The sequence below is a fragment of the Streptomyces sp. SID12501 genome, assembly GCF_010550245.1.
GTDB lineage: Bacteria > Actinomycetota > Actinomycetes > Streptomycetales > Streptomycetaceae > Streptomyces.
Window position 1 is genome coordinate 56,881 of sequence record NZ_JAAGLU010000023.1, and the last position, 57,671, is coordinate 114,551.

The window sequence follows — 57,671 nt, forward strand, 5'->3', positions numbered from 1 at the left end:
GTACGGTCGGTGACGTTCAGCACGTGGGTGGTGAGCCGGCCCTCCGCCGCGGCCGCGAGCCGGGCCGTCTCGGCCAGCCCGCTCTCACTGAGGTCGACGGCGGCTACGCGCGCACCGCGGGCCATGAGCCCGAGCACCACTTCCCGCCCGATCCCATTGCCGCCACCGGTGACGACGAAAACCTTCTCCGCGAGCTGCATGTCGATCCGCCTTCACTTTCGGTCATGGACGTGGGTCGGTCCCGGTCTCGGTCTCGGATGTGGGTCGGTCTCCCAGCGCGCCCTCCAGCGCCCGTGCCTGCCGACGCCAGAACTCCCGCGAGACCTCGGCTTTGGCGAACGCCGTGTCGAAGCCGTGGAAAGCGCCGGGGACGATGTGGAGGTCGCACGGGACGTCGCTGTCGCTCAGCCGGCGCGCGTATTCGACATCCTCGTCGTGGAAGAGATCGAGGGTGCCGACACCGATCCAGGCCGGAGGAAGACCGGTGAGGTCCTCGCGGCGGGCTGCGGCGGCGTACGGGGAGACGTCCGGGCCCGCGACGGCGTCGCCGAGGTAGGACGACCAGCCGTACCGGTTGCTCTTGGGCGTCCAGAGCCGCACGTCGAGATTGTCCAGGTCGGTTCTCGTCGTCGTACGGTCGTCCAGCATGGGGTAGAGGAGCAGTTGGAACACCGGGCGGATCTCGGCCCGGTCATGGGCGAGCAGCGCGAGGGCCGCGGCGATTCCGCCGCCCGCGCTGGCACCGCCGATCGCGATGCGGTCGACGTCGATGCGCAGGTCACCTGCACGCTCGACCAGGCCACGCAGCGCGGCGTAGGCGTCCTCGACCGCGGCGGGCGCGGGATGGTCAGGACCCAGTCGATAGCGAACCGCGGCGACGGTGATGCCGAGCTCGCGGGCGAAGGCGATGTTCGTACTGTCGTCCTGCTCGGGCGCTCCGAAGATCAGCCCGCCTCCGTGTACCCAGAGCAGCGCCGGAGCCGCCGCCTTCAAGCCGGTCGGCTGGAAGACGCGAAGCGAGACGGGCGGTGCGTCCTTCGGCCCGGGCACGGTCACCTCCTGAACCGTGACGTCCGTCCCCGGATCGGCCGAGCGCATCCTCACGCTCCGCAGGATGCGCGACGACAGACGCCCGTAGGACACGTTGGGGATGAAGCGACCTCGTGCGAGATCGGGGTGGAAGGCACTCATCGGGTCCTCGTGCTTTCCCCTCGGCGAGAGTGGCCGAGGGTGATTCGCGGATGTACGGGATCGGCCGGCCCCCCCCGGCAGGCGGTCGGCGTGGAGATGGGGAGGCTTCGAAGCCGGTGCGAGGGCGGAGGCGGCTATAAGGCCGGTGCGACGGCGCCGATGGGAAGGCCGGCGCGCAACTGCGTGAGGCTCTCGCGGATCAGATCGGGCAGCGAGACGTCATCGTCACCCGTTGCCCACATCTCGACGGACGTCCGCAGCGCGGCGGATGCCACCGCTGCCATCAGGCGTGGAGCCATGTCGTGTTCGGCGTCGGTGCCGGTGCGCTCGGCGACGAGCTCCGTGAGCTGCTGGTGGACGTGCTCGAACGTGACGAGGTGCTGAGCGCGCATCGCCGGGTCGTCCTCGACCGCGCGCATCAGTACCACGATGTCGTCGCGTCGACCGATGAACGCCGTGACGAAGGACGGGAGCGCCTGCGCCAGGGAATCCCACAGAGGCTCTCCCACAGGCCGGGCCCGCAGCGCGTCTGTGACGGAAGCGGCACGTGACACCAGTCCGTCGAGGATCGCCTCTTCACGGCCGGCGAAGTAGTTGCGGAACGTCCGCGGCGAGACATCCGCCGCCTCGGCGATCGCCTCCGGAGTCGCCGCTTCCAGACCTCGCTCGATCATCAAGGACCACGCCGCATGGCTCAGGGCCGCGCGCGTCGCCAGCTTCTTGCGTTCCCGCAGGCCCATCTCGAGCGTCATGCCGGCAACCATCCAAGATTTTTGCCTTTTTGGCAAGGTTTCTTTTTTGGCAAGATTTCACGGCGGGCCGTCCTGCGATGCCTGGAAGTAAAGTGTACGGTTTAAAATAATCAAGCGAGCGGTTTAATTGATCTCCGGCCCGCATGCGCCCGAGCACACCGATCAGGAGCACAGCATGGAGTCCCCCACCCCCGAGGCGAGCGGGCGCGAGCCGGTTTCGCCCGAGGCGGCGAAGAAGATGAAGATCGCCAAGTACGTCTTCGTCTTCCTCATCCCCTTCCTCATGGTCACGATGATGTACGCGACCTACATGGGCACGATGCACTCGCCGCAGACCCGCGACATGCCGGTCGCCGTCGTCGGTTCCGGGGCCGTGGCCGAGTCCGTCGTCGACGAGCTGGACTCCACCCAGGACGGCGCCCTCGACGCCCGGCTGGTCGCCGACCGGGCGAAGGCGGTCGGGCTGCTCAAGGACCGTGACGTCGCCGGCGTACTGGAGCTGCCCGCGGCCGGTACCGCCGGGGCGACCGTCTACACCGCCCAGGGGGCCGGCTCCGCGCAGGCGGGAGCGGTGAAGCAGTTCCTCGCCCCGGTGGCGGCGGCCCACGGCTGGACGACCGAGGTCGAGGACGTCGCGCCACTGCCCTCCGGCGACAGCGCGGGTATCGCCGTACTGCTCGCCGCGATCGGCATGATGCTCATCGGATACGTCCCGCTGAGCGCGATGGCGGGCGCGCTGCCGCATCTGCTCTCGCTGCGCAGGTTCGTACCGTTGCTGGCTGGCTGGGCGGTGGCGAGCAGTACGCTGATCTGGCTGATCCTGGGGCCGATCGTGGGCGCCGTCGACGGCCACTACCTGGAGTTCGTCGGGATCGGCGTGCTCGCGACAGGCGCCGTGGCGCTCGGGCAGCTGCTGCTCGTGAAGCTCATGGGCGGGCTGGCGGTACTGCCCGGCATGCTGCTGTGGGTCGTCTTCGGGGTGCCCTCGTCCAACCTCGCCTCGTCGATCCACACGATGCCCGGTTTCTTCGGCTTCCTGCACGGTGTGCTGCCACTGCCGGCCGCAGGTGAGGCACTGCGCTCGGTCCTCTACTTCGACGGCCGCGGCGCCGGCACCCACCTGCTGACACTCGCCCTCTGGATCGTCGCCGCCCTCGCGCTCGCCCTCCTGGTGGAGCGACGCAAGGGGCTCGCCATCCCCAGCGCCCCCTCGGCCGACGACCCCGACATCCCCCTGCCCGCGCTGGCAGGTGGCCCCCCGCGCTCCAAGCGCTTCCGGTACGCGGCCGTCGCCGCCTTCCCGATGACCATCCTGACCGTCGTCATCGGCCTGATGGGCGCCTCCCTGCACCAGCCGGAGATCCGTGAGATGCCCGTCGTGGTCGTCGGTGCCTCGCAGGAACAGGCCACGCAGGCGGCCGACGGCCTCAAGGAAGGCTTGGGCGACCTGCTCGCGCTGACGACCAGCACCTCCCTCGACAAGGCCACCGAGCAGATCCGCGAGCGCGAGACCGTCGGCGTGTACGTCCTGCCCGCCACCAAGGGCGGCACCGCGACGCTGTACACGTCCTCGGCCGCGGGTGCCAGCCAGCACTCCGCGCTGCAGACGATCTTCCAGCAGCTCGCGGCGAGTCAGAAGACCCCGCTGGAGCTGACCGACATCCAGCCGCTGAGTACCTCCGACTCCAACGGCAGCAACAGCATGTACGCGGCCATGTCCTGGATCATGGCCGGCTTCCTGATCATGGCGGTGATGCGCGGCGGCCTGCCGGAGATCAGGCGGCTGCGACAGCTCCTGCCGATGCTGGGCGGCTGGGCCGTCGGCATGTCCCTGTGGCTGTGGTTCCTGTTCGACGTGCTGATCGGCGCGATCAACGGCCACGCCTGGGAGATGATCGGCTTCGGCGCGCTGACGATCTTCAGCATCTCGATGTTCACCGGAATCTTCACCCGCACGCTGGGCATCGCCGGCGTCATCCCCGTACTGGTGATCGCCCTGATGGCCGGAGTCCCCGCTTCCGGCGGAGGCATCTCGCTCTACATGGTCCCCGACATCTTCCGCGACCTCAACGACATCCTGCCCCTGCCCGCCGCGGTCGACATCGTCCGCGCCACCCTCTACTTCGACGGCACCGGCATCGCCGGACACCTGGGGACCATCGTCGGCTGGGGCGCCGTATGCCTGCTGGCCAACGTCGGCATCGACGCATGGCTCGCCCGCCGCGACCGCGAGCACGGCACGGACGGAACCGACGACGGCCCCGGCACTCCCACGGACGGCCAGGAATCCGGGCGGCCCGCCCCCGACCGGCTCGACCACACCGGCGTCGCCTGAAACCGGCGTAACACCGAGTCCTCGCGCTTCGGGCAGCGGGCGGACCGGGCGCCGACGTTCCTGAGCGGGGTCCCCGTCCGGCCGGACGGGGACCCCGCTCAGGAACGTCGGCGCCCGGGTGAAGTTGCGGATCTGCCCGTCGGCCGTGTGGACGACGACCGCCGCGAACGACTGCGTCATGGCGCCCGTCAGGTTTCCCGGCGGCGGAACCGCCATGGAGGCGGCACTGGTGGCGGCGAGGACCAGGGCGGGCTGCTGTTTGCGCCACACCAGCCGGATGATCGTGCGGTCGCTGCTCCTACGTCCGTCACGGCGCGGGGAGAGCCCCCCCCGCCGGTCTCGGGGAGGACGACCGGTTGGTCTACGGCCTGGTTCCGGTCGCTGCGGCCGGACCGTGTGGTGCCGTGCGTCGTACGGCGGCCCGGCCGCCGTACAGGGGGAGGATCTCGGCGCTGATGTCACCGGCCGCCCGGGTCAGTCGGTTGCGGCTGCCGAGGGGTGGGCGGCCTGCCGTACGTGCTGGGCGATCCGGGTGTAGACCTCCCGGGCCTTCGCGGCATCCTTCATGTCGTAGGCGTGATCGGCCTCGGGTACGTCGTAGTGCTCCACCAGGGCCCCTGCCTTGCCGAGCCGCTCGGCGTAGCGTGCTCCTTCCGCCCGGAGGATGTCGTGCTCCGCTGTGATGACGTAGGCCGGGGCGATGCCCGTGAGGTCGGCGGTGTCCGACGGATGGGCGGGCGAGATCAAGGGGTCGGTGCGTCTGTGCGGGTCCGGGACGAAGGCGCTGTTGAACATGTCTCCCATCCACGGACGCAGCATCGGCTTGGCGATGACGGAACTCTTGTCCCTGATGTCGGTCGCGAGGTCGAGGGGAGCATAGTGAAGGACCTGGAGGGCGATCTCCGGTCCGCCCTTCTCGAGGGCCTGACGTGCCACCGCCGCGGCCAGTCCGCCCCCGGCGCTCTGGCCGCCCACGGTGAGCCGGCTGCCGTCCCAGCCGTGTTCGGAGCCGTGCTCGGCGACCCACCGGACGACGTCGAACGCCTGGTGCGAAGAGGAGGGGAAGCGGTACTGCGGGGCGACGACGTAGTCCACGTTGATCACGGCCACCCCCGCTTCGGCGGCGAGGAACCGGCACAGCGAGTCGTCGATATCCGTCATCGGCATGACGTAGCCGCCGGCGTGGAAGTTGACGTGGACCGGGACAGGGGTGCCCGCAACGGTGTCGGGCAGGTACACCACGGCCTTGGCCGGGGCGATCGAGGTCGGGATCGTCAACTCGCGCGTGGTGCGCGGGAACTCCGGGAAACGGTGGAGCAGTGAGGCCTCACCGCCTCGCGTGTTGGCCAGTCGGACTGCCGTGACGCCGAAGAGTTGCATCGCCCTGGCGGCCGGGGAGGCCACCGAGGGTCGGGCCAGGATGGACATTTGAGCTCCCGTTCAGTCGGTTGCGGGTGGGGACGCGAGGTGCGGCGTGGTGTGAGGTGAGGTGCGTGGTGCGGCGGTGTTCTCCGCGGTACGGCACGGCATGTGTCCGCGACCCGGCGGCCCGGGATGTGCGCCGTACCCCGTCCCCACGGATTCGGCACGGTGGGTCTCCTCCGCTCGCGGCTGTCCGTACGGTCTCTCAGCCGAGGCGTCCGGTGCGGACGGCGGCGACGACTCCGCCGTCGACGAGGAGGTCGGTTCCGGAGATGAAGCCGGCGGCGGGGCCGAGGAGGAAGGCGGTGGCCGCGGCGATGTCGGCGGGCGTGCCGACCCGCTTGGCGTTGGAGGCGTCGATCATGGCGTTCATGACGGCGGCGTGCTGTCCGTTCAGCTCGGCCTGGCCCATGGGGGTGGCGATGACGCCGGGGCTGATCGCGTTGATCCTGGCGCCCCGCTCTCCCCAGCTGTTGCTGGCGGCCTGGATGCGCAGCAGGTTGGCCTGCTTGGCGTATCCGTAGGCGTGGGAGGAGTTGGCGAACCTGGTGGGGTCGAGGATCGGCAGGGACAGCAGTTCGTCGGACGGGGTGGTGGCCAGGAGCAGGGCGTCCTCGGCGGCGATGGCCGGGTGGTGGTAGGCGGCCATGCTCGCGATGACCACCCCGGCTCCGCCGGGAGCGACGACCTTGCCGAACTCGTCGAGCACCAGGGCGACACCGAGCAGGTCGACCGCGAGGACGGCGGGCACGGGGGCCTGTACGGGGGACAGTCCGGCCGTGTGCACCACGGAGCGGACCTCCCCGATTGCGGCGGCCTGCGCGGCGAGTGCGGCCACCGACTCGGCCGAGGACACGTCGACCACGGCGGACGTCACCTCGTAGCCCTCGTCGCGCAGGCTCTTGGCCACCGCGTCCAGGGTCTCCTGGTTGAAGTCCGCGAGGACCAGGTGGGTGCCGGAGCCGATGTGACGGGCGATGGCCTGGCCCATTCCGCCCACGCCGATGACGACTGCGATGTTCTGCGGCATGGTCATTTCCCTTGTCCCGGAACGTGCGAGGGGGCGCGCTCCGTGTGCGAGCAACGAGTAAACCCGATGATTTAAATCAATGGGATGATTTACTCTACCGAGGGGCAGATACCTGAGCAAGCGGAGGTGGCTGAGCGTGTGGGGAAGTCGCAACGACGGTTTCCAGTGGCGTACAGCGCCGTCCAGCAGGGACGGGGCCGACGACGGGGTCTCACGACCGAGGCACTCCCTCGCTCGCGCGGAGGCGCGGGCGGCCCTCGCTCCACCCGTGCGTAGGCTTTCCTCGTTCGACCTCGCCACTTCGGCCGAGGACCTGCGGCGGATCGCGGGACCGGCCGCCGCAGGGCTGCGCGACGTCCCGATGTGGTGGTGATCATGGCAGGCAGGGCGAGACAGGACGAGCGGTCCGTCGCGACGCAGCAGTCCCTTCTGATCGCGGCGGAGCGGCTGTTCGCCGAACGCGGGGTGCACGCGGTCGCCAACCGGCAGATCAGCGAGGCCGCCGGGCAGGGCAACAACGCCGCGGTCAGCTACCACTTCGGCACCAAGACCGATGTGGTCCGGGCGATCGTCCGCAAACACACCGAGCACATGGAGCGGCTTCGCGAGGGCATGATGGCCGACCTCGACGAGTCCGCCGGCCTGCGGGACTGGGTGGGCTGCATGGTCCGCCCGGTCACCGACCACCTGGAGGCCCTGGGCAGCCCCACCTGGTACGCCCGCTTCACCGCCCAGGTCATGGCCGACCCGGCCCTTCACGCGATCATGATCGAGGAGTCCCTCGCCGTCTCCCCGTCGGTGAGACGGCTGCTGGAGGGGTTGAACCAGTGCACGCCCGGCCTGCCCGTCGGAGTGCACTTCGAACGCGCCGTCATGGCACGCCACCTGATCGTGCAGATGTGCGTGGAGCGGGAACGCGCTCTCGCCGACCACTCCCGCACCTACCGGCCCACCTGGCACGACACGGCCACCGGACTGATCGACGCGATCGTCGGGCTGTGGCAAGCACCCTTCACCCACGGCGCGTGACGCTCGGCAGACCATCCGCAGCGCGGCCGGTCGAGTACCGGCACGGCGGGTGCGCGGGAGTGGGCAGGGCGACGTCGGCAGTCTGTGTGCGGTGGCGCACCCGGTGTTCAGGGGGCGGCGCGCGTACCGGCCGGGCCGGGCTCGGCAGGCCGATGGACACCGCGTTTATCGTCTGTTGACAGACCGCACCGATGGTTCGGGTAGATTCCCGCGGCGTGCTGCGTATTCGAGTCCTTGGTTCGCTGGGCGCCGACGTCGGGGGGAAGCCGGCCGAACTGGGCCCTCCGCGGCAGCGAGCCGTCCTGGCGCTGTTGACAGCGGCCCGCGGCAGCGTCGTGCCGGTCGACCGAATGACGGACGGGCTGTGGCGTGGGGTACCGCCGGCGAAGGCCACGGTGTCCCTGCACACCTATGTCTCGAACCTGCGCCGGTCGCTCGAACCGGGGCGGCCTCCGCGCACCCCGGCGACCGTCCTGGTCACCGCTCCTCCCGGCTACGCCCTGCGGCTGCCCGAGAACGCGGTGGACGCCTGGCGTTTCGAGTCCTGGGTGAGCCGGGCCCGGCGGGCGTCGGCCGAGGAGGCCCGTGCGCTGCTCGCCGACGCGCTCGGATGGTGGCAGGGGCCGGCCTTCGCGGAACACGCGGACGAGGCGTGGGCGGCGTCGGAGGTGGCCCGGCTGACCGAGCTGCGTGCCGAGGCCCGTGAACTCGCCATAGCGTCCGATCTTCGCACCGGACACGTGGCCGAGGCGGCGCCGGCGGCCGAAGCCCTCGTAAGGGAAAGCCCGTTGCGGGAGGAGGGATGGCGTCTGCTCGCCCTCGCCCACTGGGCCTGTGGCCGGCAGGCCGACGCCCTCTCCTCGCTGCGCCGTGCCGCGGGGGTCCTGCGCGACGAACTCGGCTGCGATCCCGGCCCCGCACTGGCGGAGCTGGAGCGCGCCGTGCTCGCCCGGCGACTCGACGTGCTGCGCGTGTCCGTACCGGAGCCGAGGCCCGTCGTCGTCGAACCGCCGCGGGGCGGGCGGCGCGACCTGTTCGTCGGCAGGAGCGGTGAACTGCGCGCCGTGGACACCGCCGCGCGGGCCGCCCGGCACGGGGGCGGCGTGGTGCTGGTCACCGGCGAGGCCGGTGCCGGAAAGTCCGCGCTCCTCGACCGGCTCGGCGGCCGTCTGCGGTCCGACCGCTGGAACGTGGTGATCGGGCGCTGCCCGGAGTACGAGGGTGCGCCGCCCGCCTGGGCATGGGTGGAGGCGCTCGGCGCGCTCGCCCGGGACGTGGCTCCCGCACGGACCGAGGAGCTGGCGGTGCTGCTGCGCGAGCCGGAGAACACGGCCGCCACGACCCGAGACGAGGCGACCGCGGGACGCTTTCGGATGCATCGCGCGTTCGAGGCGTGGCTGCGGGCCGCGGCCACCGAGTCGCCGCTCGCCGTCGTCCTGGAGGATCTGCACCGCGCCGACAGCGAGACGCTCGCCCTGCTCGAGTCGGCGGCCTCGATCAGCGGCGTACCCCTGCTCATCGTCGCCAGCTACCGCCCCGCCGAGGTGGGGGAGAACCTGGTGAAGACCCTCGCCAACCTCGCCCCCGGCGCCCCGCACCGGATCGCGCTCCGTGGCCTGTCGCCGCGTGACGTCGCCACCGTGGTCGACGCCGTCTGCGGTGAACCCGTGGACGTGGCGATGGTGACGGCACTCGCCGAACGTACCGGCGGCAATCCGTTCTACGTACTGGAGAGCGCACGTCTGCTGGCCAGCGAGGGCGCGCTGGTCGCGATCTCCGAAGTCCCGCAGGGCGTACGCGACGTCCTGCGCCGGCGCCTGGCCCTGCTGCCCGCCGGGGCCCGGTCCGCCGTACGACTCGCGGCCGTCATGGGCCTGGAGGCCGACGTGGCCCTCCTCGTCGAGGCGGCCGACGTGGGCGAGGACGAGGTGCTGGACGGGCTCGACGCTGCTCTGGCCGCGGATCTGCTGACCGAGCCGGGATCCGGTCGCGTCCGGTTCGTCCACGCGCTGGTCCGCGACACCGTGTACACCGACCTGTCCGGCGTACGGCGTTCCAGTCTGCACTCCCGCATCGCCCAGGTCCTGCGCCGGCACCACCCGGACGACCTCGCCGCGCTCGCCCACCACTTCGCCCGCTCGGGCAGCGTCGCGAACGCGCCCCTGGCCGTCGACTACGCGCTGCGGGCGGCCGAGTCGGCCGAGCGGCGCTACGCCCACGACGTCGCCGTAGAGCTGATCCAGCAGGCGATCGACGTACACACCACCGCCGCGGGCGATCTCGACGCACAGCCCGAGCACACGGTCGGCCTGTCGGTGCGGCTGCTCGGCGCGCAGGTCCGGGCCGGTTCCACGGACGCGGCCCGGCGCACCCGGCAGCACGCGGTCGAACTGGCCGAGCGGGCCGGCCGGCGCGACCTGGTCGCCGCGGTCTACGGCGCCTGGATCGAGCCCTCCCCCTGGCACAGCAGGCTGGGCGGCGCCCACGACCCCGCCGTGCCGGCCCGGCTCGAGGAGCTGGCGTGCGATCCGGACCTGGACGACCGCACCCGTACCGGTGTGCTGCAGGCCCTCGTCGACACGGTGGCGGCCGAGGACGCGCCACGAGCTCTGGACGCGGCGCGCACTCAGCTGAGGCTCGCCCGCGCGAACGGTGAACCGCGCCTGCTGGCCGCCGCGTTGATGACGTCCGCCAAGCTGCTCCCGCACGAGGTGCAGGCCGGGGCACGCACCCCGCTGGTCACCGAACTCCGGGAGCTCGCCCGCGAGCACGACCTCCCGGCCTACGGCTGGGTGTGCCGGCATTTCGACGCCATGACCGCCGCCACCCGCAACGACCCGGCCGAGGTGCGCCGGCACACCGCGGAAGGACTGACCCTCGCGCGCCGCTACCGGATGCTGTGGGCGCAGGGCGCCAACGCCGCGAGCCTGGCCATGCTGGCGGGCGTCAGGGGCCGCTTCCAGGAGGCGGAGGACCGGTACGCCGAGGCCGACGAGCTGCTGCGACGCGTCGGGGCGCACCACGCGAAGGGTCTGCGCACGCTGGGACTGACCACCATCCGGCTCGCCCAGGGCCGTACGGCCGAGATCGAGCCGGTGATGCGCGCCGTGTACGAGTCCGTCGGCGCCCCCGTCGGAGTGGCGCTGGCTCTCGTACTGGCCCGCCTCGGCAGGCTCGACGAGGCGCTCGCCGTGAACTTTCCCGCGCGGCCCGTGGCCGACCACCTCTACGGGGTGGAACTCGACTACCGCTCCGAGCTCGCCGTCCTCCACGACGACCGCGACACGGCGTCCGCACTGACCGAGCACCTGCTGACCATCCGGGAACAGCTCGCGGGTGCGGCCGGCGCGGCCTACGCGACCCGTCCTCTCGCCCATGCCCTCGCCGACCTGTACCGCCTCCTGGGCGAGGACCGGGCCGCGGCCGAGAACTACGCCCTGGCCGAACGCACCGCGCGCGCCTGGGGCTCACCCCACCTCGCCGCGAGTGCACGCCGGGCCGCCGCGGAACTGTCCGAGGCCCGGGCACGACGGCGGACCTTCGCGACGTAGTCCCCTGACGGCGAACCGATCAGGGGACCGGCGGGACGCCCGTTTCGAGGGTGGCGCTGAACTGCGGAGGATTACGGCTCTACGGCGCCGCCGCGTCGGCGGTGGCCGCCGACCGGTCCCGGTCGTGCGGTTCGCGCGTTGTCGCTGCGGGGGATTCGGGCGGTTCGGGGCGGTTGCGGTGGCGGGTGGCCAGTGTCCAGGCGGTGGCGGTGAGTGCGGTCACCGTGAGGGCGGTCAGCACCAGCGTGGTGTGGGATCCGGCGCCGTCCGCCGTCCGGGCGACGGGGTTGGGCAGGCCGAGGCGGTCGGCCAGCCAGCCCAGGGCCGCCGTGCCGGTGAGCAGGGCGCCGGTCACCCGCAGCGCGGGCTGGACGCGCAGGCGGGCGAGGACCAGCAGTGAGGGCAGGGCGAGGCAGACCAGCAGGAGCTGGACCAGCTCGATGCCGAGGTTGAAGCCGAGGAGGCTGGTCACGAGCTGCCCGGTGGACAGGTGCATCTCGGCCAGGACGAAGGAGAACGCCATGCCGTGGCCGAGCCCGAAGACCCCGGCGACAAGCGCCTCCTTGCCCGGGAAGAGGGGGCGGACGGCGTGGATCGCGCCGACGAGGATGCTCGCGGCGATGAACGCCTCGACCGGCCAGCCGGGGATGTCCAGACGGCCGAGCGCGGTGGCGGCCAGCGCGACGGAGTGCCCGGCGGTGAAGGCGAGCGTGATGCGGCCGATCCGGCCGAGCGCGGTCCGGCCGCCGACCAGGCCGTTCCAGCGTCGCCCGGTGGCCACGAGCGGCGCGGGCAGGAGCAGGATCAGCAGGAACAGCAGGTGGTCGGTGCCGGTGAGGATGTGGTCGCCGCCCAGCTTCACCATGGCGACGAAACCGCGCCAGGCGCTGCCTTCGCCGAGGTCGACCTTCAGGGCAGGGACGGTCATGGTCCGCGTCTCGGTCCGGATGGTGCCGACCTGGGTGGTGCCCTCGCCGTCGACCTGCCCGGCGGCCCAGTCCTGACGAACCGTCACCAGGACGGTGTGTGTGACGACTTGGTGAACGATGACGTCGTAGCCGAAGGTGAAACGGCGTACGTCGGTGCCGGCCGGCGGGGTGAGCACGGCCTCGGCGACCAGCTCGCGGTAGGGGCCGGTGGAGGTCTGCTCGGTGCTGCTGAGACTCAGGCTGCCGATACTGACCTGCCAGGCTCCGCCCTGGGCGGTGACCGGGTGGATGTGCTCGGCGAGGTAGGTCCGGACGGCCTTGGCCTGCTGGGTCAGTGTGGTCTTCGTGGCCTTGCTCAGATCGATCCCGCTGGCCCGGGAGAAGTCGTCGGTAGGCAGTTCCAGGCGGGCGTTCACCGAGGTCTGGTGCACGTCGAGCTCCACCACCGAGTGCGGCATCGGATGCGCGGCGGCCGGCGACGCCCCGGTGAGGAGCGCCGCCGGTACCACGATCGCGATCCCGGCCACCAGACGCAGTGCTGTGGTCAGCCAGTTTCGCGGTCGGGTCATGAGAAGGAGAACTCGCTTCCGTAGTCGCGGGTGTGGTCCCGGTACACGGTGTGGTAGTGGACCTTGTCCTGGAAGACGAAGCCGTTCTGGCAGACGAACTCGATCCACACGCTGGGGCCGTCGATGCGGACGTAGTCGCCCTGGGTGTCCAGACCGGTGCCGCCGGAGTAGGAGACGAAGGTCTGGTCGAGCTCACGCGCGTACGTCTTCGTGAGCTGTGCGGCGGTGGCGTTGTCCACGTCGGCTATCCAGGGGTGGATCGCCTCCAGGACCAGCTTCTTCTGCTTCGGCGACAGGGAGCTGGCCTTGATGCCCTCCTTGGTCTCCGGGAACTGGCCGTCCTCGCCCGGGCCGAGCAGCACGTCGCTGAACGACTCGGACAGCTTGGCCTTGGCCAGCTGCTCCGTGCTGAGGCTGCTGGTCAGCTTGAGCAGGCCGTCGCGGAAGTTCGCCAGCGGCTCGTACGTGGTGCCGTCGTCCGCGGTCCAGCTGGTGGGCTCGACACCGGTGAAGAACGGGCTGGCGCCGGACACCCTGCCGTTCTTGTAGGTGATGTTCACGGCGAGGTGGTGGCCGCCGAAGTGCAGCTGCCAGGTGCCGTCCGCCGAGGGGGTGCCCAGGAACGCCAGGAAGTAGATGCCGCTGCCGTACCCGCCGCCGGCGCCGCCGCCGGGAGCACCGGACGGCGGGGTGCCCGTCGGGGCGTCGGTGGCCGTGGCGCTCGGGTCCGCCGAGGTGGAGGCGGACGGGTCGGCCGAGGTGGACGCGGAGGGGTCCGCCGAGGCGGTGGCCGAGGCGTCGGTCGACGTGCTGCTCGACGGCACGGAGGGACCGGAGCCGGAGCTCTCCGCCGCGGCCAGCTGGTCGTCGGCCAGGAGGGTCTGCAGGACGTGCTCGTAACCGGTGTCCTTGCCGGTCCCGAGGGCCGTCTTCAGCACGTTCTTCAGGGCGGCCAGCTGGTCGTCGGTCAGCGAGCCGGTCTGGATGCCCGGTCGGCAGGACGAGCCGCATGGCAGGTTCGACCAGGAGGTCGCGTTCGCCTGGGAGAAGTCCAGAACCGTCGCCGCCTGCTGGTCGGAGTCCAGCGTGTTCAGGAACGTGTTGGCGGCGCTGACCACGGCCGCGACGCCGGTCGCCTTCTTGTTGACCGGGAAGTGGACGCCGGCCTTCTTGGCGGCGCCCGTCGTCGGAGCGGCGTTGGCCGCCGCGAAACCGCCACCGACGAGGACCACACCTGCGGCCACCCCGGCAATACCCCGCCAAGTCCGTCGGCTACGCGCCTGACGTGTTCTCTCTCTGCTCACGAACTGCTCCTTGAAGACAAGAATGGGAACGGTGCTCCGACTCGGCGGTCGGCACCGTTCAGGACACGCGCGTGCTGGAGCAGAGAACTACCAGCAAAATTGTTGACAGCTCAATACGCGAGTCCCGGGGAGCGTCCCATTTGGATGGCGTACACCGCATATTGAGGGGAATTACTTGGCTCGTTGACAGGTTGCTCTTATCCTGGCTTCAGCCGCCGGGACGGACTCGCGTGACGACCCGCACCTCAGGTGCGGCGAGTGCCCGTGTCATCGGCAGGGAGCCATGTCCCGTGGTGTCGAGGACCGGGTCGACCCCGGCGGGGTCCCGTCCGGGTGTCACCGCGAAGAGTGAGCCTGCGAGGGAGCCCAGGAGAGAATCCACTGTTCCGCTCCGGAATTCCGGCGAACATTTCCGGATCCGGAATTCTGAATACTGCAAGGACTTCGGGTCCGCCGTGATTCCGGTATCGAACGGATTTCGTGGCTCCACCTTTTCTTTGTCCGTACGGTTCGGTACAAGCGCCTCATGGCGTAGGGCCCGGGATGCGCGAGGTCAGGCTGACCAGGGCGTCCACAGCGGAGCGATGACTGCCTGGGCGACAGGCGATACCGCCGACGTCGTTTTCGCCCACGACGAGATCGGCGCGTCACCGCCCTGCCCGCGGACGACCTGCCGAACGGCCGCCCCGACTCCGCCGGCCGGTGAACCGCTCCGGGGCCGGTGAAAGAGTCCGGCGTATTTCGGAACTGTCACGGGTCTTGTCACCGGTGCGGGCGTCGTGCAAGTGTCCGGCCATGGTTACGTAACCATGGCCGGTTTACACGGGTCCGAGTGTCTGTATCCGGGCCCTGGTTCATCACTGCCTCGCTCAGGCGGCGAACCCGCACTCCGCCCTCCGCGATTCCCGTCACTGGAGACGACATGACCAAGACCCCGACGAGGTCGAGAAGGCTGGCCGGCGTGCTGTTGGCCGGCTTCGGCGCGACACTCATGTTCCTGACCGCCCCGGCCCCCGCCCTCGCGCAGTCGGCCCCCGAGAGGTCGGCCGCCTCGCACGCGTCGGCGAAGCCCTCGTCGAAGGGCGGTACCAGTGACTTCCGCGGGGTGAACTGGGCAGACCCGCGGGACAACTACGCCGGCGACGCCGTGGTGCCCAGCGGGCTGAAGGTGACCGACAACTACCGCACCGTGTACCGCACCACGGATCGGATGGTGCGCGGCTTCAAGAAGAACCTGGGCGCCAACACCCTGCGACTGCCGATCAACCCGTCGAGCGTGGGCACCACCTGGTGGAAGTCGTACCGGGCGACGATCGACGCGGCCACGGCCTACGGCGACAAGGTCATCGTCAGCTACTGGGAGGCCGACTCCAGCAAGGACGGCCTGGTCGACGACACGGCCGCCTGGAAAAAGATGTGGAACACGGTGGTGCGGGAGTACAAGCACAACCCGCGGGTCTACTTCGAGCCCATGAACGAGCCGCACGGCTACACCCTGGACCAGTGGGTGTCCGTCACCAGCGGCTGGCTGGCCCAGCACAAGGACGTCCCGCGCGGCCGTGTCGTGATCAGCGGCACCGGCTACAACGACAACGTCACCGGTGTCGGCGCGGCACCCGCGCTGCGGGGAACGCTGCTGTCGCTGCACTTCTACGGGTTCTGGAACAGCTACACCAAGCAGTCGGAGTGGACCGCCGACCTCGAAGCCCGGATCGGCAAGTACGCCGGCCGGACCGTCATCGACGAGGCCGGCTCCCCGATGACCATCGGTCTGAACTACGGCGCGTGGAACGGCAACATCTACACCTCGTACCTCGCGGCCGTGGCCAACACCGCCCGCAGCAAGGGGATGGGCCTGGTGTACTGGCCGGGGCTGAGGTTCGGTGACGCCTACTCGATCGAGTCGCTGGACGCCAACGGCAACCTGGTGGACAACAGCGCCACCGGAGTCGCGCTGCTGCGCTGGGGCTACGGCTTCGGCAAGACCCCGCCCGTCAACGACCTGCCGCCCGCGCCTCCCGGCGAGGTCCTGCGCGGAGTCGGCTCCACCCGCTGTGTGGACGTGCCCGGCTTCAGCACGACCAACGGCACCCAGCTCGACCTCTGGGACTGCAACGCCGGCGGCAACCAGACCTGGAACTGGAACGCGGACAAGCAGCTCACCGTCTACGGCAACAAGTGCATGACGGTGGGAGGCACCGGAGTCACGGCGGGAGATCCCGTGGTCATCTCCGACTGCACCGGCGCGACGGCACAGCAGTGGAACGTGAACGCGGACCTCTCCGTGACCAGCGTCGCGAACCCGGCACTCTGCCTGGACGCGGCCGGAGCGGGCACCGGCAACGGCACGTCCGTCGATGTCTGGTACTGCAACGCAAGCAGCAACCAGCAGTGGACCAGGAGCTGATTCCGGCACCTGTTCCCCTCGGTCACCGAATCGGCCACTGACGCCGGTCAGCGCCGCCGCGCTTCGCCTCCGGGCGAGGGCGGCGGCGCTGACGTGCTCGCGCGGACCACCAGCCGGGTCGGGACCAGGGTCCTGTCGACCGTGTCGGGCCCGGTGCGGCCGATCTTGCTCAGCAGTTTGTGAAGGCTGAGCCGGCCGACGGCGGCGAAGTCCTGCCGCACGGTAGTCAGCGGCGGCCAGAAGGCATGGGTCTCCTCCATGTCGTCGAACCCCACCACGCTGACGTCGTCGGGAATCCTGCGGCCGAGCTCGTGCAGGGCACGCATGACACCGAGCGCCATGTGGTCGTTCGCCGCGAAGATCGCCGTGACCTCAGGTCTTCGCCCCAGAGTCAGCCCGTGCCGATATCCGGACCGGGTGGTCCAGTCGCCGTACAGCACCGGGGGCGCGGCGATGCCGGCCTGCCGCAGGGTGCTCCGCCAGGACTCGACCCGATGGGCCGCGGAGTACGAGGTCGGGGGTCCGGCGATGTGCCACACCTGCCGGTGGCCGAGTTCCAGCAGGTGTTCCGTCGCCTGCCGGGCGCCCTGTGCCTGATCGGTGTCCACCACGGTGTAGCCGGGGCCGGTGTCGGAGTCGACGACCACCATCGGAACCCCCGGCGGGAGGCTGAACTCCGCATCGTCCAGGAGATGCGCCTCGAAGATGAGGATCACGCCGTCGACGGCCGCCTCGCTGAGCCGGTCGTAGGCACCGGAGACCCTGCCCATGGTCGGGTCCGGCACGGGGATGAGGGTGACGGCGTACTTGGCGCGTGCGGCTTCCTCGGCGATGGCGTCGAGGGTGCGCGTGTTCCCGAACGTCCGGAGCGTGAAGGTGATGACACCGATCGTGTTGAACCGCCCGCTCTTGAGCGCGCGTGCCGCTCCGTTCGGCCGGTAGCCCAGCGCCCGCATCGACTCCACGACCCGCTGCCTGGTCGCCGGGTCGACGTTGGTGTGGCCGTTTGACACGCGCGAAACCGTCTGCGGCGCGACACCGGCGTGCCGGGCGACGTCCGCCATCGATGGCCGGGGCCGTCCGGACACGGGCTTGTCCCCAATCGCCATGATCCCTTGTTTCCCCTGTTTCTCGGGCCCTGACAACAGCCTAGGCCCACTTCCCGGGCGCGTCGTAGCGGACGGGACGACGGGACCGGGTGGGTGCTGTCCGGGGCCCGGCCCGCGGACGGCCTCAAAAATCATTCGCATCCGGGGGCAACCTTTCCGGTGGTCCGCGACCACTGACAAGTCGAAGGCCCCGCACACGGGAGCTTCACACACCGCACGCGTTCCACCACCACGTAAGGACTCATCCGTGGCTTCCCCTTCGCATCGCCGCTCCCTCCGCACGCGCCGCACCGTTCTGGTCTCCACCGCGGCCGTGGCCGCAGCGGGCCTCGGCGCCGCCGTGTTCGCCATGAACGCGAACGCGGGTGCCGTCGACCTGGCTCACCAGGTCCTGCCCGCCAAGGACGGCTGGGCGGCCTCCGGCACCGGCACGACCGGTGGCGCGCGTGCCGACTCCGCGCACGTCTTCACCGTCAGCACCCGCGCGCAGCTGGTGAAGGCGCTGGGTGCCGCGACCAACTCGACGGCGAAGATCATCAAGATCAAGGGCACCATCGACGCCAACACCAACGACGCGGGCAAGAAGCTGACCTGCGCCGACTACGCGGCCGGTACGGGATACTCCCTCGCCGCCTATCTGAAGGCGTACGACCCGGCCACGTACGGCCGTTCGAAGCTGCCCTCGGGTACGCAGGAGAAGGCGCGGGCCGCCGCCCAGGCCGCGCAGGCGAAGAACATCGTTTTCAAGGTGCCGGCCAACACCACCGTCGTGGGCGTGCCGGGCACCAAGGCCGGGATCACCGGCGGCAGTCTCCAGGTGAAGGGCGTCGACAACGTCATCATCCGGAACCTGGCCTTCAGCGCCACCGAGGACTGCTTCCCTCAGTGGGACCCGACGGACGGTTCGACCGGCAACTGGAACTCCGCGTACGACGCCGTCACCCTGCGCGGGGCGACCCATGTGTGGGCCGACCACAACTCGTTCACCGACGCGCCCCACCTCGACGGCGCCAACCCGAAGTACTACGGCCGCGAGTACCAGATCCACGACGGTGCCCTCGACATCACCAACGGCTCCGACCTGGTGACCGTCGAGCGCAACCAGTTCACCAACCACGACAAGACCATGCTGATCGGCAGCAGCGACAAGGACAGTGTCGGCAAGCTGCGGGTCTCCATCCACCACAACGTGTGGAAGGGCATCGTCCAGCGTGCCCCGCTGGCCCGGATCGGCCAGATCCACGTCTACAACAACTACTTCGACACGACGACCCTGGGCGGCTACGCGCCCCTCTACACGGTCAACTCCCGGGCCAAGGCGCAGGTCGTCGCTGAGTACAACGCCTGGAAGGTCCCCGCCGGCGGCAAGACCGCGAAGCTGCTGAGCGGCGACGGCACCGGCTCGGTCGCGGGTACCGGCAACCTCGTCAACGGCACGGCGACGGATCTCGTGGCCGCGTACAACGCCGCGAGCTCCAAGAAGCTGAAGACGACGGTCAACTGGAAGCCGGCCCTGACGGCAGGCCTCCAGACGACGGCGAAGAACCTGGCGACGGAGCTGGCGGGGACCACGGGAGCCGGGGTCCTCTCCTAGGGAGAAAAGGGACCCGGGACCGATGGCGCGACGCCGTTGGTCAACCCGGGCCCGGTTGCTTCGCCCCGCCGGATCCGACCGGCGGGGCGAAGTGCTGCGAAGTGGCCGGACCCGTGTCGGCCGCACGGCATCCGGGCGCCGCGCTGGGGCTGCCTGGGCTCGAGGTGATCGCGATCCGGCCGGTCGGGACATCCGAGAGCTGAAGCCCGGCAGCCCCGGGCGCCGCCGCGGCGGTACCCGGGGCCGCCGGCTCCGGATCGGCACGGGCGATGTCAGACCGTGCCGCTCTCCCACCACCAGTCGCGGCCCAGATCGGCCCTGCTGTCGACGTGCTGGTGGTCGACGGTGTACCGCTCCAGCCCGGAGAACCCGCAGGTCTCCGCCTTCTGGTAGACGGTCTTGGTGGCCACGCCGGGCACGTCGAGGTCGGCCGCGGTGCCGTACAGATGCATGCTGTCGCTCGCCCCGCCGATGTCGGCGTTGTGCGCGATGCTCCGGAAACCGGAGTTGACCGTGATCGGCTTGTCGCCCAGCTTCTTGCGCAGCGCTTCCAGCTTGTACATGCAGCGCCGGGCGTTCTCCTTCACCTGCGCCGCGCTCAGCTTGCCGCCGTTGAAGTCGCCGTTCGACTGGTCCACGAACTCGCTCCAGTTGAAGTGGAGCGTGGAGCCGTCCGACTGCTCCAGCGCGTTGAGCTTCGCCTGGGTGTTGGGCCCGGCACTGGCGTCGGCGGTGAGACCGTACGCCGCCTGGAACCGCTTGACGGCCGCGGCCGTGCCGGGGCCGAAGTCCCCGTCGATGCCGACCCGGCTGTGACCGGCGCTGTCCGCGGCCCAGCCCGCGACCCGGATCTGCAGCTCGGTCACGTCGGCGCCGGTGTCGCCCTGGTTCAGGGTGCGCGACCACGAATAGGCCTGTGCGGCACCCGCGAACAGCAGCTGACCGAACGTGACGCCGGCGCCGGCGGCCAGCGTGCCACGCAGCATGGTGCGGCGGTCGATGGGACGGAAGGAGGAGGTCATCGTCGTCCTTTCGGAACGTTTCAGGTGGTCGGCAGGGCGGTCAGAAGGAGATCTGGAACGTCACGTTCTGCGCGTCGGTGTCGTAGGCGTGCACGCGCAGGACGAAGTCGGTGCCGTCCTTGACGTCGGTGGCGACGGTCGCCCACTCGGTGCCGTGGGTGGAGTACGTGTCGTCGTGGTTGCACTTGGTGGTGTGGTCGACGAACACCACACAGGCGTCCAGGTACACCCCCGGTACGTCCGTCCTGAGCCGCATGTTGATGTCGTTGCACCGCGAGGACGTGGTGTAGGTGCCGTACTCCCTGGCAGCCGCCGAGTAGCGGTACGTCAGGGTCTTCGCGCCGCCGTTGCAGCTGACGGCGGCGGCCGAGGACTGTGCGGCGGCGGGCGCGACGCCCGCTCCCAGCAGTGCGGCCGTTGCGAACAGGGCCGAGGCGAACGCCTTGCTGCGGATCATGGTGGTCTCCATTGAGGTGAGGGGATCAGCTGGGGTGAGGGGATCAGCGGTTGGCCAGCCGGTCCAGGTCGGCCTGGGTGCCGTTGAAGACGTCCGCGGTCGCCGGTGCCTGGATGCCCGGGAAGAGCGCGGCGTCGGTGTACTGCCACATCGCCCAGGTCGTCGAGCCGTTCGGCAGCGGCGGCTGGGTGATCGACCGGCGGTAGTCCGCGAGTTGCAGCGGATACCGGGCGAAGGCGGTGGTCGAACCCAGGCAGTCGTCCAGGACGGACTTCTGGGTGTAGATGACCGGCGTGCGGCCGAAGGCCGCCTCCACCCGGTCGAGCCAGGCCCTGGCGTCGGCCACCGTGCCGTAGGTGGGGCAGCGTCCACTGCCGTCGTCCATGCGCTCCAGGTCGAACACCGGCGGGAGGTCGCCCGCCCGCTGCCCGGTGTAGCCGGTCGCCCGCACGGCGGCGATGAACCGGTCGGCCTGCGCGGTACCCGTGTCAGCCGCGGTGCCCGTGTAGAAGTGGTACGGCGCGACGGCCAGCCCCGCCGCCCGGGCGCCCTGGAGGTCGGTGGCGAGGTACTCGTCGGTGACGTTCGTGCCCCGGGTGGCCTTGACCGTCGCGAACTCGACACCCGAGGCCCGCACGGCCTTCCAGTCGATCGGCGCGCCGCCGGGGTGCTGGTACTTGGCCGTGTCCAGGCCGTCGATCGGGTAACCGGCGGGGCGCGGTGGCGTGCAGTAGGTGTTACGGCCGGCCCAGTCCACCAGCTTCGCCCAGGTGTTCGGCCCCACGGTGCCGTCGGCGCCGAGGTTGGCGCAGTGCTGGAACTCGACGACCCGGGACTCCGTACCGCCCCCGAAGTCGCCGTCGATCGTCAGCGGCGGATAGTGGAACGCCTCCATGGCCAGGTTCAGCCGGCACTGCACCTCCTTGACCTCGACGCCCTTCGCACCCCTTTTCAGCGTCGGGCGTGTGTCGGTGTGGCCGCACAGGGGCGTCTGCGCCGTGCTCGACGTGCCCTGGGTCGTGCAGGTGTGCGGCTCGGCGGCCCAGGTGTTCAGCGACGTCCAGGTCCGGGGGCCGAGCACACCGTCCACGTCCAGTCCGGCACAGCGCTGGAACTCCTTGACCCGTGTCTCCGTCGCCGGCCCGAACGAGCCGTCCGCCCCGATCGGCGTGTACCTGCTCGGCTTCGTCGCCAGGTTCAGCTCGCACTGTGCCTCGACGACCGCCGGGTCCCCCGTCGATCCCCGCTGCAGGGTGGGCTGTGCGCTGGTGTGCCCGCAGACCGCGACCGCGGTGACCGCGGCGACCGCGGTCTGTGCGTCCACCTGTACCGACTGCGCCGCCTGTACCGCCGTGGGCCCGTACAGGGGCAGGACCGCTGCCACGGCGAGGGTCAGACCTCGCAGAAGCGTCCTGTGTCCCATCTGGTTTCCCCCTCATGTGAGTGGCCGGGAGCCCCCGGTTGCCGGTCATGCTGGCAGCGGCCGTCCCGCAGCGGATCTTCACGCGGCGGATCGGGACGACGGGACGGCGGTACGCCTGTGACCTGTGGGAAAGGAGAGCCGCTGGGACGGCGATGGAATGCGGGCGCCGGAGCCGGAGCCCGACACGGCCGAGGTCCCGCCAAGGATCCGCCGAGGACCCGCCGAGGTGAGGGTGGTCACGGGATCCGCGAAACCACGGCAACCTTTTCGGCCGCCGTGGAGACTATGGGCCGGAAGCTGCCTCAACTGGAGCCTCGCATCGCGCACACGCACTCCCGGACCAGGTAAGGACCTCTGCCGTGGCGTCCCATTCCCAGCGCCGTCCCCCGCGCCGCTCTCCGCTCCGGCGGCGCGGCGTTCTCGTCGGTGCCACCGCGGCGGCCGTCGCGCTCGTCATATCCCTGGTCATGGCTCTACGGCCCGACCACCAGGCCGACGACGGGTACGGGGCGGCCACGTCCGCGGCCGGTGCCCGGGTGATCGTCCCGCCCACGACGCCGGAGCCGACGACGTCCTCCCCGAAGAAGCCCTCGGCCACCCGGTCTCCGTCCCCGACGGCCACCCCGAGCGTCGCGTCGGCCGCGAAGCCCAAGCCCAGGGCGACACCCACGCCCACCCCCACGAGCGGAGGAAGCGGCGGCGCTGCCGCCGCCCGCCCGGCCTCGGGTGACGCGCCGCTGGCCGGCCGGATCCGGCCCGGCACCACCTACCAGGGGGTCGCCACCTTCTACGGCGCCGGGAACGGCGACGGCCACGCCTGCTCGTACGGCCCGAGCGCCGACGTCATGACCGCCGCGATGAACACCGCCGACTACGAGACGTCCAAGGCCTGCGGGGCGTACGTCCTCGTCCGCGCGGCGAGCGGCGCCTCCGTCACGGTCCGGATCACCAACGAGTGCCCGGGGGACTGCGCGCCCGGCCAACTCGACCTCAGCGCCCCGGCCTTCGCCAAGATCGCCGACCCCGTGGCCGGCCGGATCCCGATCACGTGGAGCCTGCTGAGCCCGGCCACGGCCGAGCCGCTCTCGATCCGCTACAAGACAGGGTCCAGCCAGTACTGGTGCGGCATCCAGGTCATCGGCCACCGCAATCCGCTGGCACGCCTCGAAGTCCGTACCGGCAGCGGCTGGGTCCGGCTGGCGCGCACCGAGTACAACTACTTCCTCTCCGAGCAGGGCACCGGATGCGGCGGCTCGATCAGGATCAGCGACATCTACGGGGAGCAGCTGACCCTCGACGGGATCGCGGTACGGCCGGACGTCGTTCAGCCGACCCGGGTCCAGTTCGCCGCCCACTGACCCGACCGGCCGTTCAGCGCCCCAAGGCGCCCAGCACGGCTTCGAGTTGGCGCAGCGGTTCGGCGCCGGAGAAACGCAGGACGACGGTGTCCGCGCCGGCCGCCGACAGCGCGCCGATGCTCTCGGCGGCCTCCTGGGCGCTGCCGGACACGGTGAACACGTCCTCCTGCGGGCGGCCCAGCCAGCCGCCCTGGCCCTGGGTGTGCGGGTGCAGGGTCCGCGCCACCTCGCCGGGGTCGTCGCCCACGCAAGCGAAGGCCAGCACGGTCAGGGTGTGTTCGGGACCTGCGCCGCCCTTCGCGGTCAGCACCCGGGTGTTCTCCAGGTCGCGCGGGCCGTGGCCCTCGGCGATCAGGGTGCCGTCCGCGACCCGGCCGGACAGTTCCAGCGAGCGGGCTCGCACCACTCCCGCGACCACGGGCGGCGGTTGGGTGGGCGGGTGTACCAACTGGACGCCGTCCAGGCGCACTTCGCGCCCCTCCAGCTCGACCCGCTCGCCGCGCAGCAGGGCGCGTACGGAGGTGATCGTCTCCTCCAGCAGGGCCAGCGGTGAACGGGGTGCGACGCCGACCGACGTCATCCACTCCCGCACCCCGTGCCCGATCCCGGCGACGAGCCGGCCCGGGAACACCCGGGCCAGCGTGGCCAGTTCCATCGCGAGCAGCGCCGGGCTGCGCAACGGAGCCGGTGCGATCCCGATGCCCACCCGCAGCCGTTCCGTCGCGCCCAGCGCCACGGCGGCTGCGGACACGCCGCCGTTCCAGCCGAGGTCCTCGACCACCCACAGGTCGTCCACGCCGAGGGCCTCGGCCTGCCGCGCGAACCCGGGCAGCTCTTCCGGGGCCCAGTCGCGGTCGTACATCACACCGATCCGTAGGTTCGTCATGCTCCCGAACCTACGCGGTCGGCAGTGGGTCAGCCCTTGACGGGCCTGCCGCGGCCCCAGCCCCAGGCGAGGCGGTCCGCGCCGGACTGGTTGGTGGTGGCCAGCCAGGGGCGGTTGGGGTCGCCGACCAGCTTCTGGATCGAGTACATGTCGTCGGTGCGCAGGCCGGGCCAGTAGACGGAGCCCATCTTCAGCTCGCGGAAGGTGTCGGTGACGGCCTGCATGAAGTTGATGAAGTTGTTGTCGGGGGTCTTCTTGTTGTAGTCGAGGCCAGTCGTCATGAAGGCCCCGAACTCGTCCGCGACGGTCCGGCCGGCGCAGTCGCCGATACGTACCTTCAGGTCGGCCACCCACTGGTCGTAGGTCGCGTACTCCTTCCAGAAGCCGTAGTGGTGCAGCGACAGGTACGTGCCCTTCAGGCGCGGGTCGGCGCAGACGGACGTCACGTGGTCGTTGTAGCCGGCGCCGCTGACGAACACCTGGTTGCGCGGAACGGACCTGTACCTCGCGAGCCACTTCGCCGCGATGTCGGCCCACTCGGTGTCGGTGTAGCCGTGCGGCTCGTTCATCGGCTCGAAGTAGACGTGCTTGTCCTTCTTGTAGGTCTTGACGACCCTGTCCCACATGGGCCAGAAGGTGGCCGTGTCGTCGATGAAGCCGTCCTTCTGGGTGCCGGTGCCCTCCCAGTAGGAGACGATCACCTTGAAGCCCTGGTCGGACGCCGCGTCGACGACCGCGCGGTACGACTTCCAGTAGGAGCCGTTGACCGTGTACGGGTTGATCGGCAGCCGCACGGTGTTGGCGCCGAGGTTCGCGCGGAACGCCGAGATGATCCGGCTCGCCTTGGAGTAGGTCCGGGCGTAGTTCTCGGAGGTCGACAGGCCGGACAGCTGGAGCAGGTCGTCGGCGAAGTTGTCGCGCGGGTCGGCCCAGTTGACGCCCTTGAACTGGGTCGTGTCCTTGCTCGGCGCGCCGCCCGCGAGGGCGGCGACGGGGGCGGAGGCAGGGGTGGAGGCGGAGGCGGGGCTCGCGGCGACGGCCGTGCCGCTGGTCGCGGCGATCGCGAGCGCCACGAGGGCGGCACGCAGGCGGGGGGAGGGGCGGGTGCCGCCGAGGATGTTGCGCATCAACTTGCCCTTTCGCATGCCGGTCAGGGACCGAGGGGGGCGATGTTTACGTAAACATCGTGGCGCCGGAATCGTGGCACCGGGCACAGAGATCGTCAAGGTTTCCGACGTGTAACGCGGCCGACAGGTGGAACGAATGTCGACAGGTCGAACGCCGCGCTCCTCACGCCGACAGCCTGCGGGCCGTGTCCCCGTTCCGGTTCTGCCAGTCGGTGCGGTGGGCGCGGGCCGCCGACTCGGCGTGGTGCAGCGCCGGGTCGGGTTCCGTCTCCCGGCGGCGCTCCCAGAAGCGGGCGACGCCGAGACGTGCGTACGGTGAATGTCAGGGGCTCTGATGCCGGGAGAGAAGCCGCACACGGGCCTGCCCTCCCCGGCCCGGCGACGCCCCCTGGCCGGTACGCGACCCGACGGTCCGGCGCCGCCGGAGTCCCGTCCTGTCCTGAACCCGTTTCGGCGCCCTGGCCGAAAGCCAACGGTCCTTTACAGCAGGCTATTTGACGCCCGTAGACTCACCCGGTGACAAAGGTGACACGGGACGACGTCGCCAGGCTCGCGGGAACTTCCAGCGCGGTCGTCAGTTACGTCGTCAACAACGGCCCCCGGCCCGTCTCCGCGGAGAAACGCCGACGCGTTCTCGAAGCCGTCAGGGAACTCGGCTACCGGCCCGACCGGGTTGCCCAGGCCATGGCCAGTCGCCGTACGGACCTGCTGGGGCTGATCGTTCCGGACGCCCGTCAGCCATTTTTCGGGGAGATCACCCACGCGTTGGAACGCGCCGCCGCCGACCGGGGAAAAATGGTGCTCGTCGGCAACTCCGATTACCAGGAGGAGCGCGAAATCCATTACCTGCACGCCTTTTTGGGGATGCGGGTGTCGGCGCTGATCCTGGTCAGTCTGGGGCTCGGTGACCGGATCGCCGCCGAGCTCGACACCATGGACACCCGGGTCGTGCTGATGCACGAACGGTCCGCGTCCGTACGAAAGTTCGCGGTGGTCACGGACGACATCGAGGGTGCCCGGCTCGCCACCCGGCATCTCCTCCAGCACGGTCACACCGCCGTGGCCTGCCTGGGCGGCCCCGAGTCCGCTCCCGTGGCCGGCGATCCCGTCGCCGACCACGTCGAGGGATGGCGCAAGGCCATGGCGGACGCCGGCCGCCCCACCGAGGGGCTCCTCTTCCACGCCCCCTACAACCGGTACGACACCTACGAGGCCGCTCTGCGCCTGCTCGCCGCCCCCGACCGGCCGACCGCCGTGTTCTGTTCGACGGACGACCAGGCCATCGGCCTGCTGCGGGCGGCCCGGCAACTGGGCGTCGACGTGCCGGGCGAGCTGGCGGTGGTGGGCTTCGACGACGTCAAGGAGGCGGCGATGACGGACCCGCCGCTGACGACGGTCGCCAACGACCGCGAGGCGATGGCCCGTACGGCGGTCGACATGGCGCTCGACCCGGAACTGGACACGGCGACCCCCGGCGAGACCGACCGCACCCGCCGCTTCCCGTCCCGCCTGGTCGTCCGGGCGTCCTGCGGCTGCCAGGACGCCCGCATGCCACCTCCCCGCCCCTGACCGCCCAGGCCTCGACGACCACTGCCTGACCCGGCGCGGGTGTCGGCACCCCCTTGCCGCAGGAGTGTGGCCCGTTTATTGTTTGGTATCAAATGAAAAACCGCCCTCGCTGAGGCGCCGACACCGGAGTCGGCGCTGACCTTGGCATCGGCGTGGAGAACGGAGTGCGTACGACCATGACCGCAGCTCCTCGTATGCAACTGGTCCTCAGTGAGAACTGGACCATGACCGGCGGGCGCGTCGACCTGCCGCTGCTCGTGCGCTGGGCCCAGGAGGCCGAGGACGCCGGATTCGACTCGGTGATGCTCAGCGAGCACATCGTGCTCGGCCCCGACGCGGGCGTGAACGGCGTCATGGGCAACCCGCGCGACTGGGCGCTGCCGGGCAACCAGGACCCGTACATGCCCTGGCCCAACTCCCTGATCCTGCTCGGCGCGATCGCCTCGGTGACCGAACGGGTCCGGCTGGCCGCCTCGGCGGTGATCGCTCCGCTGCGTCATCCCCTGCTGCTGGCAAGGGAGTTGGGCACGCTGGACCTGCTCTCCGAGGGGCGGCTGATGGTGCTGCCCAACGTCAGCTGGAGCCGGGACGAGTACGACGCGCTCGGGGTGCCCTTCGCCCGGCGGGGGCGGCTGCTGGACGAACACCTGGAGATCTGGGCGAAGTTGTGGGGGCCGTCGCCGGTGTCCCACGAGGGCGGGAACTACCGGTTCGAGAACGTGTACTTCGAGCCCAAGGCGTACCGGGCCGACGGCCCCCGGCTGTGTTTCGGCGGGGCCGGGATGCATGCGGCGATGGTGCGGCGGCTGGTGCGGTACGGGCATGCCTTCAATCCGCTGGGGCGGCCCACGGTCGAGGAGTTGGGGGTGCTCGGGGCGGCGATGAAGGAGGCGGGGCGGGATGTGTCCGAGCTGGAGATGATCGGCGGGGTGCGGGTGGAGTTTCCCGACGATCGGTCCTGTGCGGACCTTGGGGCGGCGTTGGCCTCTGTGCCGGAGCAGATGGAGTTGGGGTTCACGACCTTCTGCGTGAAGCCGTCGCAGTTCATCGATGATCCGGACGGGGTCGGAGGGTTCTGCCGGGATGTGATGCGGCGGGTTTCGGGTGGAGCGGCTGCCATGTGACGCGGGTGGGTGTCCGCGGATCGGATGTGGCCGGCCGCGCCCGCGCGGCGGAGCCGCGAATGCCACGGCCTCGCGCCCCTGAAGGGGCACTCCTCGCGCCCTCCGTACAATTTGGTACCGAACGACATGGTGTCGTTGGAGGGGAATGCCGGTGACGCAGCGACCGATCGTCGAGACCGAGCAGTTGGTCAAGGCCAAGCTCGGGGACATTTCGATCCGGCACGACCAGATGGCCGTCGTCGCGAACATCCACCGGGCCGCCTCCGCCGTGCGCCAGCATGTCGAGAACTCCGTGCTGCGCGGGGTGGATCTCACATGGACCGGGTTCGTCGTGCTGTGGGTCGTCTGGATCTCCGGGGAGACCGAGACACGGCTCGTGGCCGAGGAGGCCGGGATCTCCAAGGGGACGCTCACCGGGGTGGCCCGGACGCTGGAGTCACGTGGGCTGGTCCGGCGTATCGAGCACCCTTCCGACGGGCGGCGGGTGCTGCTCGGGCTCACGGACGAGGGCGAGGCGCTGATGCGGACGCTCTTCCCGGACTTCAACGCCGAGGAGGCGTTCGTCGCCGCCCCGCTGAGCGCCGAGGAGTGCCGGGCCACCGCGGACGCGCTCCGCAGGATCGTCGTCCAGGTCGAGACCCACGGGGAGGACCGCCGGCTGGAGCTGCTCGACGGCGCCGAACCCGCTCCGCGCCGCAGCGGACGGCGCCCCAAGGGCTGATCCCCCGACGTCGACTCCAGTCACGTCGCTTGAGAACCTGAGAAGCGGAGAACCCCGTGCGCGCCCTCGTCATACGTCACGACCATCTCTCACTGTCCGGTCCCGTCGGCGACCGTATCGACCGACTCGGCTATGAAATCGACGAGTTGACCGTCGTACCGGCCGAGCGGTACGACAGCCCCGGCGTGGAGTTCGACTTTCCGGACCCGGCCGGTTACGACCTGATCGTGCTGCTCGGCGCGCCCTGGTCGGTCTACGACAGGGCCTCGGTCGGGCCCTGGATCGACGGCGAGCTGGAGCTCCTGCGCACCGCGTACGCCGCCGAGCTGCCCGTGCTCGGCATCTGCTTCGGGGCGCAGGCGCTCGCCACCGCCCTCGGGGGGAGCGTCGAGGCGGCGCCCCGGCACGAGATCGGCTGGACGGCAGTCGAGTCGGACGTACCCGGGCTGATTCCGGCGGGGCCGTGGTTCCAGTGGCACTTCGACCGGTTCACGGTCCCGCCGGGCGCGGTGGAGCTGGCCCGCAGCGCGGTCGGTCCGCAGGCCTTCCGGGCCGGGCGGGCGCTCGGGGTGCAGTTCCATCCCGAGCTCGACGAGGAGACACTGCTCCAGTGGCTGGACGCCGGCGGCCGACGCGAGGCCAGGGCGCACGGCGAGGACCCGGACCGGTTGCTCGCCGAGACCCGCGCCCGGCACGAGGAGTCACGGCAGCGGGCGTACGACCTCGTGGACGCGTTCCTCGCGCAGATCGCCGGGGTGGCGACGGGCCCGGCCGCCGACGGGCGGGAGCGCGCGGCCTGAGAGCCTCCGCCTCTCGGATGAACGTTTCCCGGCGGAGCCGCGTCGTACCGGTTAGCGGTAGCCGCTACTCGGTAGTCGGTATTCGTTTCACTGTTCAGGGGGATCACCATGGCTTCGGTCCGATTGCTGTCGTCCGTCGTACTGGTCGCGGGACTGGTGTGCACGGTCGTCGGCTGCGACGGGGATTCCGGGGCCTCGGTGTCGGGGGAGGGCGCGTCGGTGTCCTCACCCACGCCCACCTCCTCGTTCTCGTCGTTCGCGGAGTCCTGGCAGGAGCCCGCCTCGTACGTCTACACGTTGACGTCGAGCGAGGGGGAGCGCAGCCTGATCGGCACGTTCCGGGTGACCGTCCGGGACGGGAGGGTGGCCAAGGTGGTCGGGCTCGACGAGAGCGGGCGGGGCGCGGTGGAGCGCGCGCCCGAGGAAGTGCCCACCATCGGCGGGCTGTTGGACCAGCTGGCCCGGGCCCACGACGAGGGCGCGTATACGGCGGAGGCGGAGTACGCGCCCGACGGGCACCCCGTACGGATCACCCTGGACCCGGAGGAGAACACGATCGACGACGAGCAGGCGTACGTCATCAGCGGCTACGAGCCGGATCCGGCGCCCGCGGGGGAACAGTCCTAGCGAGGACAGGTCCTAGTTCTGGGCGTCGTGGTCGTTCAGGTCCTCGAACGTGCCGCCGACCTTCTGACGCAGCGATTCCTGGAGCTTCGGGGGCGCGCTGATGACCCACTTGGGGCCGACCAGGTACTTGCCGCCGTAGATGGCCGCGCTGTCCAGCCAGGTCAGCTTGTACTTCTCCGCCGGGAACGTCGTGATCAGGTAGTCGCCGTCGGCGGTGTGGCAGACCCCCTCGCGCAGTTCGTCCGCGTCTGTGCGGATCGTCACCTCGCAGCCCGTCAGCTTGGCGATCACCTCGACCTTGGCAGGCGCGACCACGGCGGCCACGGGAGCGGGCGGCATGGACTCCGACGCGGACGGCGACGCCTTCTTCCCGGTGCCCAGATCCGTGTCCGAGTCCGCCGTACATGCCGTGGCCATGGGGAGGGCGACGGCCGTCAGAAGCGCGGCGAGTGCGACGGCCGCGCGGGAGGACGATCGCCGGGGTTGCTGCTGGGACACTGCGCTGCTCCAGATCGGGTGGTACGGCGGACGTACGACTCGACAGAAGGTACGAGCGGACAGTCGGCCGCGTTCACAGCCAGCCGTTGCGTTTGAAACCGCGGTGGAGGAAGAAGCAGGCGGTGGCGATGACGGTAAGGACGAGCGGGTAGCCGTAGCGCCAGTGCAGTTCGGGCATGTGCTCGAAGTTCATGCCGTAGATCCCGCAGACCATCGTCGGTACGGCGACGATCGCGGCCCACGCGGTGATCTTCCGCATGTCCTCGTTCTGGCCGACGGTGACCTGGGCGAGGTGGGCCTGGAGGATCGAGTCGAGCAGGGCGTCGAAGGCGTGGATCTGCTCGGTGGCGCGGATGAGGTGGTCGGACACGTCCCGGAAGTAGGCCTGTATCGACGGCTCGACGGACGGCATCGGCTCGGTGGCCAGCTGCTGGAGGGGGCGGCCGAGGGGGACCACCGCCCGCTTCAGTTCGAGGAGTTCGCGCTTGAGCTGGTAGATACGGCCGGCGTCGGCGGTGCGCGGGCTCTGCGGCGAGAAGACGTCCGACTCGACCTGGTCGAGGTCGTCCTGGACGGCGTCCGCGACGTTCAGGTAGTCGTCGACGACATGGTCGGCGATGCCGTGCAGGACGGCGGCCGGGCCCCTGCTGAGCTGCTCCGGGTCGGACTCCAGGTCCTCGCGGAGCGGGCCGAGGGAGCCGTGGCGGCCGTGGCGGACGGTGACGACGAAGTCGGGGCCGGCGAAGACCATGATCTCGCCGGTGGTGACGACCTCGCTGGTCGCGGTGAGCTCCTCGTGCTCGACGTAGCAGACCGTCTTGAACACGGCGAACAGGACATCGCCGTACCGTTCCACCTTGGGGCGCTGATGGGCCTGGACGGCGTCCTCGACGGCGAGCGGGTGCAGCCCGAACAGTTCGGCGACGCGGGCGAACTCCGTCTCGGAGGGTTCGTGCAGTCCGAGCCAGACGAAACCGCGGTTGTGCTTGCGGACGCGGGCGACGGACTCCTCGACGGTGGGGGCGGTGGGCTGGCGTACACCCTCGCGGTAGATCACGCAGTTGACGACGGTCGAGCCGAGCGGTGAGCGGGCGGGGTGGCTGAGGTCCACCCGCCGCCGCCCACGCCGAGCCAGGCGGGCCACTTTGCGCAGGCTGCCGACCATCGACATGCGGTTGCTCCTTCTCCGGGTCCGGACAGTCTGCCAGGTGGAGGTAAGGCGGCGGTCAGGGGAGGAGCCGGGAGATCTCGCCTCCGCCGCCCCTGGTGGAGGCGGCACGGGAGCGGGCGCGATGAAGGTCCGGGCATCCCGGGCTCAGGCGCCCCGCGCCGGACATACCCGTTTCGCCCTCTGTGCATCCGGGCAAGGACCGGGCAGCGTGGGCCCGGTCGAGCCGATCGGCCAGGGGGAGGGAGACGCGCCGGTGGTGTCGGACCATGTGCGGACCGCGGACGGGCGGCGATTACGGGTCGAGATCTCGGGAGACCCGAACGGCCACCCCGTGTTCCTCCTGCACGGCACACCCGGCAGTCGGGTCGGTCCCCGGCCCCGCGCGATGTTCCTGTACCAGCACGGCGCCTGCCTCATCAGCTACGACCGTCCCGGATACGGCGGTTCGGACCGCAAGGCGGGTCGCCGGATCGCCGACGTGGTGCAGGACGTCTCCGTGGTCGCCGACGCTCTCGGGCTCGACCGGTTCGCGGTGGCCGGGCGTTCCGGCGGCGCCCCGCACGCCCTCGCCTGCGCCGCCCTGCTGCCGGACCGGGTGACCAGGGTCGCCGCGCTGGTGGGGCTCGCGCCGAGAGACGCGGAGGGGCTCGACTGGTTCGCGGGCATGGCCCCTTCCAACGTCAGCGAGTTCCAGACCGCGTTCACCGATCCGGAGCGGTTCGCGGCCAGGCTGATCCCACGCTCGGCGGCCATCCGGAGCAATCCGGCGAAGCTGCTCGAAGAGCTGCGCCTGGAACTCACCGACGACGACCGGATGATCGTCTCCGACAACGCCATCCGCTCGATGCTGCTGCGCAACTACCTTGAGGCGCTGCGCACTTCGCCGTACGGCTGGATCGACGACGCCTTCGCGCTGACCCGCCCGTGGGGATTCGACCCGGCACAGATCGATGTGCCGGTGCTGTTGTGGCACGGCGGGAAGGACGTCTTCTCGCCCGCCTCGCACTCCTCCTGGCTCGCGGCCCGTATCCCGCGCGTCACGGCCGTCCTGGAACCGGCGGCGGCCCACTTCGCGGCCCTGCGCGCACTGCCCACCGCCCTCAACTGGCTGCTCTCGGACACCACTCAGTCCTGAACCCGCTGCCGGAACGGCCGCCGCAACGGCCGTCGGCGATGCCCCGTGCCGCCGCGCCTCACCCGGCCGCACCCCGCCTCATACCGCCAGTGGCTCCAGGTCCCGGTACACCCGCCGCCTGCTGTGTGCGAACCGGGTGATCCCGTTCTCGTCGCCGAGCAGCATCCGCAGTTCCGTCAGCGCCTCGGCGTGCCGCCGTTCCGCCTCCGCCTCGTGGCCCAACTCGCTCAGTGTCAGGGCGGAGTTGGCGACCACGGCCAGCGTCTCCGGATGATGCGGCCCCAGCACCTGGCGCAGGGTGACCATGGCGGTCTCCTCCAGTTCCCGGGCCTCGTCGAGACGGCCCTGGCCGGCCAGCACGTTGGCGTAGTTGACACCGCAGAACAAGGAGTGGGGGTGCTGCGGCCCCAGCACCTCGCCCATGCGCCGCAGCACCTGCCGGAACACCGTGTCCGCCTTCTCCGTGTCGCCGCAACCCCAGTGGTAGATACCGAGGTTGTTGAACGCGGCCTGGGTGTAGGGGTGCGCCTCGCCCGGTACCTCCATGTACCTGGCCAGCGCCTCCCGGGCGACCTCGCGCGCCCGCTCCCGTTCGTCCGCCGCGAACAGGTCGGCCGCCATGTTCAGATCGCAGGCCAGCGAGTCCGGCGTCGGCTCCTTGTACTGGCTCCGGTACTGCTCCTGGGTCGCCGTCGTCAGCCGGCGGGCGTCCTCGAACTGCCCGGCCCGACGCAGCGACACCGCGAGGGACTTGGCGCACCGCAGGGTGCCTGGGAACTCCTTGCCGAGGATCCGCTTGTGCGTGTCGTACGCCTGTGACAGCACCGCCACCGACTCCGCGTACCGGCCGACCTCGCGCAGGTCGCGGCCCAGTCCCTCGGCCGAGGCCAGCGTGTAGGGGTGGTCCGGCCCAAGGACCTGCTGGCGCCGGTCGAGCGTCTCCTGGTCCAGGTCGCGGGCCTCGCCGTAGCGGCCGACCATGCGCAGTGCGAGGGCGAGGTTGTTGGCCGCGTTCAGGGTCCTGGGGTGCGACTCGTGGAAGATCTCACTGAACCCGTCGTGCGCCTCGCGGGCGAGGTCCACCGCCGACCGGTAGTCACCGAGGGCGGCGAGGTCGCTGGCGAGGCTGGACGTGGTGACGTACGTGTGCGGGTGGGTGGGGCCGAGTACCTGACGCTGGCGGTCCAGCAGTTCGGTGTCGATGTCCCGGGCCTCGATGTAACGCCCTTGCGAGCGCAGCACGTTGGCGAGCTGGCAGCGCAGATACAGATACTGCACGTCGTCCTCGCCGCGCAGCGGCTTCCAGTGCTCCAGCAGGTCCTCGGCACGTTTCTGCGCGTTGGGGAAGTCGCCGCGTTTCCAGTAGTAACGGACCCGGTCGATGAGCAGCCGGCGAGTCTCGGACTCGGTGCAGTTGCGGGCGTCGGAGGCGGTGAGGTGCGGCCAGATGACGCCGAACCGCGGCCAGCTCTCGGGGTCGTCGATCGGCTCGTCGCCGTCGGGACGGGCGCCCGCGAGCACCGTGTGCACGACGTGCCGGGCGTGTCGCTGCTCCTCCTCGGTCAACTGCGCGCGGATCACGGCCTGGACCAGACGGTGGACCTGGATGCTGTTGCTGACCTGGTCGACCTTGGCGAGCGCGAACCGCCCGATCTCCTGGACGACCCGGCCGAGCAGCAGCGGCTCCTGGAGCGCCGGGTCGTACGGCTTGAGGGCGTCGATCATCTCCTTGCTGTAGAGCAGGTCGGAGGAGATCGGCTCCGGCGCCATGAACGCGCACAGCTGCAACAGCCGTACCGAGGCGGGAGAACGTTCCTTCAGCCGGGAGATGGACACGTTCCAGGTCGCGGCGACCGTCTTGGGGTAGTCGGCGGGCTGGTTGAGGTCCAGTACGTCGGTGGTCTGCTCGGCCAGCTGCCGAAGATACGTCTCGACGGGCGTGGCCGTCTCGGCCAGCCACGCCGCCGCCTGCTCGACGGCCAGCGGCAGGTCGCCCACCGCCAACGCCACCTGGTCGGCCGCCTCGGGGGTCAGTCCCCTGGCCCGCCGGGTGAGGTGTTCGACGCTTTCCTCACGGAGGAAGACGTCGACGAGCTGCGCCGAACCCTGTTGTGCCCAGGCCTGGTTGCGGGAGGTGATGAGGATGTGCCCGCTGCCGCCGGTCGGGAAGTACGGGGTCAGCGCGGCCGGGTCGTCGGCGTTGTCGAAGACCAGCAGCCAGCGGTTGGTCGGGGTGCCCCGGGACAGCATCTGGCGGGCTTCCTTGCTGGCCATGGTGATGTCGTCGCGGCCGGGCGCGCCGATGCGGGTGCCCAGTTCGGCGAGCGAGGCGACGACGTCGTCCTCGTGCTCGGCGGACGTCCACCACACCAGGTCGTAGTCACCCATGAAGCGGTGTACGTACTCCAGTGCGACCTGCGTCTTGCCCACACCGCCGAGCCCGAACAGGACCTGGGGCTGCGAGGGGCCCGCGGGGACACCGCCGCCGAGCTGGTCGCGGATCCGCTCCAGAATGACATTGCGCCCGGTGAACGTGTTGTTGCGCTGCGGTGCGCTCAGATACGCCGGAATGTTGCCGGGGAAGCGTGCCGCGTGCGGGCCTGCCTCCGGCGCCTGCCCGGGCAGTCCCAGTGCGCGCAGCAGCGCGGCGGCGCACTGCGACTCGTCGAACCGGTGCAGGTCCACGGGGTTGTGGTCGAGGTAGGCCTCGGGCAGCCGCACCTCGTCGACCCGGAGCGGAACCGTCGTACCGGGCGGGGAGTTCACGCCGCTCTCGGTGAGGGTGCGCCAGACGGTGTCGGCGTACCGGGACTTCTGGAACGCGGTCGACAGGAGGACCAGGGTGCGGGTGGCCCCGTCCGTGCGCTCGACGGGTCCGCCGGAGATGTCGTGCGCCACGACGTTGCAGCCGACCCGCTTGAGCAGTGACTCGACCCAGTCGGCCCACATCCGGTTCTCCGCCGAGTACGCGACGACCACATTGGCCGCGCTGGTCAGCGGGCGCCGCCTGAGGTAGGCGTCGCGGCAGCGCAGCCGCACCGGCTCGGGGATCGGCGGCAGCGAGGTGACGTCGCCGTCGGTGATGACCTGGGTGAGCCGCTCGAACGCGGACAGCAGCGACTTGGGGTCACCCTTCGCGTCGCCGAAGGTGGCGAGGGTTTCTTCATAGGCGTAATACGGTCGATAAGGGATTTCTACGCTGCCCCAGTAGGCCGTCAGCTCGTCCGGGCCCAGCTTCTCGCCCTTGAGACCCTTGGGCAGCCCCTGGAAGCGCAGCCGGGCCAGTGCCCGGCCGGCGTCGACCTTGTCCTTCTCGCCCTCGTCGATGCGCATCGGCACGGGTAACACCCGGATCGGATGCGGGAGGGAGCCGTCCTCGACGCTGCGCGCCACGGCTGCGCCGCCGTCCAGGGACTGGTCGCTGAGGGTGAAGCAGTCGACCAGGACGTCGGGCATCTGCATGGTGCAGATGTCCGCGTTGTCGGACAGTCCGGTACGGCTGTCGATGAGGACGTAGTCGTACGACCTCTTCATGTTGGTGCGCAGCGCCTTGAGGAAGGCGCCGCCGCCCAGCCGGTCGTAGAAGTTGTCCCATTCCAGGGAGGACACGGTCGCCGAGTAGGCGCGGTCCTGGCGGCCCGCGGACAGGAAGTCGAGCGAACCGCCGGCCTTGAAACTCAGCCCGAACCGTTCCGGCGTGAGGGAGATGGCGTGCTGTTCGACGTTCGCGTAGTCGTCCTGCCAGTCGCCGGAGCGTTGCGGCCCTGTGGTCGCGGCCCACGCGAAGTCATGAATGATGTTGATGACTCCGGTGGTGGCCACCAGCGCGTTGGGCTCCAGGAACGGGTGGAAGAAGCGGTGCAGGCCCGGCGCCTCCAGGTCCCAGTCGACGGCCAGGACGCGCTTCCCGTTGGCGGCGAGGATCCACGCCGTGTTGGCCAGGGCCATCGTGCGCCCGGTCCCGCCTTTGTACGAGTAGAAGGTGATGATGCGTCCGTTCTGCACGGCCGTCATGCTTCTCCTCCGTTGTTGGATCCCGATTCCGGGTGCTGCTGGACGGGGCCCGTCAGACGGGGCCTTGGGATGTGCGGCCCCGGTGGCGGATGTGCCTCCGCGTGCTTGAGGAACTGCCGGGTCGTATGGGCCACGACGGAGGGAAGCACGTCGGTGAAGGCCTTGAGCGTGGGCACCCCGGTCACGGCGATCCGGCAGTCGGTGCGCCGGCCCCGGTCCAGGATCAGCGGGAGCGTGCGCTCGAGTTCCTCGGTGAGCTGCCGCCCCTCCGAACTGTGACACTGCAGGTCGAGGCGGTTCCACGGGACGATCGCACTCACCCACGGCCGGGCGTGGGAGTCGAAGATCTTCAGCCGCCGCCGCCGCTCCTCGTCGGTCAGCACCCATCGGTCGACCAGCAGGATGCCCGGCCTGCCGACCGCTTTGCCGTCCTTGTCGCCACCGTCGCCGCCGTCGCCACTGCCGTCCGGGGAGCCGTCGGCGGGCAGCGCCGACGGCTCTTCGGTGTCCTCGTCGTCGAAGGAGGAGACCGTGATCCGGTAGTCGAGGGAGCGGATGAGCTCCTCGGCGAGCGACGGCAGCGAACGCGTGGACTCACCGTGGTACGGGTTCCAGTCCTGCGCGTCCTCGCCGTACGGCCGGCTGTCGCGGTGCTCGGGGACGCTGTACCGGGTCGGCGCGGCCACGGTGAGGTGGATGCTCCTGGGGCCCGTGCCGCGCGGCTTGAACGCGCTGGGCGTGTTCTCGTAGTTGCGGGGCCTGCTCGGCGCCAGCGGGGACTCGTGGGCGACCCGCACGATCCGCTGTGCCAGGCCCAGCACGGTCTCCTCGTACTCGTCGTGCAGCCGGTTGAGTTTGATCAGGCCGTAGATCCCGTTGGTGGCGTAGCGGTCGCCGTAGGTCGCGTGGTCGAGGTGGATGTGCCGTACGGAGTCCGGCAGTTGGTCGTAGTCCACGCGTGTCCACAGGGCGGGGACGATGGCGGACGTGGAGCCTGTGCCGGTGGCCTTGGCGTGCAGAACCCGTTCGTGGAAGGCGAACCACTCGCGTCCGCACATCTCGCTGGTGAAATAGCGCGGCGAGAACAGCGGTACGAACACCCGGCACTTGGCCAGGTTCTCGCTGAGTTTCTCCGGCCAGCCCTCGCCGGAGTGCATCTCCCGGTCCATGAAACCGGCCTGGGAACCGGCGGGCAGATCGGTGAGCGCCATGATGTGGTTGCACAGGTCCCGGTACAGGACGTGCACCCAGTGATCGGGGTCTCCGCCGCCCGTGCCCCAGGGTGGTGTGTGGGCGTAGGAAAGGAAGAAGTAGGGCTGGGTGTCCGGCACCCGGTCCTGCCCCCGTTCGGTGTTCTCCACACGCCCCCCTGCCCGTGGTGCGCCCCGACATCGGGGTCACCTGACCGGAACCAACTAATGTGCCCGACGGTCGGCTTGCCCGGGTTGCTTGTTTTACGTCATTCCGAAGCGATAACCGGCCATCTGATCGACCGCGTGGTCCACAACGGCGCGCATGGCGCAAAGCGTGACCGTCTTTCCGGCCCATTCCCGCTCCACCACCAGTTCACGCGGGAGCCGCTTCCCCATTACATCGAAGTCGCCGTCGTCCAGGGCGAGATCCTCGTACGAGATCCAGTTTCCCCGCTCGCCCACCACGCACCGGTACGTACGCCGGGGCGCGGGCGGCGTCGTCCGGTACTCGGCCAGATGGAACGCGCTGCACACCTCGAACCCGACTCGCAGCAGCAGGATCTGGGCGTCCGCCGCGTACAGCGCGGCCAGCGGTGAGCGCTCACCCAGATGACAGTGCGGATCGTGCCGGCCGAGCAACTCGGCGGCCCTGGGCCCGAGTCCGGCGAACGAGGTCTGCGGATGCGTGCTGCGCACGGCTCCGGGGGTGGTCCGCACACATTCGGCCAGCGCACCCATGGAGTGGCACGGCGAACTGTCCGGAGCGAAGGGCGGCATCGAATCCCGGAAGGCCGCCTCCTCCCGCTCGGTCAGCCCTTTGGCGGCGGCCTGGTATGCCCGCGAGGTGTCGGAGTTCTCGGGCGTGAAGGCAGGCACGACAAGAGTGCCGGCAGGTCCTGACTCGGCGAGCAGGGCGTCCCGCACGAGGAAGGGAGCGAGACCGGTGCCGTGGAGGGAGGCGTGGACGATAAGGGGGGCGGCGGGGCGGATACCCAACTCTGCGAGAACGTCCCGTAGTTCGGCAGCGGGGGAGGACATGGGGCGGGCGCGGGGAGTGGGGCGGGGAACAGAAGGGCTGGGGCCGGGGCGGGCTGTGGGGTGCGGGACAGGGGTGGCGTCGGGGGCGAAGGTGGGGGCGGGGGCGGCGTGCGGAGCGGTGAGGGTACTGGTGTCGGCGTCGCCCGTGGGGGCGGTCGCGGCGCACGGGGCGGGGGCGGGATCGGCGTGCGGAGCGGTGGCGGTGTCGGGTTCAGTCGTGGGGCCGGTCGCGGTGCTGATGCCGGGGGAGGGCGGGGCCGCTCGGGGTGAGTGGTCCGGGGTGGTCGTCGCGAGGAGGGGCCGGTCAGCCATGGTGAGCCCGCACGTCCGGTGCGTCCGCCTGCTCCGCCCATTCGGTCCACAACTGGGCGGCCAACACCGCGCCCGTTGCAGTGAGTTCACGCTCAGGGAGTGCGGTCAGCTCGACCAGGGCGCGTACGGCGTCCTCGCGACGGGAGCTGCCGAGCTGCTCGAAGGCCTCGTCGAGAAGGCGGCCCGCGCGGTTGCCCAGGACGTTCAGATCACTTGTCTCCCGGAGGGAAGTGAGCCTGACCCGCCGCCCCAGGCGCGGCAGTTCGCGCGCGAACTCCTCCGGCGTGAAGTCGACCGCCACCCCCAGTGCTCCCGGTCCGTGAGTGCCGAGTCGCAGCCCGCTGCCCGGCGCGAGCGGGGTGACGGTGGTGACGAGGAACGCATTGCGGTCCCTGGACCACCGTGGCAACCGGGCGTCGAGCAGTTCGTACGCTCGCCTCAGACGCTCGGCGAAGGACGCGGGGGTCGGCCCGGAGGCGAGGGGGACGGGGAAGCAGTCGCGGTAGGGGTCCGCGTCGTCGACCACCAGGGCCGGGCGTCCGGGCAGTTCCACGGTGTCCAGCGGACGCCACTGGAAGGCGGCAGCGGCGTCGGTGAGCTGTACCTGTACGGGGCCCGCCGCGCCGAACACGCAGAAGCCGCCCGGTGTCGCCTTGACTTCGACCCGGCCCGGTTCCGCCAGTGTGAACGTGCCCAGCGTAGGGAGGTGGAAAGCTCGATCGGGCTGGTCCCAGCCGAGCATCACATCGGCGCCGGCCCGCACTGCCGCCGCGAAGGCCAGGGCCATGAAGCGGGGGAGGCCGGCGGCTTCGTGCCGGGACCGGAGCAGCGAGGTGCGGACGTAGGGGTGGGCGAGAACTCCATTGAGGTGCTGGGTGGTGTCGTACCCGGAGTCCAGCTCCAGCAGGGTCCGCCAGGCGTCGTCCCAGCCCGGCTCCGGTGCCAGGTCGTCGTGTGCGACCAGCAGTAGGGTCCGGTCCAACTCCAGCTGGGAGAAACTGAGTTCGTCCGAACGGCAGACCCCCGGGGCGAGCGCGCGGTCCGTCACCCGCTCGGCGATGCCGTCCACCAGGGCGCGCAGATCGGCGCAGAAGACGGAAGGGTTGTCGAACTCGCGTTCGGCGCTGTAGCGATGGGCGTACAGCCCGCCGCCGCAGGAGTCGACCACCGGACACCGGCGGCATGCCTCGCTGACACCGGCCAGCCCGCGCTGGCGGGCCAGCACCCCCTCGTGCTGGGCGAACTCCTCGAAGCCGTGCCGGAAGACGTCGTATCCCGTGGCCGCGGCTCCGTCGAAAGCCGTCTTGAGCGAGTCCGCCTGCTCGAAACTGCCGTCCGTCTCGACCACCGCGAGGTCGGACGGCGCGAGTCCCATCGCCTCGGTCAGGCTGGGGCCCCCGCGCAGGGTGCTGAGCACCGACTCGAACGTACGTACGGGAATCCGGCGCCCCTGCTCGTTCCAGAGATCGAAAACCGTGAGCAACCAGTCCGCGTAGGGGGTCGGTGATCCGGAGGGGTTCGGCGGCGGGTGCTCCCACGTTGAGTGCGGTAGCAAATAATCGATACGGGGAGGGTTGAGAGCGGTGAGTGCTTCGTGCACGGTGGCAGGATCATTGGCGACATCCACGGTGCAGAGCAGGCCACCGAAGAGGTGGCGGTATTCGGGAGTGCGCAGGAGATCGATTCCGCGCAGTACACGGTCGTAGCTGCTGCGGCCTCTGCGATCGAGTCTGTGGCGGTCGTTGGCGACGCGGTCGCCGTCGAGCGAAATGCCCACCCTGACGCCGAATTCCGCGAAGACGTCCAGGTGACGCGGGCTCAGCTGGATTCCGTTGGTGTGAATCTGGAGGTCCAGTGTGGTGACCGGAGCGAGGGTCCGTGTGAGTTCCGCGCAGATTCTCCTGAGCCGGGCGGGGCCGCAGAGGAGCGGCTCGCCCCCATGGAGGATGATCGCCACGGAAGGGAGCTTGTGAGCCTCGGCGTAGGAGGCGAACCGGCGGGCGGTCCGGGTGAGTGCCTCTTCGGAGATGACGACCGGGCGAGCCTTCCACCCCTGGTCGGCATGCTCGTACACGTAGCAGTGGTCGCAGGCCAGGTCACATCTGCTGTGCACCTTGAGAACCAGCTGCTGGAGGGAAGGGCTCGTCACACTCCATCATTGCAAATCAGCTATGCACCTTGCGGCCAACTCATCAAAATTTCACCGAAGTTGACGAGGGTGACACCTCTGACGTGGGGAGCATCCGACGGTGGGGCCGCCGGATACACCTGTCCGTGTGAACCTCAGACTCAAACCGCCGAGTTGAAGGTGGGGTGGTCCGGACGCCTGTCGGGACTGCCCGGCAACCGCCCGATCGTGTTGTTGACCGCGGGCGAGTGGGGGGAGAGGTCCGCCAGCGGGGTCTGCCGGTGACGCGTCGGCCGAGCGCCGATCGAGGGCGCTTCCTGTGGCTGATAGAGGCTCATGACTGGCTCGTAGCTCCTTCTGCTGGCGCTGTCCAGCCCCCTTGTCGCCGGTTGGGACCCGCCAACGCCAAGAAAGTCTGGTTTTGATGCGGACGATACCTGAGGGCGACCCCGAGGATGGAACCTGCCCATTCGATTTCAGGCTCTGATCACCAAGAGTGGGCAATTGAGTGGGCAATGGCCGCGGGGGTGAGTCAATTGCACGCCAGTACTCCGGGTCCCAGTGTCACGCTGAGTGAGAATGATCTCCCACCGCTCTTTGTCGTGAGTGACCGGCGGGCACTGAGCCGTCAGAGTGAGTCCTTCTATGCGGTGCGCACGCAGTTGATGCTCCTGCTGTCGGCGACGGCGATGGCCATGCTGGCGGAACGCTTTCACAGTCATATTCCAGCGGCATTGGCGGCGCTGCTTTACGCCTTCACTATTGCTATCGGCCTCTACACCGCCCGCCGCCGGGCCCGCGCCCAGTGGCGGGCGCACCGCGACGTGGCAGAGCTGCTGAAATCGCTGGCCTGGCAGTACATGGTGCACGGGGGCCCGTTCCACTCCCGGGTCGCCGACCCCGACGGGCTGTTCGCGGAACGGCTGGAGGAGCGGCTTCGGGAACTCGTACGGGTGGGGTGGGAGGACTCCCGCAACGGGGTCCACGCTCGTGGAGTCGGACAGATCACCCCGGTCATGCGGGCGGTGCGCGCCAAGCCCTTCGCCGCGCGCCGGGACATCTATCTCCGCGACCGGTTACTGGAACAGTTCGTCTGGTACAAGAACCGTGCCGCCGAGTCGCATCGCGCCTCCGTGCGCTGGTCCTCCGTGACAGCCACGCTGACGCTGCTCGCTCTGCTGGCTTCCGTGCTCAGGGCCGTCGGTGTGATCGGCGGCTGGGACCTCACCGGGTTCCTCAGCGCCGGCGCGGCGGCCGGAGTGGCCTGGCAGGAGGTGCGGCGGCACAGGCCGTTGACGTACGCGCACTCCCTCATCGAACAGAGCCTGGAGACACTGCGCGTCTCGATGTCCAGGACGGTCACGGAGTCGGGGTGGGCGGAGGCGGTGGCCGAGGCCGAGCGGATCGTGTCGCCGCAGCACACCGACTGGCTGGTGCGGTTCGGTGGTTGACCGACGGATCCGACGGGGCCGGTCCGGTTCGGAGACCGAGCTGTGGATGTCCCGCCTCCGGCAGGAGAGCCGACTGTGCGCGTGCCGTGGCGGACCAGGTCCAGGGCCAGGATCGATGGACGGGGACGCGGACGGGGACGGATCGGAGATGTCGGGGCCCCGAGGCACCGAGGCCCCGAGATCGCGGTCAGGCGCGTAGCACCCCCGGCCGCCACAGCACCGTCACCGGGACGCCCATGCGCCGGGCGTACGCCACCACGTCCCCGGTGCCGCCGAGCCCTCGCGCGGGCTGCCCGTCCCACACCGCGACCAACCGGTCGGCGTGGTCGACGATCCAGCGGCCCGCCGCGAAGTAGGCCTCCTCGTGCGTCGCCTCTTCGGGCAGCTTCACCTGCGTACGGCAGGAGTCGAGGAGACGGCGGTACGCGGCCCGGGTGTCGGCGTCGCCGAGGTGGGTCTCGTAGTCCATACCGGGAATCACGGCCGTGACCGGGACGCCGCGGTCCAGGGCAATGTCGGCGAACAACTGGTCGGCCCCGGCCGCGAGGCAGCTCAGGGCCTCCACCTCCTCGTCGCCCCGCAGTTGCCGGCGGATGCCTGTGCGGACGGACGGCAGAACGGCGGCGGGGATCGAGCGGTGCCCGGTCACGCCGATGCGCGTGCGGACACGGGCCCTGATGTGCGTGCCCAGGCCGGTGTCCATGCCCGTACGGGTGTCCATGGCCGTGCCGAAGCGAGTGCCGTTGAGCGTGTCGATGTCAGTCACTGGCTGCCCCTCCGCCGTCCACGGTCCGTGACCTCATCCCAGGGTGCCGTCTCCCAGCGGGGCCTGCCAGATGACGGTCGTACCCGCCGCACCCGGGCCCGTTGCGTCGTCGCCGCTGCCGCCATCGTCGTAGACCGTCAGCCGTACGCCGTCCCGGCCGTCCGGCAGGGCTGCCGTCGCGTCGACCGTGATCTCGACGCGGGTGACAGCGGGGCGGCGTACGGCGGTCGCGAGAGCGCGGCGCAGGGCGGTGAGGAGCTGGGCGGCGACGGGAGACGGGACGAGGTGCTCGACAGGGCCGGCGAAATGGACGGAAGGGCGTCGGCCGAGTACCGCCGCCGCACCTGCGGCTTCCCGAAGTACCTTGCCGCGCAGGGTGGTCGGCGCGTCGGCCGGGGGCTGCTGGAGGGCGAAAATGGTCGTACGGACCTCCTGGACGGTGGCCTGCAGCTCGTCGACGGCATGCCCGAGGATCTCGCACACCTTGTCGTCGCCCGCGGCCCTGCGCTGGGTCGACTCCAGCATCATGCCGGTGGCGAACAGCCGTTGGACGACGAGATCGTGCAGGTCACGGGCGATCCGGTCGCGGTCCTCGTACACCGCGAGGCGGGCACGACGGCGCCGGGCGTCGGCGAGGACGAGTGCGAGGGCGGCCTGCGAGGCGAACTGCGTCGCGACGAGCCGTTCCGCGTCGGTGTACGGGCGGTCACCGCGCCGGCGCGGCAGTGCGAGGGTGCCGATCAGCCGCCCCTCGGCCTGCAACGGCAGCAGCATGCTGGGCCCGAACCGGTGCCGTACCGGGGTCGTCATCCGCGGGTCCGTCGCCGAGTCGTCGACGAACACCGGTTCCCCGCCGAGGAGTTGGATGAGGATGGGACTGCCCGGGGCGATGGTGGTCCCGACGATGTCACCGGGATCGTCAAGTGTGGAGGCGGTCACGATCTCCATGCCTCCGGCGTCCGTCGGCTGAAGAATGACTCCCGCGGCGGCGTCGGCGAGGAGCCGGGCGCGGTTCGCGACGGTCAGCAGCGCGTCGTCGTCGGCCCCGCCGGTGAGCAGCGCGGTCGTGACGGCGGCGGCACCCTCGATCCAGCGCTCGCGCTGCCGTGCCGTCTCGTACAGCCGGGCGTTGCCGATCGCGATGCCGGCCTGCGCGGCAAGGACCCTCAGCAACTCCCTTTCCTCGGAACCGAATTGGGTACCGTCGAGTTTCTCGGCGAGATACAGCCGCCCGAACTCCTCGCCATCGACGTCGATCGGTACGTCGATGACGGTGATGCCCTCTCGCTCGGCGCGCCCCAGATCGGCCCTGCGGATCTCCACGAGGCCGTCGTGCCCGGGGTCGGCCATCCCGAATCCCGCGTACCGGGCACCGGTCAACTCGGCTGCGCCGTCCACGATGTGCTGGAGCGTGGTGCGCAGTTCGAGATCGGTACCGATGCCGAGCACGGCTTCGAGACGGGGCGGCAGAGGAGGAGAGGGAGAGAAGGGAGACGGAGAGAGGGGAGAGGCAGGGAAGGGGGAAGGAGGGGAAGGGACGGGAGGTGGGTGCGCGTCGTCCGACATAGGGCTGGCGGGCTGCCGGTTCGGGAGGCCGGCCTCAGGTGGCCAGCGGATCCAGCACCATCGGCTCGATCTTGCCCTCCAGCATGTACCCGAGGCCCTGCACCGCGCACACGTCCGGCCGTTCGGCGATGTGCACCGGCATGCCCGTGGCCTGCCGCAGCATCTGGTCGAACCCGGGGAGCAGCGCGCTGCCGCCGACCATCATGATGCCGCGGTCGGCGAGGTCGGCCACCAGGTCGGGCGGGCAGTCCCGCAGCACCTTCCCGATCCCGTCGAGTACGGCCGTCAGCGGCGTCTGGATGGCGTCGCGCACGGCGGCGGTGTCGACCTGGACGGAGCGGGCGAGGCCGGTGGCGACGTCCCGTCCGTGGATCTCGGTGGACTCCGGCCCGTGAGCGGTGAGCCCGTTGCCGGAGAGGGCGAGCTGCAGCGGACGTACCGACTGGCTGGGCAGCATCAGCTCGTGCTGGTGCCGCAGGTGCTGCACGATCGCGTGGTCCACGGCCTCGCCGCCGACCGGGATCCGCTGGGCGGTCACGATCGAGCCGAGGGAGAGGACGGCGAGTTGGGTGGCGGCGGCACCGCACACCATGACCATGGTCGCCTCGGGCCGTTCGACGGGCAGCCCGCACCCCACGGCGGCGGCGACGAGCGTGTCGACGAGCTCGACGCGCCGGGCGCCGAGCCCGACGAGCGTCTCGATGGTCGCGCGCTGCGCGAGCGGGTCGGCGTCGTGCGGGGTGCAGGCGGCGGCCCGAAGGAAGGGCTTGCGGCGCAGCGTGCGCCGCACCTTGTCGCCGATCAGGTGCCGCAGCATGCGCTGCGCCATCTCGATGTCGACGACGGTCCCACCGGACACGGGCCGGACGACCCGGATGTAGTGGGGCGTACGGCCCGTCATCTTCTCGGCGAACTCCCCGACCGCGATCAGCGCGCCGGTCTTGGTGTTCACGGCGGCGACTGACGGCTGGTCGACGACGAGCCCGGCACCCTTGACGTAGACGCGGGTCCGCGCGGCCCCGAGGTCGACGGCGAAATGGCAGCGGCGCATCTGTTCCAGACTGACGGTCATGGCAGATCCTCCCGAGAGCGCAGACCGTACGGCCACGCCGGTCGGCGGGCCTCCACTGGCATCGTGCGGGGGGCGGGGGAGTGGGCGCCTGTTGTAGGGGGCCGGGTGGGGTGCCGCCGTATGGGTATTTTATCCTTTATGTCTGAATTATGACCAAGGTCCTGAAGGGGGCGGCCGAAGGTCCCGGGAGGGCTACAGGTGACCCACGATGCCCCGCACCACCCCCAGCTCCACCAGATCCTGCGGCCGGATCCGGAGCTGGTCCGCCGTCGCCTCCACCTCCCCCTCCGGGCGCTTGAGGATGGCCGCCGCGAGCTCCGGGGCGATGACGGAGAAGTAGCTGTCCGGCGTCGCCCAGGTGTTGCCGGGAGCGGCGAGAGCCAGGGCGCCGCCCGAGCCGCCCTCGCCGATCAGCAGCGTGGTGACCGGCGTGCGGACGGCGGCGACCGCGCCGAACAGGTCCGCGATCGCGGCGCCCGCATCCTGGCGCTCGGCGTCGGCGTCGTTGGCGGCACCCGGGGTGTCCACCAGGGTCAGCACCGGGATGCCGAGCCGGTCCGCGAGGCGGATCAGCCGGGCGGCGGTGCGATAGCCGGCGGGGCGGGTGGCCGTGCCGAGCTGCGCGGCGTACGCGACGGTCCGCCCGTCCGCCGCACACTCGCCGAACCCGCAGGCCATCCCGGCGTCGGTGCCACCGCAGCGGTCACCGCTGATCGCGGCGCGGCGGGTGAAGTACGCGTCCAAGTAGGCCTCGGCGCGAGGACGTTGGGGCGACCGCGCGCGCTGTACGGCGTCCCAGCCGGTGGTGGGGAGGAGGGCGGTACCAAGGGCTGGGGGCGGCGAGGGTGACGAGGGCGGCGGGCCAGCCTCCGTCGACCGGGCGTCGCCGTTACTGGCTGCACTGGCTGCACTGGCTGCACTGGCTGCACCGGATGTACTGGCGGTACCGGCGACGCCGGCTGTACCGACCGCATCGGCGCTCAGCAGGCGCAGCCAGAGGGCCAGCGTCTCCCGGAGTGCCTCCGGACGTACGACCGCGTCGGCCGCGCCCGCCGCCACCTGCGCCTCGGCCGTGTACGCCGCCGGGTCCGCGTCGGCCGGCCGGACCCGTGAACCCGCGAAGCCCACCTGGGCGCCGGGCAACGCCAGCACGACGTCGGCGCCCGCGCCCAGGGTCGCCCAACCGCCACCGGTCGTCGGATCCCGGAGGACCGCGATCTGTGGCAGGCCCGCCTCGCGTGTGAGCACCGACTGCCTTGCCACGCGCTGGAGTTGGGTCAGCGCGAGCATGCCCTCCTGCATTCGGCTGCCGCCCGTCGCGACGAGCGGGACGACGGGCAGGCGGTGGGCGCGCGCGTACTCGTACGCCAACTCCAGCCGGTCCCCGGTGCGTTCACCGAGTGAGCCGCCGAGAAAGCCGAACTCGAAGGCGATCAGCACGGCCTGGGTGCCGCCGATGTGCGCGGTGCCGCAGACGACGGACTCCTCCTCGCCGGTACGGGCGGCGGCGCGGGCACGCGCGGCGTCGTAGCCCTGCCAGGAGAGGGGGCCGTCGGGCTTGAACTGCCTTGTGGGATGGGGGAGTTCACGGAATTCGCTGTGGGAGCCGTCGGGGGAGTCGTCGGCGAGCAGGGCGATGAGCTCGCGGGCGGTGTGCCGTCCGGGGGTGCGGTCGGTCACTGGGTCGGCCACCGGGTCAGTGACTGGATCGGCTTCTCGGTCGGTCACCGGATCAGTCACTGGGCAGCGCCCGCTTCATGATCTTCCCCATGTCGTTGCGCGGGAGTGCGTCCAGGTAGCGCACAACCCGGGGGCGCTTGTGCGGGGCGAGGCGACCGGCGACATGGTTCGCCAACTCGTCGGCGTCCGGCGGGGACTGGGCATCTGCGGGGACGATCCAGGCGACGACCCGCTCGCCGAGGTCGGCGTCGGGCTCCCCGGTCACGGCCGCCTCGCGCACGCCCGCGTGTTCCAGCAAGGCGTTCTCGATCTCACCCGCGCCGATCTTGTAACCGCCGCTCTTGATCAGGTCGGTGGCCTTGCGGCCGACGATGCGGACATAGCCGTCGGGATCGCGCACCGCCATGTCACCGGTGCGGAACCAGCCGTCGGCGGTGAAGGCGGCGGCGGTGGCGTCGGGCCGGTTGAGGTACTCCGTGAACAGGTTCGGCCCGCGCACCTGGATCTCGCCCACGGTTTCGCCGTCGTACGCCGTGATGGGCGCCCCGTCCTCCTCGACGAGCCGCAGCTCGACGCCCGGAAGCGGTACGCCGACCGTGCCCGCGCGAGGCTCGCCGTCCGCGCGAACACTGGTATTCATCAGTGTTTCGGTCATGCCGTAGCGCTCCACGATCCGTCGGCCGGTCGCGGCCGTGATCCGCTCGTGGTCGTGCACTGGCAGCGCGGCGGAGCCGGAGACGAGCAGACGGGCCCGGCCGAGGGCCTCGGCGAGTTCCGGGTCGCCGGGGAGCGCTTCCGCGATCCGGTGGTACATCGTCGGCACGCCGAACAGCATCGTCGCCCCGTCGTTCAGCTCGCGGGTCACGCCCTGCGTCCCGAACCGTCCGAGGTGCCTTACCGAGCCGCCGAGCCGCAGCGGGCCGAGGATGCCGATGATCAGACCGTGCACGTGAAAGAGCGGAAGCCCGTGCACGAGCACGTCCTCGGAGGTCCACTGCCAGGCGTCGGCGAGCGCGTCCAGGGTGGCGGCGACGGCCCGGCGTGGGATGACGGCCCCCTTCGGCGGGCCGGTGGTGCCCGAGGTGTAGACGATCAGGGCGGGCGTTTCGGGGGCCGGTTCGTACGTTGTCCTGGGGGCCCCGGCGGACGTACGCGCATCGACGTTGACGTCCACGTCGACATCGGTGCGCTCCAACGAGCCGAACGCCGAGGGGAGTTGGTCGCCGGGGGCGGTGAGTACGAGCGCGGGTGAGCTGTCCTTCAGGATGTGCCCCAACTCGCTCTCGCCCGACTTCGGGTTGAGCGGCACCGCCGGGACCCCGGCCAGCAGCGCGGCCACGACACCGACAGCCGTCTCCAGCGTCGGTGTCGCCCAGACGGCGACCGGGCCGCCCGCGCCGGAGATCCGGTGGGCAAGGGCTCCGGCCGAGGCGGCGAGCTCGGCGTACGTCAGCGAGCGATCGCCGAAGCGCAGGGCGGGCCGCTCGTCCGGGGTGTCTGTCGAGGTGCCGGTCGGGTCGTCGGTCAGCCCTGGGAAGAGAGAGGACACGCGTCGTACTCCTTAACTTGTCACGTCGTCGTACACGCGCGTTGGCGCGTTGGTACCGGCGGTCACGACTCCTCCGTACACCATCGGCTGCCGGAAGAAACGTTCACGGTCGACCATCGTCACCACGGGCACCGAGCAGTTGGGTTTCCCGCCGGGTTCCTCGTTCCGCCACCGATGCTGCGGCTTGCCCGAAGGTGAAGGTCAAGAGCTTGTTAACCTTCACCCGGTGTCACCATCAGTGGTGAACCAGCAGTACACGCCTTACAGCCTGTCTGCCGCCCGCACGCCTCGCCGAGGGAGTCCCCGTGGTCCGCATCGCGATCGTCACCTACGACCCCCGGCCGGATACCAGCAAGGACCGCGATTTCCCGCTCCTGGTAAGGGAGTTGGTGGCAGCCGGGGCCGACGCGACCGCCGTCCACTGGGACGACCCCGACGTCGACTGGGCCTCCTTCGATCTCACCGTGGTCCGGTCCCCCTGGGACTACACCTGGCGCGCGGAGGAGTTCGCGGGCTGGCTGGAGCGGTGCGGGAAGGTCACGCGGGTCGCGAATCCGGTCGGCGTCCTGCGCTGGAACATGGACAAGCGGTACCTCGGTGAGCTGGCCGCGGCCGGTGTCCCCACGGTCCCCACCTGCTATCTGGCCCCCGGCGACGCCCCCGACCTCCCCGACGACCGCGAGTACGTCGTCAAGCCCACCTCCGGCGCCGGTGCCCGTTACGCCGCCCGCTACGTGCCCGAGGACCGGGAGACGGCCGTACGGCATCTCGCGCGGATGCACGCCGAGGGGTTCACCGCGATGGTGCAGCCGTACGTCGGGAGCATCGACGTCACCGGGGAACGTGCCCTGCAGTTCTTCGGCGGGAGTCTTCTGCACGCCAGCCGCAAGGGGGCCGTGCTGGCTCCTGGCACGGCGTACGACGACGACAAGGTCGCCCATCCCGACCTTGAGGTCTGGTCCCCGACCCCGGCCGAACTCGCCCTTGCCGAAAGGGCGTTGGCCGCTGTGCCGGACAACTCCGGACTCCTGTACGCCCGTGTGGACCTCGTCATCGGTGACGACGGTGAACCCCTGGTCATGGAACTGGAGTTGATCGAGCCGAACCTGTTCCTCGATCTGCATCCGGACTCGGTGCCGGTGGTCGTGCAGGCCATCCTGCGGGCCGCCGTCGGCCGATAGCGACTGTCCTTTGTCCTTGCCGTCGGGCCCGTCAGCCCCTGACCGCCACCCGCTGCAGCAGTCCCCACGTGAACTCCGCCACGCACTCCCGCCGTACTCCCGTTCCCGTTCCCGTCCCCGTCCCGTCCGGTGCCGTGAACGCCAGGCCCCAGCGGGTCGGGGCCGTGCCCTCCAGGGGGCGTGCGGGGGCGAAGGCGTGGGCGACCTCGTCGACCGTGCAGGACCAGGGGCGCAGGTCGTCCGGCGTGCGGAGTTCGGGCGCGGGGGAGCCCGGGGCACGGACCAGCCACTCGTTCCAGACCACGTGGTCCGGGGCCACGAGCACCTCGAAGCGCAGGTCGGGCCAGAGGGGGATCGGCCACAGCCAGGCCTCGCACTCCAGGTCGCCGATCCTGCGGGGCGTCACCGACTCCGGGGCGCCGAGGACCGAGCGGTATCGGGAGGCGGCGGCGCGGGCGCGTGGGGAGCGGAGCATCGCCTGCCAGCGTTTGTTGGCCTCGCGCATGTCCGCGATCGACACGCCCAGCTCGTGCCGGGCGTTCTCCACCAGGTCCGGGTTGTGGTCGGCCATGCGGCGCAGCAGCACCAGCTGGAAGTCGCTCACCGTGAACATGCGAACCATCGTCTCGTACCTGCCGGGAAGCGCGGGCAGTCACGGACGGCAACGAAGCCATCGCACGCCCATTGCCCGCCCGAGTCCTTGTGGCTAGCCTGTCCTCTGTTCGTCATGCCGATCGTCTGTTGAAATCTCGAACGTCGTCGAAAGGCGTCGAGACCACCGACACCTTGAACACAAGAGAGGGGGCCGTCATGGGACGCCTCGTACCTGCCGTGACCCGGGCTCTCGACATTCTTGAGCTCTTCCTGGACGGAGACGGCACACTCTCCGCCCCGGACATAGTGCGCCGACTCCAGTTGCCGCGCACCACCGTGCACGAACTGGTGACGACTCTCGCCGCCCGTTCGTACATCGTGCAGGTCCCCGGCCAGCCGGGACGCTACCGCCTGGGCGTGCGCCCGTACCAGCTCGGCAGCCGTTACGCCGAGCAGCTCGACCTGGCCGCGGAGGGCCTCCAGGTGGCCCGTTCCGTCGCCGAGACGTGCGACGAGACGGTGCATGTCGCGATCCTCGAGGGCACGGACGTCATCTACATCGCGAAGATGGACTCCACCCACGCGGTACGGATGGTGTCGGCGGCCGGCCGCCGCCTGCCCGCCCACTGCACGTCCGTGGGCAAGATGCTGCTGGCCTCGTTGCCCGACCACGAGCTCTCCGCACGGGTCCCCGACAACGTCCCGCTGCCCGCGATGACGCCGAACAGCATCACCGACCCGGCTGCCCTGCGCGAGGCCCTCGCGGAGATCCGCCGCCGGGGCGTCGCCGTGGAGAACCGCGAGTCGAACCCGGACGTCAGCTGTGTTGCGGCACCGGTGTACGACCGCACGGGCCGGGTGGTCGCCGCGCTGTCGATCTCCGTCCCGATGATCCGCTGGAGCGAGGACCATCGTTCGGAGCTGGAGCAGCTCGCCGTCAAGGGCGCCGCCGAACTCTCCGAGCGTCTCGGTCACCGGAGCGTGGCATGACGACGTACGAGCCCAACCTCGAAGTGGCGGTCCAGGCGCAGGCGACCCTCGGTGAGGGCCCGACCTGGGACGCGGCGAGGTCCCGGCTGATCTGGATCGACATCCTCGGCTCCCGGGTCAACACCTACGACCCGTCGACCGGCCGCCGCACGGTCATGGCGACCGAACAGCACGTGGGCGCCGCCAAGCCGCGCGCGGGCGGCGGCCTGGTCCTGAACCTGCGCGACGGAGTCGCCCTCTACGACGGTGACGGCGATGGTGGCGGCGAGGGCGCCGCCCCCGCCACCGGCTTCCGCTGGCTGCACCACGACCCGACGCCCGGGCGTCGGGCGAACGACGCGGCGGTGGCCCCCGACGGCTCCCTGTGGGCCGGCACGATGCGCTACGACGAGGCGCCGGGCGGCGGCAGCCTGTCCCGGCTCACGGGCGACGGCGCGGTCACGACCGTCCTCGACGACGTGGCGGTGAGCAACGGCACGGGCTGGAGCCCGGACGGTCGCCTGATGTACTACATCGACTCCCCGACCCGCCGTGTCGACGTCTTCGACGTGTCGGCCGACGGGCGGAGCGTCACCAACCGCCGCCCACTGGCGCTGATCGAGGAGGGCGCGGGCTTCCCCGACGGCCTGACGGTCGACGCGGACGGCTGCGTCTGGGTCGCCCTGTGGGAAGGCGGAGCGGTCCGCCGCTACACACCCTCCGGCGCCCTGGACCGCACGATCACCCTCCCCACGGTCCGCCCCACGGCCTGCGCCTTCGGCGGCCCGGACCTCACGGACCTGTACATCACCACGGCCCGCGTCGGTCTGTCCTCCCCCCACCCGATGTCGGGCTCGCTCCTGGTAGTACCGGGAGCGGGCAAGGGAGTCGCGCAGCCGGCGTTCGCGGGCTGACGGGACGACGGCACGACGGGGCGACTGGACGACGACCGTCAGACGGGTTGCGTCAACGGCCGGGCAGGCAACGGGAATTCCGTCGCCCGCCCGGCCGTCGTCACCTCATGGCCCTCGCCACTGTCACTCGGCCGCCTTCCACTCCTCCGGCCGCAGCGGCGGCCCGCTCAGCGGTGGCTTCAGCGGGCCGATCGCCGCCGCCAGCAGGACACTTGGCGCCAGCAGTACCTCGGCGCCGCGTTCCAGCGACGTCACGTCCGTCACCCGGCGCGCGATACGGCCGTTGCCCGCCGCCGTGCACATGAGGCGGCCCACGTAGGCCGCCAGCAGACGGTCCCGCAGGGTGGGGCCGTGCTCCGTGGCGCCGGGGTAGAAGACGTCCTGGCTCGTCGCCAGGTCCCAGGCAGCCGCGACCGGGCGGGCCACCGCCTTCTGGATACGGCGTGACAGACCGGGCGTGCCCCAGCCATGACGGCGGATCACATCCCGCAGGACCACGGCACTCTGGGCCGCCACCGACATTCCGTGGCCGTAGACCGGGTTGTACGCGGCCAGCGCGTCGCCGATCACCGTGAAGTTCTCCGGCCAGTCACGCATCCGCTCGTAGTAGTGACGGCGGTTCGGCGTCGTACGGGTGACGGAGACGTCCGTCAGCGCCTCCGCTCCCGCGAGCAGGTCGGCGATCACCGGGTGGCGCAGCTCCTCGCGGGCGAAACGCGTGAACTCCGCTCCGTCCGTGGGGGGTTCGCTGCCCCGGGTGCCGGACAGGGAGACCAGCCAGCAGCCGTCCTCGACGGGCATGAGAACGCCTGCCCGGCCCGGACCGCCCGCCCTCGGGTCCGCCTGCACGTTGACCACCGGGTAGCCCTGCCGGGCCGGTTCGGGCGCCCGGTACAGCCGACTGGCGTACGCGAGCCCGGAGTCGACGACGCGGCGGGGCGGCTCGGGCAGCCCCAACTCGCGCAGCCAGTGAGGGGTGCGCGAGGCGCGGCCGGTGGCGTCCACGACCAGGTCGGCGTGGAGTGTGCGCCGGCTGCCGTCGGCGCCGCGCAACCGCACGCCGGTGACGGCCTCGTCCGTGCCCTCAAGACCCAACACCTCGGCGTGCTCGACCAGTTTGATCCGGTCGTCGTCCAGGATCTGGGCCCGGACCGTCGCGTCCAGCAGGTCCCTGCCGCACAGGAAGACGTGGTGCGACTCGTCCCACCGCCGGAACCAGCCCTGCGGCGCCAGCGCGACCATGTCCGTCGTGACCGCCAGCCGGTGCGCACCGGCGTCGAGCAGCAACTCGCCCACGCCCGGCACCAGTTCCTCGACCGCCCGGGCACCGCCGGACCACAGCAGGTGCGCGTGCCGGGCCTGCGGCAGGTTCCTGCGCGGCTCGGGGCCGTCCGGCAGGACGTCACGCTCCACGACGGTCACGCGCTGGGCGAACCCGACCAGGGCGCGGGCCGCGAGCAGCCCGGCGAGCGACCCGCCGAGGACCACGGCGGATCTGACGGGAGACGACTGATCACTCATATACGTGCAGGCTCTCTACTGTGGCGGTCGCAAGGGCGCGCACCGCCTCGATCTCATCGGGGTGACTCAGGACCTGGGACACCGCTTCGATGTCCCGGAGCAGGTCCGTAAGTAAATCGGCGTCGTGACCGGTGACTTGGGGAGAAGGGGTACGGGAAGGGGTACGGGACAGGGCGCGCGCCTCGATCGCGTCCCGGATCGTCACCGCCGCCGCCAGCGCCCCCGCCCGCCCCGGGCCGCGTCCCAGGTCCACGGCGGCCTCGTACGCCCGTCGCCGCAGCTCCTCGTCGAAGTGGCGGGCGAGTTGCAGCAGGGCGTCGCGGATGAACGTCTCGCGGCGGGTCAGCCGCAGCTCCGGGGTGGCCCGCAGCGAGAAGGGGACGCCCCGGCCGGTGGCGGTGCGCAGCAGGTCGTACAGCGGGCCGAGCCGGAGGAGGACGCGGCGGATCCGCCAGCGGTCGCGCAGATACTGGCCGGCGTGCGGCAGCACGAACCCCGTCGCGATCAGGACGGCGCCGACGCACGCGGCGAGGGGGGCGAGTTCCGTGGAGAGCGGGTCCAGGTCGCCGCCCGCCCAACGGGCGACGACGGCCGTGCCCTTCGCCGCGTCGAACACCAGGTTGGCGGCGTAGCCGACGGCCAGCGCCCGCAGGCCCCGGCGCAGCCACACGTCGAGTGTGACGGTGTGGATCCAGTCCCGGATCAGCCGGTACGTCAGGACACAGGACGTGGTGTGCGCGACCAGGTAGAGCACGATCAGCTCGCGCATGAAGGGCGTACCGGCGTAGTACGTGTCCAGGTCCCGCAGGCGCTCCACGGGTACGTCCGCGAGCGCGAACAGCACCCACAGCGCGACGATCACCCCCATGTGCCCGACGGCGGCCCACCGCATCGCGCGCCGCGCCCTGGCCGATCCCGGCGAGCGGCCGGTGAGGCCGCCGCGCCACGCGATCATCAGCAGGAGACTCGCCCCGCAGAACGCGACGAGGAAGCTGTACACCAGGGGCGCCGCGATGTTGGGCACACCGGTGACCCGGTTGGTCCAGGAGACGGCCGGCGGCGCCGCGAGGACGAAGATGCCGCAGGCGAGCAGCAGCAGCCCGCCGACCGCGCGCCGCAGCGGGTCCCGCCACAGCCTGACGATGCTGGGCAGCTTGAACACCAGAGCGGCGGCCAGGAACGCGACCGGTGTCCCGAACACGAGGACGGAGTACGGCTGACCGGGGAGGCCGGAGGGGTTCATCGCCGCGCGTTTCCGCTTCCCCGGCCGCGATACCCCAGGGAGTCCTGCACACCGCTGCTGCCCGTGCTCGCCGTATGGCCCTCCAGCCAGGGCCGGAAGACGGTGGCGAGCCGGTGGCCGAACTCCTCGGCGTCGGCCTCGTCGGCCGCACGGGAGCCGTTGCGGGCGGCGACGGCCAGCGCGTCGCCCTGCCAGGACTGCTCGTCGGCCAGTACGCGGGCGGCGGTCGCGCCGGCGGTGTGGTGGTGACAGTGACCGGCGTGCAGATGCCACAACTCATGTCCCAGGATCACGAGTTGCTGGACCGCCTCGGCCCGCTCCTCGACGATGACGAGGTCGAAGTCGTGGAACTCCACCCACAGACCGGTGACTTCGATCTCGTCGGGGAAGCGCTCGAAGCGCAGCTCGACGCGCCGCCCGCGCCGCCCGCTCATCTCCTCGCACAGCGCCCGGCACAACTCCCGGCCGCCTGAGGGGCTGTCGGCGTGCTCCCGCAGTGCCGCGTCGAGCGCGCCGGTCAGCTCGCGCATCGCGGCCCGGGTCCGGAAGCGGCGCGCGGCGGGGGCGGGCAGCAGCGCCGCCAGGACACCCCTCGTCACCTCTCTCGGCGTCATCGCTCCGCCTCCTCGACGCTGCTCAGCAGCCCTTCGAGCATCACCGCGAGAGCCTCCTGCTTGCGCGGGGTCAGCTGCCGGCCGCGCAGGGCCAGCGTGACGACCCCGTGCCGGGTCGCGAACCGGACCAGCGGGCCCTCCTCGGCGCCACCGAGGTCCTCCAGCAGCCGGCGGAGTTCACGGTTCAGGGCGATGGGCGCGGGGTCGGTGAAGAAGCCGGTGCCCTGCTCGATCCCGAAGAACGCGGCGAGCGCGGTGAGGTCGGGAACGTTCGGCATCTTCTTGCCGAGGAGCAGCTGACGGGCCCACTCGGGACTGATCGACAGGGCGTCCGCGATCTCCTTGCAGACCTCGCCGCGCTTCCTGCCGCTCGCCGCGAGCCGCGTCTCGTGGAGCGTGCGCACCCGCCGCCGTATACGCCCCTCGATGTCGTCGGCCGAGGGTCGCGCCTCCTCGGTCAGAAGTGCCCGGATCTCGCTCTCCGTGAGAGCGGTTCTGGCCGACAGGCCTCGTACGTCGAGGACTTCGGCGCGATCGAGACGGGCCTCGGCGATGCGTTCTTCGAGGCGGGCGAGGGTCTTCGAGAGGGGGTCACTCACGGGCCGACCCTACGCGTCCGGACCTCCGCGCACCAGGAGAATCCAACGATCGTTGGAGGTCGCGGAACGATCGTTGGACACGCGCGCCATTGACGTGCGGACACTCCAAAATTACGGTTTTGTTCGA

General features: G+C 70.8%; 46 protein-coding genes (1 of these 46 running past the window's edge). 16 read left to right on the top strand and 30 right to left on the bottom strand.

What is annotated here, in order from left to right; translation table 11 throughout:
* From G3I71_RS26580 to G3I71_RS26590, 3 genes are all read right to left on the bottom strand, one after another.
* Positions 1 to 200, bottom strand: partial view of an SDR family oxidoreductase gene (locus G3I71_RS26580; protein WP_164318054.1) — the 5' portion only. Its footprint begins 601 nt before the window's first position; 200 of the gene's 801 nt are visible here — the first part of the coding sequence; the start codon lies at positions 198 to 200; its stop codon lies beyond the left edge, outside the window.
* Between the two features lie 22 nt (positions 201 to 222).
* Complete coding sequence (locus tag G3I71_RS26585; protein ID WP_239149377.1) at positions 223 to 1,098, bottom strand: alpha/beta hydrolase; 876 nt, start codon at positions 1,096 to 1,098, stop codon at positions 223 to 225.
* A gap of 227 nt (positions 1,099 to 1,325) precedes the next feature.
* A complete protein-coding gene (locus tag G3I71_RS26590) occupies positions 1,326 to 1,943 on the bottom strand; it encodes a TetR/AcrR family transcriptional regulator (protein ID WP_164318058.1) in 618 nt (205 codons plus the stop codon).
* Between the two features lie 175 nt (positions 1,944 to 2,118).
* Here G3I71_RS26590 and G3I71_RS26595 point away from each other — a divergent pair, with 175 nt between their 5' ends.
* On the top strand, positions 2,119 to 4,278 hold the full coding sequence (locus G3I71_RS26595) for an ABC transporter permease (protein ID WP_164318060.1): 2,160 nt from the start codon (positions 2,119 to 2,121) through the stop codon (positions 4,276 to 4,278).
* Positions 4,279 to 4,752: 474 nt separating this feature from the next.
* Here the strand turns inward: G3I71_RS26595 and G3I71_RS26600 are convergent, their stop codons facing one another.
* Together G3I71_RS26600 and G3I71_RS26605 are read right to left on the bottom strand one after the other, a co-directional pair.
* A complete protein-coding gene (locus G3I71_RS26600; protein ID WP_164318062.1) occupies positions 4,753 to 5,706 on the bottom strand; it encodes an alpha/beta hydrolase in 954 nt (317 codons plus the stop codon).
* A gap of 199 nt (positions 5,707 to 5,905) precedes the next feature.
* On the bottom strand, positions 5,906 to 6,730 hold the full coding sequence (locus G3I71_RS26605) for an SDR family oxidoreductase (RefSeq protein ID WP_164318064.1): 825 nt from the start codon (positions 6,728 to 6,730) through the stop codon (positions 5,906 to 5,908).
* Between the two features lie 375 nt (positions 6,731 to 7,105).
* On the opposite strand from G3I71_RS26605, the gene G3I71_RS26610 reads away from it, so the two are divergent.
* On the top strand, positions 7,106 to 7,759 hold the full coding sequence (locus G3I71_RS26610; RefSeq protein WP_164318065.1) for a TetR/AcrR family transcriptional regulator: 654 nt from the start codon (positions 7,106 to 7,108) through the stop codon (positions 7,757 to 7,759).
* Positions 7,760 to 7,974: 215 nt separating this feature from the next.
* On the top strand, positions 7,975 to 11,310 hold the full coding sequence (locus tag G3I71_RS26615; protein ID WP_343243084.1) for a BTAD domain-containing putative transcriptional regulator: 3,336 nt from the start codon (positions 7,975 to 7,977) through the stop codon (positions 11,308 to 11,310).
* Positions 11,311 to 11,389: 79 nt separating this feature from the next.
* On the opposite strand, the gene G3I71_RS26620 is transcribed toward G3I71_RS26615, so the two are convergent.
* Entirely contained in the window at positions 11,390 to 12,808 is a 1,419-nt protein-coding gene (locus tag G3I71_RS26620) for a HupE/UreJ family protein (RefSeq protein WP_164318069.1), read from the bottom strand.
* Positions 12,805 to 14,052, bottom strand: a complete 1,248-nt coding sequence (locus G3I71_RS26625) for a DUF3500 domain-containing protein (RefSeq protein ID WP_343243085.1) — start codon at positions 14,050 to 14,052, stop codon at positions 12,805 to 12,807. The genes G3I71_RS26620 and G3I71_RS26625 overlap by 4 nt, the downstream gene beginning before the upstream one ends.
* Positions 14,053 to 15,034: 982 nt before the next feature.
* Here G3I71_RS26625 and G3I71_RS26630 point away from each other — a divergent pair.
* Complete coding sequence (locus G3I71_RS26630) at positions 15,035 to 16,519, top strand: ricin-type beta-trefoil lectin domain protein (RefSeq protein ID WP_164318071.1); 1,485 nt, start codon at positions 15,035 to 15,037, stop codon at positions 16,517 to 16,519.
* A 47-nt stretch (positions 16,520 to 16,566) separates the two neighbouring features.
* On the opposite strand, the gene G3I71_RS26635 is transcribed toward G3I71_RS26630, so the two are convergent.
* Positions 16,567 to 17,628: a LacI family DNA-binding transcriptional regulator gene (locus tag G3I71_RS26635; protein ID WP_164318073.1), complete on the bottom strand. Its 1,062-nt coding sequence runs from the start codon at positions 17,626 to 17,628 to the stop codon at positions 16,567 to 16,569.
* Positions 17,629 to 17,875: 247 nt separating this feature from the next.
* Between G3I71_RS26635 and G3I71_RS26640 the strand changes: the two genes are divergently transcribed.
* Positions 17,876 to 19,222, top strand: coding sequence for a polysaccharide lyase family 1 protein (locus tag G3I71_RS26640; RefSeq protein WP_164318075.1), 1,347 nt, complete (start codon positions 17,876 to 17,878; stop codon positions 19,220 to 19,222).
* Positions 19,223 to 19,494: 272 nt separating this feature from the next.
* Here the strand turns inward: G3I71_RS26640 and G3I71_RS26645 are convergent, their stop codons facing one another.
* From G3I71_RS26645 to G3I71_RS26655, 3 genes are read right to left on the bottom strand one after another with little or no spacing between them, the layout of a single operon-like run.
* On the bottom strand, positions 19,495 to 20,244 hold the full coding sequence (locus G3I71_RS26645; protein WP_164318077.1) for a D-Ala-D-Ala carboxypeptidase family metallohydrolase: 750 nt from the start codon (positions 20,242 to 20,244) through the stop codon (positions 19,495 to 19,497).
* 40 nt (positions 20,245 to 20,284) lie between these two features.
* Entirely contained in the window at positions 20,285 to 20,701 is a 417-nt protein-coding gene (locus G3I71_RS26650; protein WP_164318079.1) for a hypothetical protein, read from the bottom strand.
* 43 nt (positions 20,702 to 20,744) lie between these two features.
* Complete coding sequence (locus G3I71_RS26655; RefSeq protein ID WP_203731463.1) at positions 20,745 to 22,124, bottom strand: GH25 family lysozyme; 1,380 nt, start codon at positions 22,122 to 22,124, stop codon at positions 20,745 to 20,747.
* 359 nt (positions 22,125 to 22,483) lie between these two features.
* Between G3I71_RS26655 and G3I71_RS26660 the strand changes: the two genes are divergently transcribed.
* Positions 22,484 to 23,482 carry an RlpA-like double-psi beta-barrel domain-containing protein gene (locus G3I71_RS26660; protein ID WP_164318081.1) on the top strand — a complete coding sequence of 333 codons (999 nt, stop codon included), beginning with the start codon at positions 22,484 to 22,486 and terminating at the stop codon, positions 23,480 to 23,482.
* Between the two features lie 13 nt (positions 23,483 to 23,495).
* On the opposite strand, the gene G3I71_RS26665 is transcribed toward G3I71_RS26660, so the two are convergent.
* Positions 23,496 to 24,368, bottom strand: a complete 873-nt coding sequence (locus G3I71_RS26665) for an LLM class flavin-dependent oxidoreductase (RefSeq protein WP_164318083.1) — start codon at positions 24,366 to 24,368, stop codon at positions 23,496 to 23,498.
* A 29-nt stretch (positions 24,369 to 24,397) separates the two neighbouring features.
* A complete protein-coding gene (locus tag G3I71_RS26670) occupies positions 24,398 to 25,513 on the bottom strand; it encodes a glycoside hydrolase family 5 protein (RefSeq protein ID WP_203731466.1) in 1,116 nt (371 codons plus the stop codon).
* A gap of 498 nt (positions 25,514 to 26,011) precedes the next feature.
* Here G3I71_RS26670 and G3I71_RS26675 point away from each other — a divergent pair, with 498 nt between their 5' ends.
* The 5 genes from G3I71_RS26675 to G3I71_RS26695 all read left to right on the top strand — a co-directional run bounded on the left by G3I71_RS26675 (position 26,012) and on the right by G3I71_RS26695 (position 30,336).
* Positions 26,012 to 27,064, top strand: a complete 1,053-nt coding sequence (locus tag G3I71_RS26675) for a LacI family DNA-binding transcriptional regulator (protein WP_164318085.1) — start codon at positions 26,012 to 26,014, stop codon at positions 27,062 to 27,064.
* Between the two features lie 176 nt (positions 27,065 to 27,240).
* Positions 27,241 to 28,188, top strand: a complete 948-nt coding sequence (locus tag G3I71_RS26680; protein WP_164318087.1) for an LLM class flavin-dependent oxidoreductase — start codon at positions 27,241 to 27,243, stop codon at positions 28,186 to 28,188.
* A 145-nt stretch (positions 28,189 to 28,333) separates the two neighbouring features.
* Positions 28,334 to 28,909 (top strand): MarR family winged helix-turn-helix transcriptional regulator, encoded by a 576-nt coding sequence (locus tag G3I71_RS26685; protein ID WP_164318089.1) that lies wholly within the window; start codon positions 28,334 to 28,336, stop codon positions 28,907 to 28,909.
* Between the two features lie 56 nt (positions 28,910 to 28,965).
* Positions 28,966 to 29,709: a type 1 glutamine amidotransferase gene (locus tag G3I71_RS26690; protein ID WP_164318091.1), complete on the top strand. Its 744-nt coding sequence runs from the start codon at positions 28,966 to 28,968 to the stop codon at positions 29,707 to 29,709.
* Positions 29,710 to 29,817: 108 nt separating this feature from the next.
* Complete coding sequence (locus G3I71_RS26695) at positions 29,818 to 30,336, top strand: DUF6174 domain-containing protein (protein ID WP_239149367.1); 519 nt, start codon at positions 29,818 to 29,820, stop codon at positions 30,334 to 30,336.
* Between the two features lie 12 nt (positions 30,337 to 30,348).
* Here G3I71_RS26695 and G3I71_RS26700 read toward each other — a convergent pair whose 3' ends face one another.
* Positions 30,349 to 30,834: a hypothetical protein gene (locus G3I71_RS26700; protein ID WP_164318093.1), complete on the bottom strand. Its 486-nt coding sequence runs from the start codon at positions 30,832 to 30,834 to the stop codon at positions 30,349 to 30,351.
* Positions 30,835 to 30,907: 73 nt separating this feature from the next.
* Positions 30,908 to 32,005: a magnesium and cobalt transport protein CorA gene (locus tag G3I71_RS26705; RefSeq protein WP_164318095.1), complete on the bottom strand. Its 1,098-nt coding sequence runs from the start codon at positions 32,003 to 32,005 to the stop codon at positions 30,908 to 30,910.
* A 256-nt stretch (positions 32,006 to 32,261) separates the two neighbouring features.
* Here G3I71_RS26705 and G3I71_RS26710 point away from each other — a divergent pair, with 256 nt between their 5' ends.
* Positions 32,262 to 33,140 (top strand): alpha/beta fold hydrolase, encoded by an 879-nt coding sequence (locus G3I71_RS26710; RefSeq protein WP_164318230.1) that lies wholly within the window; start codon positions 32,262 to 32,264, stop codon positions 33,138 to 33,140.
* Between the two features lie 78 nt (positions 33,141 to 33,218).
* On the opposite strand, the gene fxsT is transcribed toward G3I71_RS26710, so the two are convergent.
* The 5 genes from fxsT to G3I71_RS26735 form a co-directional block, all read right to left on the bottom strand.
* Positions 33,219 to 37,154, bottom strand: a complete 3,936-nt coding sequence (gene fxsT / locus G3I71_RS26715; protein WP_164318097.1) for an FxSxx-COOH system tetratricopeptide repeat protein — start codon at positions 37,152 to 37,154, stop codon at positions 33,219 to 33,221.
* The gene (locus G3I71_RS26720) at positions 37,151 to 38,515 is read right to left on the bottom strand and encodes a TIR-like protein FxsC (RefSeq protein WP_164318099.1); all 1,365 of its coding nucleotides are present in this window, start codon (positions 38,513 to 38,515) and stop codon (positions 37,151 to 37,153) included. The genes fxsT and G3I71_RS26720 overlap by 4 nt, the downstream gene beginning before the upstream one ends.
* A gap of 93 nt (positions 38,516 to 38,608) precedes the next feature.
* Positions 38,609 to 39,697 carry an AAC(3) family N-acetyltransferase gene (locus G3I71_RS26725; RefSeq protein ID WP_343243086.1) on the bottom strand — a complete coding sequence of 363 codons (1,089 nt, stop codon included), beginning with the start codon at positions 39,695 to 39,697 and terminating at the stop codon, positions 38,609 to 38,611.
* Entirely contained in the window at positions 39,690 to 41,846 is a 2,157-nt protein-coding gene (gene fxsB, locus G3I71_RS26730; protein ID WP_164318101.1) for a radical SAM/SPASM protein FxsB, inactivated metallohydrolase extension form, read from the bottom strand. The genes G3I71_RS26725 and fxsB overlap by 8 nt, the downstream gene beginning before the upstream one ends.
* Positions 41,847 to 41,986: 140 nt before the next feature.
* The gene (locus G3I71_RS26735; protein WP_164318103.1) at positions 41,987 to 42,163 is read right to left on the bottom strand and encodes a hypothetical protein; all 177 of its coding nucleotides are present in this window, start codon (positions 42,161 to 42,163) and stop codon (positions 41,987 to 41,989) included.
* Positions 42,164 to 42,340: 177 nt separating this feature from the next.
* On the opposite strand from G3I71_RS26735, the gene G3I71_RS26740 reads away from it, so the two are divergent.
* A complete protein-coding gene (locus tag G3I71_RS26740; RefSeq protein ID WP_239149368.1) occupies positions 42,341 to 43,276 on the top strand; it encodes a DUF4231 domain-containing protein in 936 nt (311 codons plus the stop codon).
* Positions 43,277 to 43,463: 187 nt separating this feature from the next.
* On the opposite strand, the gene G3I71_RS26745 is transcribed toward G3I71_RS26740, so the two are convergent.
* From G3I71_RS26745 to G3I71_RS26765, 5 genes are all read right to left on the bottom strand, one after another.
* Positions 43,464 to 43,997, bottom strand: coding sequence for a hypothetical protein (locus G3I71_RS26745; protein WP_203731500.1), 534 nt, complete (start codon positions 43,995 to 43,997; stop codon positions 43,464 to 43,466).
* A 78-nt stretch (positions 43,998 to 44,075) separates the two neighbouring features.
* Positions 44,076 to 45,392 carry a GAF domain-containing sensor histidine kinase gene (locus G3I71_RS26750; protein WP_239149381.1) on the bottom strand — a complete coding sequence of 439 codons (1,317 nt, stop codon included), beginning with the start codon at positions 45,390 to 45,392 and terminating at the stop codon, positions 44,076 to 44,078.
* 250 nt (positions 45,393 to 45,642) lie between these two features.
* Entirely contained in the window at positions 45,643 to 46,680 is a 1,038-nt protein-coding gene (locus G3I71_RS26755) for a rod shape-determining protein (RefSeq protein WP_164318105.1), read from the bottom strand.
* A 192-nt stretch (positions 46,681 to 46,872) separates the two neighbouring features.
* Positions 46,873 to 48,372 carry a carboxyl transferase domain-containing protein gene (locus G3I71_RS26760; protein ID WP_343243087.1) on the bottom strand — a complete coding sequence of 500 codons (1,500 nt, stop codon included), beginning with the start codon at positions 48,370 to 48,372 and terminating at the stop codon, positions 46,873 to 46,875.
* Between the two features lie 40 nt (positions 48,373 to 48,412).
* Positions 48,413 to 49,888, bottom strand: a complete 1,476-nt coding sequence (locus tag G3I71_RS26765) for an acyl-CoA synthetase (protein ID WP_164318242.1) — start codon at positions 49,886 to 49,888, stop codon at positions 48,413 to 48,415.
* A gap of 326 nt (positions 49,889 to 50,214) precedes the next feature.
* Between G3I71_RS26765 and G3I71_RS26770 the strand changes: the two genes are divergently transcribed.
* Complete coding sequence (locus G3I71_RS26770; RefSeq protein ID WP_164318107.1) at positions 50,215 to 51,090, top strand: hypothetical protein; 876 nt, start codon at positions 50,215 to 50,217, stop codon at positions 51,088 to 51,090.
* A 31-nt stretch (positions 51,091 to 51,121) separates the two neighbouring features.
* On the opposite strand, the gene G3I71_RS26775 is transcribed toward G3I71_RS26770, so the two are convergent.
* Positions 51,122 to 51,712: a hypothetical protein gene (locus G3I71_RS26775; RefSeq protein WP_164318109.1), complete on the bottom strand. Its 591-nt coding sequence runs from the start codon at positions 51,710 to 51,712 to the stop codon at positions 51,122 to 51,124.
* A 188-nt stretch (positions 51,713 to 51,900) separates the two neighbouring features.
* Between G3I71_RS26775 and G3I71_RS26780 the strand changes: the two genes are divergently transcribed.
* Together G3I71_RS26780 and G3I71_RS26785 are read left to right on the top strand one after the other, a co-directional pair.
* Positions 51,901 to 52,674: an IclR family transcriptional regulator gene (locus G3I71_RS26780; RefSeq protein WP_164318111.1), complete on the top strand. Its 774-nt coding sequence runs from the start codon at positions 51,901 to 51,903 to the stop codon at positions 52,672 to 52,674.
* Positions 52,671 to 53,567 carry an SMP-30/gluconolactonase/LRE family protein gene (locus G3I71_RS26785; RefSeq protein WP_164318113.1) on the top strand — a complete coding sequence of 299 codons (897 nt, stop codon included), beginning with the start codon at positions 52,671 to 52,673 and terminating at the stop codon, positions 53,565 to 53,567. The genes G3I71_RS26780 and G3I71_RS26785 overlap by 4 nt, the downstream gene beginning before the upstream one ends.
* A 123-nt stretch (positions 53,568 to 53,690) precedes the next feature.
* Here the strand turns inward: G3I71_RS26785 and G3I71_RS26790 are convergent, their stop codons facing one another.
* From G3I71_RS26790 to G3I71_RS26805, 4 genes are read right to left on the bottom strand one after another with little or no spacing between them, the layout of a single operon-like run.
* Positions 53,691 to 55,088 carry an NAD(P)/FAD-dependent oxidoreductase gene (locus tag G3I71_RS26790; RefSeq protein ID WP_164318115.1) on the bottom strand — a complete coding sequence of 466 codons (1,398 nt, stop codon included), beginning with the start codon at positions 55,086 to 55,088 and terminating at the stop codon, positions 53,691 to 53,693.
* Positions 55,081 to 56,331, bottom strand: a complete 1,251-nt coding sequence (locus tag G3I71_RS26795) for an MAB_1171c family putative transporter (RefSeq protein ID WP_164318117.1) — start codon at positions 56,329 to 56,331, stop codon at positions 55,081 to 55,083. Before G3I71_RS26795 ends, G3I71_RS26790 begins: the two co-directional genes overlap by 8 nt.
* Positions 56,328 to 56,945 carry a toxin-antitoxin system, toxin component family protein gene (locus G3I71_RS26800; RefSeq protein ID WP_239149369.1) on the bottom strand — a complete coding sequence of 206 codons (618 nt, stop codon included), beginning with the start codon at positions 56,943 to 56,945 and terminating at the stop codon, positions 56,328 to 56,330. The genes G3I71_RS26795 and G3I71_RS26800 overlap by 4 nt, the downstream gene beginning before the upstream one ends.
* Complete coding sequence (locus tag G3I71_RS26805) at positions 56,942 to 57,544, bottom strand: transcriptional regulator (protein WP_164318119.1); 603 nt, start codon at positions 57,542 to 57,544, stop codon at positions 56,942 to 56,944. The genes G3I71_RS26800 and G3I71_RS26805 overlap by 4 nt, the downstream gene beginning before the upstream one ends.
* Positions 57,545 to 57,671 lie beyond the last annotated feature (127 nt).

Bases quoted from the DNA above. Each gene is read 5' to 3' on its own strand.
- G3I71_RS26585 (WP_239149377.1), bottom strand. From the start codon at position 1,098: ATGCGCTCGGCCGATCCGGGGACGGACGTCACGGTTCAGGAGGTGACC.
- G3I71_RS26740 (WP_239149368.1), top strand. From the start codon at position 42,341: ATGGCCGCGGGGGTGAGTCAATTGCACGCCAGTACTCCGGGTCCCAGT.
- G3I71_RS26635 (WP_164318073.1), bottom strand. From the start codon at position 17,628: ATGGCGATTGGGGACAAGCCCGTGTCCGGACGGCCCCGGCCATCGATG.
- G3I71_RS26725 (WP_343243086.1), bottom strand. From the start codon at position 39,697: ATGGCTGACCGGCCCCTCCTCGCGACGACCACCCCGGACCACTCACCC.
- G3I71_RS26790 (WP_164318115.1), bottom strand. From the start codon at position 55,088: ATGAGTGATCAGTCGTCTCCCGTCAGATCCGCCGTGGTCCTCGGCGGG.
- G3I71_RS26595 (WP_164318060.1), top strand. From the start codon at position 2,119: ATGGAGTCCCCCACCCCCGAGGCGAGCGGGCGCGAGCCGGTTTCGCCC.
- G3I71_RS26705 (WP_164318095.1), bottom strand. From the start codon at position 32,005: ATGTCGATGGTCGGCAGCCTGCGCAAAGTGGCCCGCCTGGCTCGGCGT.
- G3I71_RS26755 (WP_164318105.1), bottom strand. From the start codon at position 46,680: ATGACCGTCAGTCTGGAACAGATGCGCCGCTGCCATTTCGCCGTCGAC.
- G3I71_RS26655 (WP_203731463.1), bottom strand. From the start codon at position 22,124: ATGGGACACAGGACGCTTCTGCGAGGTCTGACCCTCGCCGTGGCAGCG.
- G3I71_RS26750 (WP_239149381.1), bottom strand. From the start codon at position 45,392: ATGGCCGACCCCGGGCACGACGGCCTCGTGGAGATCCGCAGGGCCGAT.
- G3I71_RS26650 (WP_164318079.1), bottom strand. From the start codon at position 20,701: ATGATCCGCAGCAAGGCGTTCGCCTCGGCCCTGTTCGCAACGGCCGCA.
- G3I71_RS26695 (WP_239149367.1), top strand. From the start codon at position 29,818: ATGGCTTCGGTCCGATTGCTGTCGTCCGTCGTACTGGTCGCGGGACTG.
- G3I71_RS26785 (WP_164318113.1), top strand. From the start codon at position 52,671: ATGACGACGTACGAGCCCAACCTCGAAGTGGCGGTCCAGGCGCAGGCG.
- G3I71_RS26610 (WP_164318065.1), top strand. From the start codon at position 7,106: ATGGCAGGCAGGGCGAGACAGGACGAGCGGTCCGTCGCGACGCAGCAG.
- G3I71_RS26775 (WP_164318109.1), bottom strand. From the start codon at position 51,712: ATGGTTCGCATGTTCACGGTGAGCGACTTCCAGCTGGTGCTGCTGCGC.
- G3I71_RS26685 (WP_164318089.1), top strand. From the start codon at position 28,334: ATGCCGGTGACGCAGCGACCGATCGTCGAGACCGAGCAGTTGGTCAAG.
- G3I71_RS26800 (WP_239149369.1), bottom strand. From the start codon at position 56,945: ATGACGCCGAGAGAGGTGACGAGGGGTGTCCTGGCGGCGCTGCTGCCC.
- G3I71_RS26665 (WP_164318083.1), bottom strand. From the start codon at position 24,368: ATGACGAACCTACGGATCGGTGTGATGTACGACCGCGACTGGGCCCCG.
- fxsT (WP_164318097.1), bottom strand. From the start codon at position 37,154: ATGACGGCCGTGCAGAACGGACGCATCATCACCTTCTACTCGTACAAA.
- G3I71_RS26600 (WP_164318062.1), bottom strand. From the start codon at position 5,706: ATGTCCATCCTGGCCCGACCCTCGGTGGCCTCCCCGGCCGCCAGGGCG.
- G3I71_RS26745 (WP_203731500.1), bottom strand. From the start codon at position 43,997: ATGGACACCCGTACGGGCATGGACACCGGCCTGGGCACGCACATCAGG.
- G3I71_RS26645 (WP_164318077.1), bottom strand. From the start codon at position 20,244: ATGACCTCCTCCTTCCGTCCCATCGACCGCCGCACCATGCTGCGTGGC.
- G3I71_RS26670 (WP_203731466.1), bottom strand. From the start codon at position 25,513: ATGCGAAAGGGCAAGTTGATGCGCAACATCCTCGGCGGCACCCGCCCC.
- G3I71_RS26620 (WP_164318069.1), bottom strand. From the start codon at position 12,808: ATGACCCGACCGCGAAACTGGCTGACCACAGCACTGCGTCTGGTGGCC.
- G3I71_RS26590 (WP_164318058.1), bottom strand. From the start codon at position 1,943: ATGACGCTCGAGATGGGCCTGCGGGAACGCAAGAAGCTGGCGACGCGC.
- G3I71_RS26780 (WP_164318111.1), top strand. From the start codon at position 51,901: ATGGGACGCCTCGTACCTGCCGTGACCCGGGCTCTCGACATTCTTGAG.
- G3I71_RS26680 (WP_164318087.1), top strand. From the start codon at position 27,241: ATGACCGCAGCTCCTCGTATGCAACTGGTCCTCAGTGAGAACTGGACC.
- G3I71_RS26605 (WP_164318064.1), bottom strand. From the start codon at position 6,730: ATGCCGCAGAACATCGCAGTCGTCATCGGCGTGGGCGGAATGGGCCAG.
- G3I71_RS26735 (WP_164318103.1), bottom strand. From the start codon at position 42,163: ATGAGCCTCTATCAGCCACAGGAAGCGCCCTCGATCGGCGCTCGGCCG.
- G3I71_RS26630 (WP_164318071.1), top strand. From the start codon at position 15,035: ATGACCAAGACCCCGACGAGGTCGAGAAGGCTGGCCGGCGTGCTGTTG.
- G3I71_RS26795 (WP_164318117.1), bottom strand. From the start codon at position 56,331: ATGAACCCCTCCGGCCTCCCCGGTCAGCCGTACTCCGTCCTCGTGTTC.